This is a genomic window from Tepidanaerobacter acetatoxydans Re1 (assembly GCF_000328765.2).
Lineage (GTDB): Bacteria > Bacillota > Thermosediminibacteria > Thermosediminibacterales > Tepidanaerobacteraceae > Tepidanaerobacter > Tepidanaerobacter acetatoxydans.
In genome coordinates this window covers 2,672,346-2,730,016 of the sequence record NC_019954.2, presented here as the reverse complement: position 1 = coordinate 2,730,016, position 57,671 = coordinate 2,672,346, and the positions used below count along the sequence as shown (strand labels likewise).

57 protein-coding genes, 2 pseudogenes and 1 riboswitch (2 of these 60 cut by a window edge) are annotated in these 57,671 nt (G+C 39.0%); of the genes and pseudogenes, 43 read left to right on the top strand and 16 right to left on the bottom strand.

The genetic code is table 11. The features are described 5' to 3' along the window. Positions 1-857 carry the 5' portion of a cyclic 2,3-diphosphoglycerate synthase gene (locus tag TEPIRE1_RS13035; protein WP_013779625.1) on the bottom strand. 454 nt of this gene lie to the left of the window's left edge, so 857 of the gene's 1,311 nt are visible here — the first part of the coding sequence; the start codon lies at positions 855-857; its stop codon lies off the left edge, out of view. Between the two features lie 729 nt (positions 858-1,586). Here TEPIRE1_RS13035 and TEPIRE1_RS13030 point away from each other — a divergent pair. From TEPIRE1_RS13030 to TEPIRE1_RS12980, 11 genes and pseudogenes are all read left to right on the top strand, one after another. Continuing rightward, the gene (locus tag TEPIRE1_RS13030; protein ID WP_013779624.1) at positions 1,587-2,360 is read left to right on the top strand and encodes a gluzincin family metallopeptidase; all 774 of its coding nucleotides are present in this window, start codon (positions 1,587-1,589) and stop codon (positions 2,358-2,360) included. 40 nt (positions 2,361-2,400) lie between these two features. Beyond that, complete coding sequence (gene yycF / locus TEPIRE1_RS13025; RefSeq protein ID WP_013779623.1) at positions 2,401-3,090, top strand: response regulator YycF; 690 nt, start codon at positions 2,401-2,403, stop codon at positions 3,088-3,090. 10 nt (positions 3,091-3,100) lie between these two features. Further along, positions 3,101-4,873, top strand: coding sequence for an ATP-binding protein (locus tag TEPIRE1_RS13020; protein WP_013779622.1), 1,773 nt, complete (start codon positions 3,101-3,103; stop codon positions 4,871-4,873). 146 nt (positions 4,874-5,019) lie between these two features. Then, a complete protein-coding gene (locus tag TEPIRE1_RS13015) occupies positions 5,020-5,433 on the top strand; it encodes a hypothetical protein (protein WP_013779621.1) in 414 nt (137 codons plus the stop codon). 15 nt (positions 5,434-5,448) lie between these two features. Continuing rightward, entirely contained in the window at positions 5,449-6,723 is a 1,275-nt protein-coding gene (gene yycH, locus TEPIRE1_RS13010; RefSeq protein ID WP_013779620.1) for a two-component system activity regulator YycH, read from the top strand. A gap of 5 nt (positions 6,724-6,728) precedes the next feature. Further along, complete coding sequence (locus TEPIRE1_RS13005) at positions 6,729-7,580, top strand: two-component system regulatory protein YycI (protein WP_013779619.1); 852 nt, start codon at positions 6,729-6,731, stop codon at positions 7,578-7,580. Between the two features lie 363 nt (positions 7,581-7,943). Continuing rightward, positions 7,944-9,092 (top strand): DUF362 domain-containing protein, encoded by a 1,149-nt coding sequence (locus tag TEPIRE1_RS13000; RefSeq protein ID WP_013779618.1) that lies wholly within the window; start codon positions 7,944-7,946, stop codon positions 9,090-9,092. A gap of 73 nt (positions 9,093-9,165) precedes the next feature. Next, complete coding sequence (locus TEPIRE1_RS12995) at positions 9,166-10,251, top strand: S1C family serine protease (protein ID WP_015295992.1); 1,086 nt, start codon at positions 9,166-9,168, stop codon at positions 10,249-10,251. 108 nt (positions 10,252-10,359) lie between these two features. Further along, positions 10,360-11,214, top strand: coding sequence for an amino acid ABC transporter substrate-binding protein (locus TEPIRE1_RS12990; protein WP_013779616.1), 855 nt, complete (start codon positions 10,360-10,362; stop codon positions 11,212-11,214). A gap of 77 nt (positions 11,215-11,291) precedes the next feature. Continuing rightward, positions 11,292-11,935 (top strand): annotated as a pseudogene (locus TEPIRE1_RS12985) (amino acid ABC transporter permease). A gap of 12 nt (positions 11,936-11,947) precedes the next feature. After that, on the top strand, positions 11,948-12,697 hold the full coding sequence (locus TEPIRE1_RS12980; RefSeq protein WP_013779614.1) for an amino acid ABC transporter ATP-binding protein: 750 nt from the start codon (positions 11,948-11,950) through the stop codon (positions 12,695-12,697). Here the strand turns inward: TEPIRE1_RS12980 and TEPIRE1_RS12975 are convergent. The 5 genes from TEPIRE1_RS12975 to TEPIRE1_RS12955 all read right to left on the bottom strand — a co-directional run bounded on the left by TEPIRE1_RS12975 (position 12,684) and on the right by TEPIRE1_RS12955 (position 17,985). Next, positions 12,684-15,065, bottom strand: a complete 2,382-nt coding sequence (locus TEPIRE1_RS12975; RefSeq protein ID WP_013779613.1) for a homocysteine S-methyltransferase family protein — start codon at positions 15,063-15,065, stop codon at positions 12,684-12,686. The genes TEPIRE1_RS12980 and TEPIRE1_RS12975 overlap by 14 nt on opposite strands. Continuing rightward, a complete protein-coding gene (locus TEPIRE1_RS12970; protein ID WP_013779612.1) occupies positions 15,058-15,729 on the bottom strand; it encodes a Vitamin B12 dependent methionine synthase activation protein in 672 nt (223 codons plus the stop codon). Before TEPIRE1_RS12970 ends, TEPIRE1_RS12975 begins: the two co-directional genes overlap by 8 nt. A 100-nt stretch (positions 15,730-15,829) precedes the next feature. Next, positions 15,830-16,552 (bottom strand): UPF0280 family protein, encoded by a 723-nt coding sequence (locus tag TEPIRE1_RS12965; RefSeq protein WP_013779611.1) that lies wholly within the window; start codon positions 16,550-16,552, stop codon positions 15,830-15,832. Between the two features lie 22 nt (positions 16,553-16,574). Beyond that, entirely contained in the window at positions 16,575-16,811 is a 237-nt protein-coding gene (locus TEPIRE1_RS12960; RefSeq protein WP_015295988.1) for a 4Fe-4S dicluster domain-containing protein, read from the bottom strand. Continuing rightward, the gene (locus TEPIRE1_RS12955; protein WP_013779610.1) at positions 16,804-17,985 is read right to left on the bottom strand and encodes a homocysteine biosynthesis protein; all 1,182 of its coding nucleotides are present in this window, start codon (positions 17,983-17,985) and stop codon (positions 16,804-16,806) included. Before TEPIRE1_RS12955 ends, TEPIRE1_RS12960 begins: the two co-directional genes overlap by 8 nt. 108 nt (positions 17,986-18,093) lie before the next feature. After that, positions 18,094-18,211: riboswitch (SAM riboswitch) on the bottom strand. Between the two features lie 470 nt (positions 18,212-18,681). On the opposite strand from TEPIRE1_RS12955, the gene TEPIRE1_RS12950 reads away from it, so the two are divergent. The 9 genes from TEPIRE1_RS12950 (at position 18,682) to TEPIRE1_RS12910 (ending at position 24,089) form a co-directional block, all read left to right on the top strand. Beyond that, positions 18,682-19,221, top strand: a complete 540-nt coding sequence (locus TEPIRE1_RS12950) for an HdeD family acid-resistance protein (RefSeq protein ID WP_013779609.1) — start codon at positions 18,682-18,684, stop codon at positions 19,219-19,221. A 193-nt stretch (positions 19,222-19,414) separates the two neighbouring features. Beyond that, positions 19,415-20,125: an AzlC family ABC transporter permease gene (locus TEPIRE1_RS12945; protein WP_041591609.1), complete on the top strand. Its 711-nt coding sequence runs from the start codon at positions 19,415-19,417 to the stop codon at positions 20,123-20,125. Then, positions 20,118-20,420: an AzlD domain-containing protein gene (locus TEPIRE1_RS12940; RefSeq protein WP_013779607.1), complete on the top strand. Its 303-nt coding sequence runs from the start codon at positions 20,118-20,120 to the stop codon at positions 20,418-20,420. The genes TEPIRE1_RS12945 and TEPIRE1_RS12940 overlap by 8 nt, the downstream gene beginning before the upstream one ends. A gap of 182 nt (positions 20,421-20,602) precedes the next feature. Next, on the top strand, positions 20,603-21,082 hold the full coding sequence (gene rlmH, locus TEPIRE1_RS12935; RefSeq protein ID WP_041591456.1) for a 23S rRNA (pseudouridine(1915)-N(3))-methyltransferase RlmH: 480 nt from the start codon (positions 20,603-20,605) through the stop codon (positions 21,080-21,082). 166 nt (positions 21,083-21,248) lie between these two features. Next, positions 21,249-21,491: a type II toxin-antitoxin system Phd/YefM family antitoxin gene (locus TEPIRE1_RS12930; RefSeq protein WP_013779605.1), complete on the top strand. Its 243-nt coding sequence runs from the start codon at positions 21,249-21,251 to the stop codon at positions 21,489-21,491. Beyond that, on the top strand, positions 21,488-21,658 hold the full coding sequence (locus TEPIRE1_RS13860) for a hypothetical protein (protein ID WP_013779604.1): 171 nt from the start codon (positions 21,488-21,490) through the stop codon (positions 21,656-21,658). Before TEPIRE1_RS12930 ends, TEPIRE1_RS13860 begins: the two co-directional genes overlap by 4 nt. A gap of 580 nt (positions 21,659-22,238) precedes the next feature. Beyond that, on the top strand, positions 22,239-22,994 hold the full coding sequence (locus TEPIRE1_RS12920; RefSeq protein WP_013779602.1) for a Fic family protein: 756 nt from the start codon (positions 22,239-22,241) through the stop codon (positions 22,992-22,994). A 248-nt stretch (positions 22,995-23,242) separates the two neighbouring features. Next, on the top strand, positions 23,243-23,752 hold the full coding sequence (locus TEPIRE1_RS12915) for a DUF6036 family nucleotidyltransferase (protein ID WP_013779601.1): 510 nt from the start codon (positions 23,243-23,245) through the stop codon (positions 23,750-23,752). Next, positions 23,745-24,089: a hypothetical protein gene (locus tag TEPIRE1_RS12910; protein ID WP_013779600.1), complete on the top strand. Its 345-nt coding sequence runs from the start codon at positions 23,745-23,747 to the stop codon at positions 24,087-24,089. Before TEPIRE1_RS12915 ends, TEPIRE1_RS12910 begins: the two co-directional genes overlap by 8 nt. Before the next feature lie 107 nt (positions 24,090-24,196). Here the strand turns inward: TEPIRE1_RS12910 and TEPIRE1_RS12905 are convergent, their stop codons facing one another. After that, positions 24,197-24,898, bottom strand: a complete 702-nt coding sequence (locus TEPIRE1_RS12905; RefSeq protein WP_013779599.1) for a Crp/Fnr family transcriptional regulator — start codon at positions 24,896-24,898, stop codon at positions 24,197-24,199. A gap of 93 nt (positions 24,899-24,991) precedes the next feature. Here TEPIRE1_RS12905 and TEPIRE1_RS12900 point away from each other — a divergent pair, with 93 nt between their 5' ends. The 7 genes from TEPIRE1_RS12900 to TEPIRE1_RS12870 all read left to right on the top strand — a co-directional run bounded on the left by TEPIRE1_RS12900 (position 24,992) and on the right by TEPIRE1_RS12870 (position 31,831). Beyond that, positions 24,992-25,720, top strand: a complete 729-nt coding sequence (locus TEPIRE1_RS12900) for a 4Fe-4S binding protein (RefSeq protein WP_013779598.1) — start codon at positions 24,992-24,994, stop codon at positions 25,718-25,720. Between the two features lie 89 nt (positions 25,721-25,809). Further along, positions 25,810-26,133 carry a cupin domain-containing protein gene (locus TEPIRE1_RS12895; RefSeq protein WP_013779597.1) on the top strand — a complete coding sequence of 108 codons (324 nt, stop codon included), beginning with the start codon at positions 25,810-25,812 and terminating at the stop codon, positions 26,131-26,133. 22 nt (positions 26,134-26,155) lie between these two features. After that, the gene (gene hcp, locus TEPIRE1_RS12890; protein WP_013779596.1) at positions 26,156-27,718 is read left to right on the top strand and encodes a hydroxylamine reductase; all 1,563 of its coding nucleotides are present in this window, start codon (positions 26,156-26,158) and stop codon (positions 27,716-27,718) included. Positions 27,719-28,223: 505 nt separating this feature from the next. Then, positions 28,224-28,988: a DeoR/GlpR family DNA-binding transcription regulator gene (locus TEPIRE1_RS12885; protein WP_013779595.1), complete on the top strand. Its 765-nt coding sequence runs from the start codon at positions 28,224-28,226 to the stop codon at positions 28,986-28,988. A gap of 27 nt (positions 28,989-29,015) precedes the next feature. Further along, a complete protein-coding gene (gene pfkB, locus TEPIRE1_RS12880) occupies positions 29,016-29,951 on the top strand; it encodes a 1-phosphofructokinase (RefSeq protein WP_013779594.1) in 936 nt (311 codons plus the stop codon). Then, positions 29,951-30,391, top strand: coding sequence for a PTS sugar transporter subunit IIA (locus TEPIRE1_RS12875; RefSeq protein ID WP_013779593.1), 441 nt, complete (start codon positions 29,951-29,953; stop codon positions 30,389-30,391). The genes pfkB and TEPIRE1_RS12875 overlap by 1 nt, the downstream gene beginning before the upstream one ends. 60 nt (positions 30,392-30,451) lie before the next feature. Beyond that, a complete protein-coding gene (locus TEPIRE1_RS12870; RefSeq protein WP_013779592.1) occupies positions 30,452-31,831 on the top strand; it encodes a PTS fructose transporter subunit IIC in 1,380 nt (459 codons plus the stop codon). Between the two features lie 408 nt (positions 31,832-32,239). Here TEPIRE1_RS12870 and TEPIRE1_RS13855 read toward each other — a convergent pair whose 3' ends face one another. Next, positions 32,240-32,407 carry a hypothetical protein gene (locus TEPIRE1_RS13855; RefSeq protein ID WP_013779590.1) on the bottom strand — a complete coding sequence of 56 codons (168 nt, stop codon included), beginning with the start codon at positions 32,405-32,407 and terminating at the stop codon, positions 32,240-32,242. A gap of 515 nt (positions 32,408-32,922) precedes the next feature. Here TEPIRE1_RS13855 and TEPIRE1_RS12865 point away from each other — a divergent pair. Then, positions 32,923-33,144 (top strand): sulfurtransferase TusA family protein, encoded by a 222-nt coding sequence (locus tag TEPIRE1_RS12865; protein WP_013779589.1) that lies wholly within the window; start codon positions 32,923-32,925, stop codon positions 33,142-33,144. A 9-nt stretch (positions 33,145-33,153) separates the two neighbouring features. Here the strand turns inward: TEPIRE1_RS12865 and TEPIRE1_RS12860 are convergent, their stop codons facing one another. Continuing rightward, on the bottom strand, positions 33,154-34,056 hold the full coding sequence (locus tag TEPIRE1_RS12860) for a selenium metabolism-associated LysR family transcriptional regulator (protein WP_015295980.1): 903 nt from the start codon (positions 34,054-34,056) through the stop codon (positions 33,154-33,156). Between the two features lie 135 nt (positions 34,057-34,191). On the opposite strand from TEPIRE1_RS12860, the gene TEPIRE1_RS12855 reads away from it, so the two are divergent. The 9 genes and pseudogenes from TEPIRE1_RS12855 to TEPIRE1_RS12820 all read left to right on the top strand — a co-directional run bounded on the left by TEPIRE1_RS12855 (position 34,192) and on the right by TEPIRE1_RS12820 (position 40,818). Further along, positions 34,192-34,860, top strand: coding sequence for a YeeE/YedE thiosulfate transporter family protein (locus TEPIRE1_RS12855; protein ID WP_013779587.1), 669 nt, complete (start codon positions 34,192-34,194; stop codon positions 34,858-34,860). Between the two features lie 33 nt (positions 34,861-34,893). Then, on the top strand, positions 34,894-35,121 hold the full coding sequence (locus tag TEPIRE1_RS12850; RefSeq protein ID WP_013779586.1) for a sulfurtransferase TusA family protein: 228 nt from the start codon (positions 34,894-34,896) through the stop codon (positions 35,119-35,121). 15 nt (positions 35,122-35,136) lie between these two features. Next, complete coding sequence (locus TEPIRE1_RS12845) at positions 35,137-35,679, top strand: YeeE/YedE thiosulfate transporter family protein (RefSeq protein WP_013779585.1); 543 nt, start codon at positions 35,137-35,139, stop codon at positions 35,677-35,679. 17 nt (positions 35,680-35,696) lie between these two features. Beyond that, entirely contained in the window at positions 35,697-36,941 is a 1,245-nt protein-coding gene (trxB, locus tag TEPIRE1_RS12840; protein WP_013779584.1) for a thioredoxin-disulfide reductase, read from the top strand. A gap of 475 nt (positions 36,942-37,416) precedes the next feature. Next, positions 37,417-38,172 (top strand): exodeoxyribonuclease III, encoded by a 756-nt coding sequence (locus tag TEPIRE1_RS12835; protein WP_013779583.1) that lies wholly within the window; start codon positions 37,417-37,419, stop codon positions 38,170-38,172. Between the two features lie 127 nt (positions 38,173-38,299). Next, entirely contained in the window at positions 38,300-39,211 is a 912-nt protein-coding gene (locus TEPIRE1_RS12830) for a metallophosphoesterase (RefSeq protein WP_013779582.1), read from the top strand. A 128-nt stretch (positions 39,212-39,339) separates the two neighbouring features. Beyond that, a complete protein-coding gene (locus TEPIRE1_RS12825; protein ID WP_013779581.1) occupies positions 39,340-40,371 on the top strand; it encodes a Na+-transporting methylmalonyl-CoA/oxaloacetate decarboxylase subunit beta in 1,032 nt (343 codons plus the stop codon). Positions 40,372-40,469: 98 nt separating this feature from the next. Next, positions 40,470-40,547, top strand: a pseudogene (locus tag TEPIRE1_RS14540) (GNAT family N-acetyltransferase); the annotation flags it as partial. 58 nt (positions 40,548-40,605) lie between these two features. After that, entirely contained in the window at positions 40,606-40,818 is a 213-nt protein-coding gene (locus tag TEPIRE1_RS12820; RefSeq protein WP_013779580.1) for a hypothetical protein, read from the top strand. A gap of 158 nt (positions 40,819-40,976) precedes the next feature. On the opposite strand, the gene TEPIRE1_RS12815 is transcribed toward TEPIRE1_RS12820, so the two are convergent. Beyond that, on the bottom strand, positions 40,977-41,420 hold the full coding sequence (locus TEPIRE1_RS12815; RefSeq protein WP_013779579.1) for a YaiI/YqxD family protein: 444 nt from the start codon (positions 41,418-41,420) through the stop codon (positions 40,977-40,979). Between the two features lie 217 nt (positions 41,421-41,637). Here TEPIRE1_RS12815 and TEPIRE1_RS12810 point away from each other — a divergent pair, with 217 nt between their 5' ends. Beyond that, positions 41,638-42,201 (top strand): biotin transporter BioY, encoded by a 564-nt coding sequence (locus TEPIRE1_RS12810; RefSeq protein WP_013779578.1) that lies wholly within the window; start codon positions 41,638-41,640, stop codon positions 42,199-42,201. A 123-nt stretch (positions 42,202-42,324) separates the two neighbouring features. On the opposite strand, the gene amrB is transcribed toward TEPIRE1_RS12810, so the two are convergent. Both amrB and TEPIRE1_RS12800 read right to left on the bottom strand, forming a co-directional pair. Continuing rightward, positions 42,325-43,218, bottom strand: a complete 894-nt coding sequence (gene amrB, locus TEPIRE1_RS12805; RefSeq protein WP_013779577.1) for an AmmeMemoRadiSam system protein B — start codon at positions 43,216-43,218, stop codon at positions 42,325-42,327. After that, positions 43,215-48,056, bottom strand: a complete 4,842-nt coding sequence (locus TEPIRE1_RS12800; RefSeq protein ID WP_013779576.1) for an Ig-like domain-containing alpha-2-macroglobulin family protein — start codon at positions 48,054-48,056, stop codon at positions 43,215-43,217. The genes amrB and TEPIRE1_RS12800 overlap by 4 nt, the downstream gene beginning before the upstream one ends. A 228-nt stretch (positions 48,057-48,284) precedes the next feature. Here TEPIRE1_RS12800 and TEPIRE1_RS12795 point away from each other — a divergent pair, with 228 nt between their 5' ends. Together TEPIRE1_RS12795 and TEPIRE1_RS12790 are read left to right on the top strand one after the other, a co-directional pair. Continuing rightward, the gene (locus TEPIRE1_RS12795) at positions 48,285-48,986 is read left to right on the top strand and encodes a DUF1538 domain-containing protein (RefSeq protein WP_013779575.1); all 702 of its coding nucleotides are present in this window, start codon (positions 48,285-48,287) and stop codon (positions 48,984-48,986) included. 14 nt (positions 48,987-49,000) lie between these two features. After that, entirely contained in the window at positions 49,001-49,330 is a 330-nt protein-coding gene (locus tag TEPIRE1_RS12790) for a P-II family nitrogen regulator (RefSeq protein WP_013779574.1), read from the top strand. Positions 49,331-49,390: 60 nt separating this feature from the next. On the opposite strand, the gene speE is transcribed toward TEPIRE1_RS12790, so the two are convergent. Further along, complete coding sequence (gene speE / locus TEPIRE1_RS12785) at positions 49,391-50,254, bottom strand: polyamine aminopropyltransferase (RefSeq protein WP_013779573.1); 864 nt, start codon at positions 50,252-50,254, stop codon at positions 49,391-49,393. Between the two features lie 264 nt (positions 50,255-50,518). On the opposite strand from speE, the gene TEPIRE1_RS12780 reads away from it, so the two are divergent. After that, the gene (locus TEPIRE1_RS12780; protein WP_013779572.1) at positions 50,519-51,022 is read left to right on the top strand and encodes a flavin reductase family protein; all 504 of its coding nucleotides are present in this window, start codon (positions 50,519-50,521) and stop codon (positions 51,020-51,022) included. Positions 51,023-51,182: 160 nt separating this feature from the next. Here the strand turns inward: TEPIRE1_RS12780 and TEPIRE1_RS12775 are convergent, their stop codons facing one another. The 3 genes from TEPIRE1_RS12775 to TEPIRE1_RS12765 all read right to left on the bottom strand — a co-directional run bounded on the left by TEPIRE1_RS12775 (position 51,183) and on the right by TEPIRE1_RS12765 (position 53,582). Continuing rightward, on the bottom strand, positions 51,183-51,836 hold the full coding sequence (locus TEPIRE1_RS12775) for an endonuclease III domain-containing protein (protein WP_013779571.1): 654 nt from the start codon (positions 51,834-51,836) through the stop codon (positions 51,183-51,185). 17 nt (positions 51,837-51,853) lie between these two features. Further along, positions 51,854-52,684, bottom strand: a complete 831-nt coding sequence (locus TEPIRE1_RS12770) for a DegV family protein (protein WP_013779570.1) — start codon at positions 52,682-52,684, stop codon at positions 51,854-51,856. A 166-nt stretch (positions 52,685-52,850) separates the two neighbouring features. Beyond that, positions 52,851-53,582 (bottom strand): SIR2 family NAD-dependent protein deacylase, encoded by a 732-nt coding sequence (locus TEPIRE1_RS12765; RefSeq protein WP_013779569.1) that lies wholly within the window; start codon positions 53,580-53,582, stop codon positions 52,851-52,853. Positions 53,583-54,559: 977 nt separating this feature from the next. Here TEPIRE1_RS12765 and TEPIRE1_RS12760 point away from each other — a divergent pair. Continuing rightward, positions 54,560-56,335: a sigma-54 interaction domain-containing protein gene (locus TEPIRE1_RS12760; protein ID WP_013779567.1), complete on the top strand. Its 1,776-nt coding sequence runs from the start codon at positions 54,560-54,562 to the stop codon at positions 56,333-56,335. Positions 56,336-56,870: 535 nt separating this feature from the next. Continuing rightward, positions 56,871-57,671: the 5' portion of an L-cysteine desulfidase family protein gene (locus TEPIRE1_RS12755; protein WP_013779566.1), read on the top strand. Its footprint extends 474 nt past the window's final position; the window shows 801 of its 1,275 coding nt (coding positions 1-801); the start codon lies at positions 56,871-56,873; the stop codon falls past the right edge of the window.

Genomic DNA, 57,671 nt, shown 5'->3' with positions numbered 1-57,671 from the left:
TCGATATTTTCTCTGACGACGTTTACATCACTGGCGTTAGCCGAGTCAATCTTATTAATGATGATTACGTCGGCCATCTTTATATTGGTTTCTCCCGGATGGTAGAGTATTTCATGGCTCGGCCTTAAAGGATCTGCCAGAACAATATGCAGATCAGCGTGGTAGAACGGAAAATCATTATTACCGCCATCCCAGATGATGATATCAGCCTCTTTTTCAGCCTCTCTCAAGATTACTTCATAATCAACGCCTGCATAGACGATAATGCCATTGTCGATGTGTGGTTCATATTCTTCCCGTTCCTCGATGGTGCATTTATGCAAGTTCAAGTCCTCGTAGGAGGCAAAACGTTGGCATATTTGCTGGCTTAAATCGCCATAGGGCATAGGATGACGAATTGCCACCACTTTTTTGCCCATCTGCTGTAAGATTTTACATACAGCACGTGTGGTTTGACTTTTACCGACCCCGGTTCTTACAGCACATATGGAAATAACGGGTTTTGATGATTTTATTGAGGTATTTTGAGGTCCCATCAGGCGAAAATCAGCCCCTGTGGCAAGGACCGTCGAAGCCTTGTGCATAATATCTACATGTGCAATATCGCTATAAGCAAAAATCACCTGCCTGACATCATGCTCCTTGATTAAAGACGGAAGTGCTTCTTCAGGATAAATAGGAATTCCATCGGGATACAATTTGCCCGCTAAAACCACAGGATATTTCCGCCCTTCAATGTTGGGGATTTGCGTAGCGGTAAAGGCTACCACATCATACATATCGTTATCTCTAAAATACGTATTAAATACGTGGAAATCCCTGCCAGCTGCCCCCATGACTATAGTTTTAATCTTCATTTTATAAAACCCCCTAAATTATAATTAAATTAAGATCAACGCTAAACACTTTAGAAGAATAGCTCTGATTAAAATGAAATATATAATATTATACACCTATATTATAAAAATGCAAGATATATGCATAAATATTCATAAAAAAATCCGACTATACACCCAGCGATGGGCAAACGTAGCAAATAATCGCAGAAGAAGGTCAGTTTTGTAAAACTCATAATTATATTTACGGGAATTCGGATGGTATTGACCGGGATAACTATTCATATAATTCAGTCTTAAGAGAAGGAATTTTTAAAAAATATTTTTGTGTACCTGACATTGAATTCCTGGTGAAAAATCTAAAAAATGCAAAACTGACATGCATAAAAAACGCCTGTATCATAAAAGGTAATTTCAATCTAAAACAAAGCTGCCATTTGTCGATAAAACCAATAATTTGTAACATGATTGTAATATAAATGAAACAATTCCTTAATAATAATCATTTATAATAAGAATTAAGCAGTCAGCAACAACAAAACGATCCCCCCTTTTTAAAATGCGGCAAATAGCCGCTTTTTTTCTTATGCCGCAGATTTTACTTGTCTAAAACAACGCAGTTCTGCCTTAAAAAATCTGATTTTTTATTTTTTTATGAATGTAATCTGGTAAATAACAGTGGCAGTGAATATGATTTCCAGTGAAATTTTTGTCGAACTCTAATATAATGATAGGGGGGAGGGGAAGACGATGCTGAGAAAAAAGCTTACTGCAATTGCGCTCCTATGTGTTATAATTATTATAGGAGTTTATTATTTTTATGCGCCAATATCTGTTGTCACATTTAAATTAAAGGGTTTTGATTCTGTGGCAACATCACATTTTATTATACTTTTTAAGCCTGAAAGCAAGGATAGCATACCGGCTGTTGTAAATGCGGCTGAGAGAGCCTATGACCTTGTGGGGAAAGACTTTGATTTTTATCCGAAAAATAAGCTGCCCATTGTGGTCTTCCCGGACGGCTTAAGCCTTCAATCCGCTTTCAATTGGCCAAAAGATGAAAATACTCAAGGGGTTTACTATAGAGGTGTTATCTATGTTCAGTCGCCGGATGGGTGGATTGAAGAAACTCAGGATATGGAGAAGGTATTCTTTGATAAAGGCCCCATGGTTCATGAATATACTCATTTTGTGGTAGATATTATGACTAAAGGCAACTGTCCCCGCTGGTTTACAGAGGGAGTGGCTCAGTATGAAGAAAAACGGGTAACAGGTTATACACTTGAAGAGGATTTTGAAATAGATAAGAGCTTTGACTATGCTTATGAGGATATCATGTATAGTTTTGATAAACTCTCAAATGTACCTAAGGCATACTTGGGTGCGCTTGAGATGACTGAATTTCTTTCCGGCAGCGGTGGCATTGATGAGCTTAAAAGAATAATGCTGTACCTTAAAGACGGTGATTCGGCAGAGGGTATTTTCCTTCGAAAGGTTGCTCAATTTGATACAGGAGGAAAATAACGAATTATGGCGAATGTAGTTAGTAATGGGGGTGCTGTTTTTGAATGAGAAGATTTTAGTGGTTGATGATGAAAAACCCATTGTAGACATTTTAAGATACAACCTTTCTAAAGAGGGGTATAATGTTTTGGCGGCTTATGATGGTGATGAGGCTATAAACATTGCCCTTAAAGAAGATCCAGACTTAATACTATTGGACATTATGCTGCCTAAGCAGGACGGTTTTTCAGTATGCAAGAAACTTAGGGAAAAAATAACTAGTCCGATAATCATGCTGACGGCCAGAGGCGAGGAAGTAGACAAGGTTTTAGGCTTAGAGCTTGGTGCAGATGATTATATTACAAAACCCTTCAGCATGAGAGAGCTTATGGCTCGAGTAAAAGCCAATTTGAGAAGAATTGCTCTTTCTGAGCCCGGCGGCGAAGAAGAAATTATCAGACTGGGAGATTTAGAGCTCGATTTAAAAAGTTATGTAGTAAGAAAAAGGGGGAAACCCCTTGATCTTACTTTTCGCGAGTATGAATTAATTAAATATCTTTCTACTCAGGCCGGACAGGTTTTCACCCGCGAAAAACTTTTAGAGGAAGTGTGGGGTTATGAGTATTATGGGGATATACGCACTGTAGATGTAACTGTGCGGCGCCTTCGGGAAAAGGTGGAAGACGATCCTGCCAACCCGACATATATTATTACTAAACGAGGTGTGGGTTACTACTTTAGGAAGCAATAGGTGGTGCTGAATGTTCAAGAGCATCCAGTGGAAGCTGGTCGTTATATACATTATGCTGATACTACTGGCCATGGAGGTAGTTGGAATTTTCATGGTTCAGTCTTTGGAGAAATATCATATAGATACTCTTGCCAATACCCTTGATGGTAAAGCACAGCTAATTTCCGGCTATATTGAAAGACACTTGATTCCAGTTCCTCAGCCGCAAGATATAAGCGATGTTATTAAAGGGTTTGGCCAAGAGATGGGTATTGCTATTCTTGACGGCTCTGCAAGTATCATAACATCTACTGATGATACGAGATTTCAAAAGAATACCAGACTCCTGACTCCTGAAATAACACAGGCTTCTTTCGGAACTCCGTCAAAGGATATGCGAGTTGATCCAAAAAGTAAAATCCCTTATATGTACTGTGCGTATCCGGTGAAAAGCGGTGATACGGTAGTAGGTATTATTTATCTTATTTCATCTATGAAAAGCATATATGATACTATTGCCAACACAAAAACCATATTGCTTACGGCTACGCTGTTAAGCCTTGCAGTAACAGGATTAGTGGGATTTGCCCTGTCAAAGACCATAACAGGTCCTATTCAAGAAGTTACCAAAAGAGCTGCTTCACTGGCCCAGGGAGATTTTGACCAGCATATTGAGGTCAAATCCGACGATGAAATAGGAAAGCTGACGAACATGTTCAACTTCCTAACTACTCGCCTTAAGGAAACCATGGAAGAGATATCCGATGAGAAAGAAAAAATGGAGGCAATCCTTATAAATATGGCCGATGGCGTCATTGCCTTAAATGATGAAGGGCAAGTAATACACATAAACCCTGTTGCAAGGCAGATGCTGTCGCTGGAGGAAGGCATCAACGGTCAAAATTTTTCTTTGGAACTTAATAAGTTGTTAAATATTGATATGAAACAGCTTTTAAATAATGATTTTGACAATAGTGAAACTCTTATTAAAACCAAGGATGCCATATTAAAATCCATCTATGCTCCGTTAAGACGAGAAAACCGAATTGTAGGGCATATCTTTGTGTTTCAAGATATAACAAAACAGCATCGACTTGAAGCTATGCGCAAGGAATTTGTGGCTAATGTATCACACGAGCTTAGGACGCCTCTTACTACCATTAAGAGCTATGCTGAAACCCTTCTTGATGGGGCATTGGAAGAAGCTGAGATATCGCGGCAGTTTACGAGCGTTATAAATGATGAAGCCGACCGGATGACGCGCTTAGTAAGCGATTTATTGGAGCTTTCACGCCTTGACAATAAAGAAACAAAGTGGGATATGAAACCGATAGATATCGGAACCATACTGAAAAACGTCATCACAAAAATGGATGTAAATATCAAAAGAAAAGGCCAGACGATAAAGGCCAATATACCGGAAGAATTGCCGGAAGTTTTTGCAGATAATGATAAAGTTGAGCAAGTCTTTCAAAATATCTTGAGCAATGCTTATAAATATACCCCGGAAGGTGGTAAAATATATATTGATGTTGAATATGCTGAAAAAATGGTAAAAGTAACCTTTAAAGATACGGGTGTTGGTATACCAAAAGAAGACCTTCCCCGAATTTTTGAAAGGTTTTATAGAGTGGATAAGACCAGATCCAGGGAAATGGGTGGAACAGGCTTGGGCCTTTCAATTGCAAGGGAGATAGTGCAAGCACATGGCGGTGAAATTAGCATAAGTAGTGAGCTTGGTAAGGGCACAAGTGTAATCATACAAATTCCGGCCATATCAGGCCAGCTGGTAAGCACTAATTAAGTAAATGTAACTTATTTTTAATCGGTCTGTAATAATTCTGTAATGTTGGTCATTTAAACTATAAGATAGATAGATAGATAGATAGATAGATTAGGGAAAGCAAGACCGGTATATTTTTGTTTTTTATTCCAGAAAGGGAGATTGGCATGAAAAAAACCGCAACAGTGTTGGCAATGTTTTTAGCTATCTTAATACTTTTTTCTCCCTCGGCTAAAGCCGATGAAGTTAAAAATTTTATAAAGTTAACTGAACCTAAGGATAACTATATGACATCCGCAGACAAAGTCTTAATTTCCGGTGAAACCGTGCCAAATTCCAAGGTCATCGTGCTCATAAACGGGCGCAAGGAGGAAAAGGAACTTTCGGTAGGAGCAGCAGGTATTTTTGTAACACAAGCACCTATTTCTTCCAAAGAAAATATTATTACCGTAAAAGCCTCATTCCCGTCAGGAGAAGACGAAACGGTTTCACGCAAGGTATATCAACTTGAAAGCGGATCAGAACTGCCGGAACTTGGGTCCCTAATACAGACTCTCAAGTCATTTCTCATCCTTAAATAAAAGGCGGTGTTGCCATTGTCAAGGGATTTTATCCTGGGCTGGACTCTTATCCTGCTAGTGGCCATCAGCCTTTTTCTTTCATTTAACATCTGGTCTAGGGTTCCCGGGCATCTGGGAACTGCAAGAACGGTGCAGGATGAAAAAAACGTAGATCCGATTAGCGCCGTCAGTCCCGAAAAAATTCTGGTTTATTTAGGCAATTCTTTTAACACCGTTTTAAAACCCTCATCGCCCTTGTACGATAAGACCTGGGCAATTTCTAAAAACCTTTTGGCTTCGCAATGGACTATAAGTCCGGAGCCAATGACTAATATAAAGCAAGAGTATTTTACGCATAAAAAAGGCTTGGAGGTTTTCTTTCCTACGCCTTTGCCGCCGTCCTTCATAAAGCAACTTTTTGATATTAGTGCGGGTGATACATCGATAATAGACGGGAAGTTAATCCGTTCATTTATACTGGTTAGCGATGGCGAGCTTTTATGTTATTTGACGGACAGTGACGGAAGCTATTATAAAGTAGGCAAAGGTGGCAGTGATTCTGAATTTACCGGCCTTATCAAGGAAATAAGTGATTCGAGTCCTCCCATGTTTGCCAGCCTTACGGCAGATGTAAATCTCAAGGTAAATGGCGATGTATATGTTTCGCTGTTGCCGTATGAGCTTCCTATGTATTCTTTAAAAAAGGAAACGATTTTGGAAGAACAAGTGGCGTCTGAATTTTTCATGGACTTTTCTGTGACACGTAGAATTGAAGAAAGAGACGGCACTATAATATATACCGATGGTCAGCAGGGCCTTAGGATTTATGATGACGGATCAATTGAATATAATTTTCCCGTTACTCAAGAACAGCGTAAAACTCAAAATCTTTATGAGGCTTTTAAAACAGCAATAGATTTTGTGGCTTCACACGGCGGGTGGCCAGAAGGTGGTTACCTAGCTTCATATGAAGCTAAAAGCGAATCACAGGGTTCAATGACGTATATTTTTAGATTCAAAATCAGAGTTAATGGCTTTAGGATTGTAAATTCAGATGATTATATTGTAATAGCTGTTGAAGGAAACCAGGTAAAAAATTATTATAGAGATGTAGCTTGGTCCATAAAGCAAGAAGGAATCAGGGATCTTATGACGCCTGTGGAAGCATTAAATGCTGCAGTATCCACTAAAAATATAAAGACTGTAAATGATATATATCCCGGATACATGATTGAGGGAGAAAAGCTAAAACCTGTATGGGTTATCAAAACAGCAGATATGGAAGTAATCATACAGGACCTTTCGGAGTGATATTTTTGGAATGGAAAAAAGCGATTACTATTCTTGTCGTATCATTTATATTACTTAACATATTTTTGGTATTTAACTTATGGTTTAAAGAAAAGCCCATGGCTGAATTTGAACTTACTTCAGGCCAGCAGTCGGAAATCAAACAGTATTTAATGGAAAGAGGCGTTATATTAAAGGTAGATGATTTAAAAGAGGGAAGGCCTCAGTCTTTGCTAGAAGTGAGTTTTCAAAAAGTAGATGAAAAAAAGGCTTTAGAAAGTTTTTTTGGAAAAAAAGCACTGCCACAAGTTAACAAGACTCAAGACGGGAGAATGTATACTTTTGAAAAGCAGCAACTTATAATTACGGATAACGGATTTATTACTTATTTCAATAATGAGGACCAAATAATATGGCCAAATCTTACAAAAGAACAAGCAGAAAATGAGGCAGCAAATTTTATTAAAAATCATGGCAATATGCCGGCAAATGCGGTATTGGACAAGGTTACCTATGACGATAAAAGCCAAGGTTACCTATTAGAGTATGTGCGCTACCACGACAATTTTTTCATAGATAACAGCTACGTAACAATGCTTGTTACACCCTCAGGCATTAAAACCTATTATCAGTGTTGGCTCAAGCCTTTAGGCTATGTAGGTAAAAAACGAGGTGTTATTTCTCCTCTCACAGCTATTATGAGGGTTATTAACGAGGTTCAGGCTGAAAATCAAATATCAATAACTCGAGTTCAGCAGGGCTATTATTCTAAACTTTATGATGCTAATCGCTGGCAGGTGGCTCCGGTGTGGAAAATAGAGCTAAATGATGGTGATATTTATTATGTAAATGCTTATACAGGCGAAATGGAACAATGAGCAAAATGATGAAGGTATCGGTCTAATTAGCCGTTACCATATAGAACCCGGCTTCCCCAAAAAAGCAGCTTAGCTGCTTTTTTGGTGTACTCTTTTTAATTGATGCAATATATCTGACGAATTATTGCCCGGGAAATAGAAAATACTAAAATAATGTCGATAAAATACATAAAGAAGGATTGGAGGATGTTTTGTGGAATTATAATAGTATTTCCCTTAGTAATCACAGCTAATAGCAGGATGGATTTTTAGTAATTAGCTAAAGCGGTTTAAGAAATCCCAATTCTAATCAACTTACATATTAGGCGCGGTTTTTTTGTAAAAATATATAAAAAATATATAATTTCAAGCAGGAGGTTTACAATGACAAAAAAAATATATTTTGCGGATGCCAGGGTAAAGAGTTACGATTTTAAGTACAGTTTTGTGGCAAAGTTTGAACAGATACTTAATATGATTGATTTTAAAGAATTTATCAATGAAAAAGATTATGTTGCTGTTAAGACTCACTTCGGATCTTATGGAGCTCATCGCATCGTGCGCCCGATTTTTTTGAAAAAAGTGGTGGACAAGGTAAAGGAAGCAGGCGGCAAGCCGTTTGTTACCGATACTGTGAGGATTCCAGGGCTGGAGTATTTAGATGTGGCAAATATGGAAGGTATAAACCATCTATCTGTAGGAGCACCGGTTATTTTAGCAGATGGCATTTTTGGCCAAGATCAGGTAAAGGTCAAAAGCGGTCCGATTCTAAAAGAGATAGGAGTTGCCTCGGCAATATACCATGCACCGGCAATGATTGTAGTATCTCATTGTAAAGGGCATGTGGGATCGGGATTTGGCGGTGCCATTAAAAATCTAGGGATGGGCGGCATAAGCTGTAAAGATACCTGCGGCGAAGCTGAAAGAGGACGGATACATTTTGAAGAAAATAAACATCTCAATTGGCTTGATGACAAATGTATACGCTGCGGACAATGTGTGGATGTATGTCCGCACGGTGCCATTAAGCTGATGAATGACTGTATAGTTATAGATAAATCCATATGTGTAAAATGCGGCCGCTGCTCTCGAGTATGTGAAGCAAAGGCGCTGATTGTTCCAATTACCGAGGAGGGCTTTCAGGCAGGATTAGCTGAGTCGGCACATGCTGTAGTATCGACATTTGAAAAAGGCAGAATCCTTTACATAAATTTTATCACAGAAGTTCAGCCAGAATGCGATTGTATGCCCATGGCCGATACTCCTCTGGTGCAGGATCAGGGTGTTTTAGTGTCTTTCGACCCGGTGGCTATCGATCAAGCTGCCATAGACATGATAAACAGCGCTGCGCCACTTGCCCAATCAAAAGCTGCGGATAAAAATGTTAAAAAGGGGGATAATATATTAAAGGCCGTGACCGGTAAAAACGCCCAGCTTCACATTGATGCTGCATGTAAGCTTGGTATGGGTACTAAGGAATATGAGCTGATTACTATTACGGAAAAAGATGTAAGCGAGGGCGAAGGAGAATAGCATAACCGGTCAGGGCCTAATCCATAGAAAGCAGGTATGTTTTATGGAAAAGCACAATAACAGGTGGCCCCGGTTGGATATTAAGAAGATACTGGCAGTAGCTGTCTTGAGCTCCCTTATTGGAGCACTGGCAGCTACTTTTATTACAACATCTATCATTTATGGCAATCAGCAGTCAAGACCTGAACAAAAATCGGAAACTTCTGAAATTGCACAGGTTCAGGAAGCGGCCATTCCGGTCATAGCACGAGAAGTGACACCTGCCGTAGTAGGTATATCTACGGTTCGCGTAGAGTATGACTTTTTTTACAGGCCGGTGGAAACGGAAGCGGTAGGCTCCGGTATCATAGTAAATGAGTCGGGCTATATAATTACTAATGACCATGTGGTGGGCAATGCCGACCAAATCACGGTGTTTCTTTCAGATGGCAGGAAGTACAAAGCCCACAGGCTCTATAGCGACTCTGCACTGGACCTTTCCGTAATAAAAATATCCGCACCTGATTTGACAGTTGCTAAACTGGGAGATTCTGACAAGGTTGTGGTAGGAGATTTGGCGGTAGCCATTGGGAACCCTTTGGGACTTGCCCTTCAGAGGACTGTTACGGCAGGCATCATAAGTGCTTTAAATCGTACGGTTGTAGTTAGAGATGGCAGGGGTGAAGTATTGATGCAAGACTTAATTCAAACAGATGCCTCAATAAATCCGGGCAATAGCGGTGGTCCTTTGGTAAATAGTCATGGGGAAATAATTGGTATAAATACCGTTAAAGCTTCTCAAGCTGAGGCCATAGGATTCTCCATACCCATCAATATGGCACGGCCTATAGTAAACAGCATAATAGAAAAAGGCAGGTTTGATAAACCTTATCTAGGTATTGAAGGTATCGATCGTGAGATAGCTCAAGCTATGAATATAAAATTGACGGTAGATAGCGGTATATATGTAACGGGGGTAAAGGAGGGTAGTCCTGCCGATGTGGCTGGTATTAGAAAAGGTGATGTCATTACAAAGCTCGCCGGCAAAAAAGTAGGTTCAATGGCAAAACTTCGGCAAGTAATGTACGGTTTGGGTGTGGGGAAGCAAGTAGATATAGAGATAATGCGGGATAGAAGTGTGATCACAAAGACAATTGTGCCATCAAAGATAACTGCGTAAAATGAAAAATGGTTGACAAAAGTATTTTTAAACTTTATCATATTAAAGTAGTAAAGTTGAGACCTTATTCGAAAATAAAAAATATGGCCAAGGGAAAGGGGAAACAAAATGAGAAAGAGATTGAAAACAGCAGTTATTTTGATGCTTGTTTTAATTTTGGGTATGATTAGCTTAGCAGGTTGTTCAAATGAGGCGGCTAAGCAAGAAACTTTAGAGAAAGAAACGTCTCAGCAAGAATCTGCTGCACAGGAAGACTCCTTTGAAAAGATAAAAGCGAAGGGTAAAATTGTCATGGGTCTTGACGATACATTTGCACCTATGGGCTTTAGAGATGAAAACAATGAAATTGTGGGTTTTGATGTAGATTTGGCCAATGAAGTTTTCAAGCGAAATGATTTAGAATTGATTCTTCAGCCTATAGACTGGACAATGAAAGAAGCGGAATTAAACGCGGGAAATATAGACATGATTTGGAATGCATATACAATTACCGAGGAAAGAAAAGAGAAGGTTGCCTTTACAAAGCCATACCTTGATAACAGGCAGGTAATTGTCACCCTTGAAGGCTCTGACATTAAAAGTAAAAGCGATCTTGCCGGCAAAAAGGTAGCGGCACAGACCGGTTCTAGCGCTGTAGATGCTATGAATACCGAACCTGAGTTAGTGAAGTCCTTTGACGGTGGTGAGCCGGTATTATTTGATACGAACAATGAAGCCTTTATGGATTTGGAGGCTAAAAGGGTTGATGCCGTTGTAGCCGATGAGGTTTTGGCACGCTACTATATCAAGCAAAAAGGTGCAGATAAGTATACAATTCTCGATGAAGATTTTGGTGACGAGGAATACGGCATAGGTTTTAGGAAACAGGATAAAAAGCTGCTGGAAATGGTTGATAAAACTTTAGACGATATGAGAAAAGACGGAAGCTATGATTTAATATATCAAAAATGGTTTGGTAAGTAATGGATTTGCTCTGTAATCATCTTTAATAAATCACCTGCTGCAACGGTATAAAATGTAATATGTAAAGGGAAATCATTATGTTTGAATATATTTTAAGACTATTGCCTGCTTTGCTATCAGGGCTTGAGGTAACCTTAAAAGTGTTTTTCTTAACGCTTGTAATATCTATACCTTTAGGAATCCTTGTAGCCCTAGGCAGGCTGTCAAAAATTAAGCCACTGGTATTTTTGGTGGAGCTTTATATTTGGGTCATGCGAGGAACGCCGCTGCTGCTGCAAATAGTAGTTATATTTTTTGGATTACCCATTGTGGGAATAACCTTTGACAGGTTTCCTGCTGCCATACTGGCGTTTGTGCTAAATTATGCGGCGTATTTCGGAGAAATCTTCAGAGGCGGCATTGAATCTATCGATAAAGGTCAATACGATGCGGCAAAGGTGCTGGGTTTTACTCCTGTAAAGACCTTTACAAGAATTATCCTGCCGCAAATGATAAAGATAGTGCTGCCGTCAGTGGCCAATGAGGTAATAACCCTTGTAAAAGATACATCACTGGTGTACGTAGTGGGCCTGGGAGAGCTTTTGCGGGCAGGGAAAATAGCATCCAATCGCGATGCTCCCTGGTGCCGCTGATTGTAGTGGGAGTCTTTTATTTGGCTTTAACAGCGGTTTTAACGGCAGTTTTCCAAAAACTAGAAGACAGATATTCATATTTTCAATAAGGGGAAAGAATTATGATACTCAGCGTAGAGGGCTTGTATAAAAGCTTTAAGGGAAAACCCGTATTAAATGATATAAACTTTCAATTGGGACAAAATGAGATATTAGCAATAATAGGCCGATCCGGTGTGGGTAAAACTACCCTTTTAAGGTGCATAAACAATCTGGTCAAATGCGATCGGGGAACAATCATCGTAGACGGAATGTATCTGTGCAAAGATGACAACGGGAGCACTACTTATGCCAAACCGGCACAAATGCTGCAGATAAGAAAAAAGCTGGGCTTAGTTTTTCAAAACTTTAATCTTTTCCCACATATGTCGGTTTTAGGGAACATCATAGAAGCACCGATAAATGTTTTCGGTGCTTCTAAAAGCGAGGCTGAAAACAAGGCTATGGAGCTTTTGGAGATGCTGGATCTTGGCGATAAGGCAAATGCCTATCCTTTTGAACTTTCAGGAGGGCAAAGGCAGAGGGTAGCAATTGCACGAGCATGCGCCTTAAATCCAAAGATTATGTGTCTGGATGAGCCTACTTCGGCTCTGGACCCGGAGCTTAGGGAAGGCATCGCATTGATAATAGAAAAATTGGCCCGGGACGGAATGGGCATTTTAATAATAACCCATGATATGAATTTTGCAAAACGAGTTGCACATCGAATTATATTCATGGATGAAGGTCGGATTATAAAGGAGTCGAGTAAAGAAGAATTCTTTAATAATATTGAAAATGAAAGAATAAAAAGTTTTGTTATGATGGACTAAAAAACTCCTGGGCAATTCTCACCGATTCCTGAGCATCCCTTCCATAATAGTCAGCACCGATGCTTTTTGCAAATTCGGCATTGACAACTGCACCGCCTACCATTATCTTACATCCAAGGCCTGCTTTCCTTATTGCCTTTATTGTATTTGCCATGTTCTGAGCAGTGGTTGTCATTAAAGCACTTAAGCCTACAAGGCTTACATTGTCCTGCTTTATCCTTTGGATAATCTCGTCTTCCGGTACATCTTTTCCCAAATCAATAACCTCAAACCCATAATTTTCTAATAAAATTTTTACGATATTTTTACCTATATCATGAATATCTCCCCGCACAGTAGCAAGGATGATTTTCCCCTTGCTAAATTCAGCCTTCCCGCCATTTGTTTCAATGATATGATGCTTTATGGCCTCAAAAGCCCTTTTGGCAGTTTCGGCGGATTGTATGAGTTGTGGAAGGAAAATCTCACCCGCTTCGTATTTGCGCCCTACTATATCCAGTGAAGGCACCAAATGTTCATCTATTATCTGTGTGGGACTCATTGCTTTGAGCATAGCTCTTACCTTTGGTGCAGCTTCTTCCTTTAAGCCGTTTATGATTATATCCTCAATATCTGCCACATCCGTAGCGGAGAAAGCTTTGACAGCAGGTTTTTTATCCTTAGGCGCATATGCAGCAATATAATTGTTGGCATACTTATCGTAGCCCCAAAGCACGTTGAATGCATTTATAGTTCCCATCACTTCTTCATCAGCAGGGTCAATAATCGGTGCATCCAGTCCGGCTTCTAACGCAAGAGCCAAGAATGTGCGATTCAGCAGTGTTCTGTTAGGCAAACCAAAGGAGATATTGCTAACACCCAAAATAGTTTTTACTCCAAGCCTTTCTTTTACCAATCTGGTGGCCTTTATAATTTCCCTTACTTCATCCTGCTGGGCGGAAGCTGCAATAACGAGGCAGTCAATAATCAAGTCTTCTTTTGCTATACCGTATTTGGAGGCGGTCTTAACTATATTTTCGGCTATTTTAAATCTGTCTTTTGCCTTTGACGGTATTCCATTTTCATCTAATGTTAGGCCGACAACACAGGCTCCGTATTTTTTGGCTATAGGGAATATCTCCTCCATAACCTTTAGCTTTCCATTTACTGAATTAATAATGGGCCTACCATTGTATATTCGCACGGCGGCTTCGATTACATCACTATCGGTACTGTCAATCTGGAGGGGGACACTTACTGTACTTTGCAGCTCTCGGATGATATTTATCATTACAGCCTTTTCATCTATTTCCGGCAGCCCTGCATTTACATTGAGAATATGTGCTCCTGCATCCTGCTGTGCAAGAGCCTGCCGCAAGACATATTCCATATCATTGCTTTTCAACGCCTCTTTAAGGTGCTTTCTGCCGGTAGGATTTAGCTTTTCGCCTATAACGGTTATGCCTTCACCGATAATTACCGTCTTTGAAAATGAACTTGCAGCCGTTATCGGTTCAACTTTCCGCTTTATAGGCTCAAGACCTGCAAGCACATGCCTTAATGCCCTTATATGTTCCGGATTTGTGCCGCAGCAGCCCCCAAGAATTGTAACACCCTTTTCGGCCATGATTTTTGCATATCTGGCAAATTCATCGGGTTCTACATTAAATACGGTTTTTCCGTCTATAATCTTCGGCATGCCGGCATTGGGCTGGGCTATAACCGGGATTTTGGAGCATGACAGCACTTCTTCAATTAGCGGCAGAATCTCTTTAGGCCCTAAAGAGCAATTAATGCCTAAAGCATTTACCCCAAGTCCGCAAATTACATTTACCATAGTCAGAGGGTCAGTTCCCGTCAAAGTCCTTTTGTCCTGCTGGAAAGTCATAGTAGCTACAACAGGAAGATTGCAGTTTTCTTTTGCTGCAAGAATAGCTGCCTTCATTTCATAAATATCTGACATGGTCTCTATTAAAATTAAATCTGCACCTGCATCTGCGCCGGCGATTACCTGCTCCCTGAAAAGCTCGTATGCCTCGCTAAAAGATAAAGTTCCATAGGGTTTCATGAGCTGACCGATAGGTCCAATATCCAATGCAACAAGCCTTTTCCCGGCAGCTTTTAAGGCTATTTTAACGCCGCTTTTAACGATTTCACCGATATCATACCCATATTTACTAAGCTTAATGCGGTTTGCCCCAAATGTATTCGTAGTAATCACATCTGCACCAGCATCCAGGTATTCGCCGTGAATTTTTTCAATAATCTCCGGGTGCAAAATATTATAACTTTCCGGAAGTTCTCCTGCCTTAAGACCGTGTGTTTGAAGCATGGTACCCATTGCACCGTCAAAAACTATAAAGTTTGAAAAGTCAATCCGCTTACTCAAAAAAGTTTTCACCCTTTCTATACTGACAATTTACAGCAGAACAAAGCTTGCACTTATTGCCGCATCCTCTTTTATCAGGTAATACTTGCTGCACACCTATAATCGCTATTACGGATTTTCGGGGAGCAAGCAGAAAGTCTTTGGTAACGGCAAGCCCGATTTTTCTATAGGTATCCAATGCCGCAGCTATATCGCCTTGAAGGCAAAGGGGCAAATCGCCGTAACCCGGGCTGTATCTGGAGGTAATATAAAGGCCTTCACTTGCAGCTTTTAACCGGATTTTGCCCTCCACTTCATCACATAATGCCTCAACTGCAGCCGATGCACAGGCATCAAGGATTAGGCCTTTTGTAGGATTAATTCTTAAATATAATGAAATTCTTTTATCGACTTCTAGACCTAGGGTAACAGCCATTAGGGCCGTCTTTGATGAATGTTTTAAGTGATGTGCTATGTCATGACCGTAAAGCGTCACATTGCTTTGCTTAAGTAATATTTTTCCATCTTTGTGTTCGGTATCGAATATATCATAAACGTACTGCTTTTGTGCAATACCTTTAATTTCGCTGATACATTCTGTTATGAGTTCCTTGGTATTTTCATAAGGGCGGTGATTATTATGATAACCGAGATAATGCAATACTTCATCATAATTAATATTCATAAGAAACTCCTTGAGATTAGGTTAAACCTGACCTAAAATTATATTAAAAATATTTTTGAATTTTGTTTGCATAGCTTTTTTGATGCAACATTATTTAATGCTATGGCCTTGTAAGCGTAATATTTCCCCAGATGCCCAATTTATCCTGTATAATAATAACAACTCCCTCTATCCCCGGAATGAATTTTGCAAAATTAATACCCTGCTCTATATCATCGGCAGTCTTTACCCTGTTGCCCACAGCGGTAGCGGTTGCATCGGCCAAGAGGGTATCATGAGAAATCACCACTGCTGCATCGGCCTTGCCGAAACTTAGTGAATGACCTACGGTGCCGCTGGATGTGCAAACTCCAATAGAGTTGCCATTTCCGGGAATCAGTAGGGCTATTTTATTGGAAAGCGGTGATTTGCCTGCATATATAAGCACATGCCTGTCATGATTGCTTTTTATATAGATATCGCCGCCATTTTCAATGATTAGCTCATCGGTATATTTTTCAAGGGCCTTGCCGACATATTCACTTATAGCACCTGCGACGGCGGCCATAGGACCCACATTGGCGGCTTTTGAAGCCGAGCACATATGTTTTACTATGACAGGGGCGTCATCTGAAGGATTTATGGGAGCAAGGCTTGTCATGAATTCAGGATAGAGGCTGATGTAATTTGTGATTTCATTTCTATATTTTTTTAGCTGAGATAAAGCCTCATTTTTTAAATCGGATTTAGAAATAATCTCTAAATCCGATTCATATTCAGTGACATTAAATTTTACAAGGCCCTGTGCCTTAGTATAATCTCGATAGAATCGCTTTTGATACATAATACCTCCTGTGCTAAGAGCCTTATAAAGCTGCTGCAACTGCAGACGGCAAATCTTCAATGTCGCTTTTTATGGCTCTTGAAGGGCATGCACTTACACACAGCATACAGCCCTGGCATTTTTGAACATTATATATAAGCTTCCATGTGGCTTTATCAAGATACAGAGCCTTTGCACCGCAAACCGCAGTACAAGCACCACATTCTACGCATTTTTCGGCTTCAATGTATATTCGCTGTTTATATGCTTTTTTACTCATTATCAATCTCTCCTTTGCCTACTTCTTCCAGTGTATTAAGCTTTGAGACCTTACCAAAATGCTTGAAAGGTTCCTGCAGCGTAAATTTATCTGTTAGTATCCACCTTTTCAGTTCTTGAGCGATTGCACGAGCTTTACTCAGACTGGATAAGGGCGTAGTAGGTATTTGCTTGCCCTCAAGTGTAACCGTGCCGCTCCTTAACTGTGCATAATTTACCTTGCCCAGGCTGGGCTTGGAGCGCCGTCCAACGCTATAATCCACTATATGTGTATATATATCTTTATTTTCAACGGCTAAGTTCATTAACATATCTTTATCCAATACCGGTATCGGGATACCTATGCCGACAAACATGGATGTGCCGTATTTTTCAAAAACCGCCGGCTGAATGTAATCACAGCTCATCTGCTTTAGGTCGCCGATAACAGCCAATGTGGCTGCAGATGTAGTCGGAACGCCGTTATTTCCTCGCTCTACTTCGGTTATAAACTGAGTCCCCTGCCAGGCTACGTAACCGGGAGCACCGGCAAGAAAGATTTTGGTTCCCATTCCTATCGTTCGAAGATATGGGTCATTGAGCAACGGGCTCAGCTCGCCGGATGTGGAGTAGTTAATGTTTGCCATATTCGGCTGCAGGACTCCCATATATGTGTATAAAGTCCTGTCAGAAGTATTTATAGCTGCATCATAATTCTGATAGCAATTTCTCGGGTTAAACAAATATGCCTCATTAATGGAATCCTTTGTAATATAAGTGTCGATTTCTTTTCTGGGGTAGCAGTCGGTGCCAGGAGATGTCGCCTGTAAGTGTATCTTCTTGCCTGCCATCAAATCGCATATTACGTGAGCACCGCCGTATTCTATATCCCTGTCAAAAGAAGTTTCAGTAGCACCTATATATGCATCAACTGCTGCAAGACCAGCATGTGCAGGTACATTGTTCAGCAGTACCTTGGTCATTCGGATGGGAGGGTCTGCATGGCCGAAGTTTAGAAATGCACCTGAGGAGCACATCGGGCTAAAAGTTGCAGTTGTTACAACATCCACATGACTTGTTGCCTTATCCAACCCCTTCTCCTTTACTATGTCGATTATTTCCTCTGCAGTAACAACAACCGCAGTCCCATTTTTGATTTTTTCATTAATTTCCTCAAAAGATTTTTTAACTTCCATTGCCAAATCTGCCTCCTTGGCTCGTAAAATATTTTACAAAATAAAAGCTGCTTTTCGATAAGAAAAGCAGCTTGTTGCTTCTTTAAAAGAAATATAAACAAACTGTTAATCTTATCTTCCAGGATAAAATTAATTATCCTGCAGGAATTGACACCGATGCATTCTAATGGAAAATGCCGGTTGTCGAGCGTCATAGGGCCCGTCCCTCAGCTACTCTGGATAAGATCTTATTTTTCATTTTATTTATTGCATATTAGTTTATAACATATTATATAATTTGTCAAATGCAATTTCAAATTTGATCGCGTCAAGTAATTTTAGGTTTTAATAACAAAAAGCCATGCGGGCTTGCAGAAATCAGAGCAAAAGTTTTAGACAAATCTTAAAAATCGTAGTAATATTAAATTATTATATGGAGCAGCGCAAAAAAATATACAAAACCAATTTTTTTATTAAAACTAAAATACAAGAGCAGATGTGGTAAAAACGGGGTTATGCTATGTCACAAGTGGGAGGTGGTTTATAAGAATAGGATAGAGCAACTTTGTGCTTGCAGTGTAACATAACTCAGGAGCGTATATTGGCCGGTAAAGGAAATTGCGGCATTTTATTATTGTGCTCTAAAAACCTATGTGTTTATTTTGCAAATGTAGTTTCAAAAACACTAGCAACTTAAGGATTGGAGGGCAAAATTATATGGAATACATAAAAAAATCTAAAATAGCAATTATAGCTATGTCAATTTTATTCATTACCTTAGGGATTATCCTGATTGCCAGGCCTGAGTTTTCTGTCCTAGCTATTTGCAGACTGTTTGGTGCGATTATACTGATTCCGGGTATTATTAAAATAATCGGCTTTTTTAGGAAAGCTGCATATGAAGATATGCTTGGCTTTGATTTGGTTTATGGGCTTTTCTTTATTTTGCTTGGGATTTTTATGTTAATTGCTCCCAAAGCAGTAGTTTCTGCATTTCCCCTGATGCTTGGCATTGTTATTATTATCGATAGCATTTTAAGATTGCAGCTTTCTATTAACTTGAAAAGATTGCAACATGAAAAATGGTGGGTACATCTTTGCTTTGCTCTGATAACAGCGGTATTAGGGATATTATTAGTTTTTAACCCCTTTACAGGAAGTGTTATTATGACAAGACTTATTGGTATTGCCTTGACTATAAGTGGTGTTGTAAATTTACTGGGTATAATTTATATTTCAAGAGCTTTGAAGTGGTAATTATGGAGTAAGCGCGTGCGGTTTTTTACTTCGAAAGACATGAACCTTCCCAAACTGACGAACTCACATAAATAAACATATCCCAAAATAAGTTTATAGACTAAAAAAGGTTGACTATATTATTATATTTTTATTATACTTATTAACGTACGATTGTATAAACTAAAAAAGAGGAAGGTTGCAATGATTGAAGATGCATATAAAGGATGATTTTTACAAAGGATTAAAGCATGGAATACCAATAGCCTTAGGATATATACCGGTTTCATTTACTTTTGGCCTTATGGCGGTAAAGGGCGGCATACCGGTTGCAGCTGCTATCTTAATCTCTATGACAAATTTAACATCGGCAGGTCAATTTGCAGGTATGAATTTAATTATAGAGGGTGCATCACTTATAGAAATTGCATTGACGACCTTTATAGTCAATTTGCGCTATATGCTCATGTCAATATCCCTGTCTCAGAAACTATCAAACAAGATAACCGACTTTAAAAAATACATTTTGGCTTTTGGAATAACAGATGAAATCTTTGCAATATCTGCTGTGCAGCCCGGCGAGCTTACTTCATCATACATGGCAGGCCTTATTACGATACCTTACATCGGATGGGCTTTAGGTACGGCTATGGGAGCTCTGACATCTTCACTGCTGCCGTCTACGCTACAAAGTGCCATGGGCATAGCACTTTACTGCATGTTTATTGCCATAGTAGTCCCTGCGGCAAAGGAGTCTAAAGCAGCGCTGGTAGTTGCTTTGACGGCAATAACTATAAGTTCGGCTTTTACATGGATTCCTTATATAAATTCGCTCTCTACAGGGTGGGTTATCATTATTGCAACTATTGTAGCATCGTCAATCGGTGCTGTTATATTCCCTAGAGAGGAAGATGAATATGAGTAATGTATATCCTGCATTAATAGTCATGGCTCTTGTGACCTATATGATAAGAGTCCTTCCAATAATACTAATTAAAGGAAAACTAAAATCCAAATTTGTCAAATCATTTTTATACTACATGCCTTATGCAGTATTGGGAGCGATGACATTTCCCGGCATACTATATTCCACGGGGAATATCCTAGCATCAGTAGTAGGCGGTGCTTTTGCCTTGTTTTTGGCATATCATAATCAAGAGATGATAAAAGTTGCCATCGGCGGCATTTTGGCAGCTTACATTTGGCAGCTTTTACTATGAAATCCAGTAAGATCTAAACTACAAAAGCATAAATTTTAAAGCCCATGTGCCCTGAAAACCTCCAGAAAATCCCGGGGTTCTGTCATTCTGAATGGAGCAAAGCGCAATGAAGAATCTTAAAGGCTGGTTTGGTAGAAGATCCTTTTCAGAGGCTTCCCCTGCAGAAAGTGAAGGATGTGCTAATGAATATAGATATTATTTGCGTAGGCAAGATAAAAGAAAAATATATATTAGACGGTATAAAAGAATATAAAAAAAGACTTACGCCTTACTGCAAATTGCGCATTATCGAAGCTATAGAGCAGAAGGCTCCGGAAAACTTAAGCGAAAAAGAAAAGGCTCAGGTGTTAGAGCGTGAAGGAAATAGCATACTTCAAAAACTAAACCCATCATCTTTTGTAGTTGCCCTATGTATCGAGGGCAGAGCGCTTTTTTCCGAAGAAATGGCTAAAAAGTTAAGCGATCTTATGATAGACGGCAAGTCACATATTACATTTATCATCGGCGGCTCCCTTGGCCTTTCCCCTGAAGTTAAAGCCAAGGCAGACCTTTCCCTTTCCTTTTCAAAACTTACATTCCCACACCAACTTATGAGGCTTATCTTGCTTGAACAGATTTATCGCTGGTTTAAAATAATAAACGGTGAACCGTATCATAAGTAGGACAAGCTATGCGTTATTGGATATATTGAAGTTTACAATATATCCCTATTTTATTTATATTTAGGAATACTATAATATAAAAGGTTCTTATCTATTTATAATTAATTTAGGTTGAATATATCCTAAAAAATAATATAATATAAGTAGAAAGGAAGGTGAAGATTTTATGAAAGTTAATATAAATAATTTAGTATCTATTTCAGAAGCTAATCAAAATTTTTCTAAAGTAGCCAGATTAGTAGATGAAAATGGATCTGCAGTAATTTTAAAAAATAATGTACCTCGCTATGTATTAATAGAATACAGCCAATTAGAGAATGAAGAAACAATAGGTGATGAAGAAGTAGATGAAGTAGCTAAAAGAGTATTATCTAAACATATGAAAGCCTTTGAGGAATTAGCTAAATGAAAAGATTAACTAAAACTCAAATATTAAAAATGCATAGCCTTCTTATTCAAGAAACAGGTGGAAGTGATGGTGTTAGAGATGAAGAATTGATTGAGCTTGGATTAGGGGTAGCAGATGGCTCATTAAGTGATAAGGATTTATTACATTGGATAATTGAACACAGTTAAAAAAGCTTGGCATAATATAAACATGTCGAGCTTTTTATTCTACCATAATTTAAAGAGATATATCTACCATCAAATAGGTTTTGCGAGTCGAGTCGATACGGTGAACCATACCATAAGTAGGACAAGCTATTATTTGTAGGATAATGTTTAAGGGATTACTATTAATTAGGATTAAATGATATAATGCATATAAGTGGAATCAGGCATCATAATTATATGCTGGTGAGCTGAGATAATGAAAAAACATATTAATATAATAAGAGTATATTTATTCACATTTATATCCTTTATTGCTACTCTTTTAGCTATCTATCTTTTTGCAAAAACAGCTCCACAGTTTTATACAGGCTTTGATAGATACACAAGCAAAAATACATTGAGCATATTTGCGGATATTCTATTTATACTTTTACTTTCAGTAAATTTTATAGGTATAATATTATGTATTTTTCATACCTATAATGTACTATCTAATAAATTTGGTAGGAAAAATTGACTTAAAGGTTAAGATACATTTTTTAAAATATATGTATCATGGTATAATGCATATTTAATTATCATGAGAAAATGAGGGGATATAATGTTTGAAAAAATTGATAATTTGCTTAAAAAACTTAATGAATATCGGCCTCTTACAGAAGGAGAGATTAAAAGACTTAGAGATGAATTTTTAATAGACTTTACCTATAATTCAAATGCAATAGAAGGCAATACTCTTACACTACAAGAAACAGCACTTGTTTTACAGGAAGGAATTACTATAGATGAAAAACCATTGAAAGAGCATTTAGAAGCAATTGGACATAAGGAGGCATTTTTTTATATAGAAAAATTAGTAAAAGAAAAAACACCTTTATCAGAGAATATTATAAAGGATATTCATAGCATAGTTTTAATGGATAAGCCTCAAGATAGGGGCAAATATAGACGTATACCAGTTACTATTTTAGGGGCAGTACATGAACCACCAGAGCCATATTTGGTACCAGTATTAATGGAGCAATTAATTAATGAATATAATAAAGAAATGAAAGATAAACATATAATTGAAAAAGTTGCATTATTTCATCTAAAATTTGAAGCCATACATCCATTCGTAGATGGAAATGGTAGGACTGGACGTTTAATTATGAATTTTGAACTTATGAAAGAAGGATATCCTCCTATTAATATCAAGTTTAAGGATAGAAAAAGATATTATAATTGTTTTACAGATTTTCACTTAAATAATTCTAATCCTCAGATGTTAACAGAAATGATTAAAGAGTATGTAGAAGAAGAGTTGGAGAGATATATTTCAGTTTTAGAAATGGCAAATGATTTTAATAATGATTAATTAATTATAAAATAAATAGGGGCATTAGGTTTATAATTTAACCTAATGCTTTAATTTTAGCAATCAATATTAACTATTAAACACATTCTATTTATTTTGCTAGTAGAATTGATACGGTGAACCCTGCCACAAATAGCGGACGTAGTGGCGGTCATCGACCGCCCGCTGCACGATGCAGCATTATTTATATTATGTGCAATAAATAATATGATATAATATCATTGCTATATTAATATAAGGTGATAATTATGGAATTAAAGAAACAATTAGAGGATAGAATTTTTGATATGGAAAAGGTCGCTATTGCTTTTGATGTTGAGCCATTTGATATATATTTTTTAGGAGGGGCTGCCTGCATATTAGGTGAATATACTAACAGGGCTACGCGAGATTTTGATTTTATAGATTTAAATTATCCTTCTAAATTAGGAAGGGTTTTCGTCCAATTAAGAGACTTTGATATGTTAGAATATGAAAGCACTGTTATATCACCTAGGTACAAAGAAAGAGCAATGAAGTTAAACAAATTTAAATATTTAAATGTGTATTTATTATCACCAGAAGACATAATCGTGAGCAAAATAATAAGATTGGAACAAAAAGATATAGAAGATATAGATGAGCTTATGAATATGGCGGACAAGGATTTAATAAATCAAATTATAGACGAGGTATTGTCGAGGGATGATTTATATGAATCTAAAAAAAATCAATTTATAAAGAGATTGCCAGAATTTAGGGAGAGATACGATGTATAGAATAGTATGCGAAAGCTACGAAAATTATAAAAGTGATTTTTTACCTGATAATACCGATGATTATAGATATAAAATTACTAAACCCCTAGAATTAATATTAGATTTATCCTTGTATGAAGAGGAAAAAAACAATAACACTATTAACTACCGGAAGTTGGAGCACTTTATATATTTAATAAAGAAAAATATTGATAAATATCCTAATTTTAAGTCATTCTTATGGAGCTTGGAATCAAGGGGTATTTATGGCAGGGATTATGGTGTATTAAGTGAAGAAGAATTTTCTGAATTACAAAAGATTGTAAATATGTTTTTGAAATTATCATACTGGGATTAGGGATTGTAAAGTGACAATAATCTAATTTTCTAATTATGATGTTGTGCATTACGCAATCTCGAGAGAAGACTTGATGATCTTGATGTAAATCCAGAACAAATTTGTCCTTATTCTGCATACTGTCTTAGAGCCTCGATGTCCTTTATCTTAATTGCTGAGCGGTGATAATCGATAATTCCCTCATCTTTCATGCGGCTCATTTCCCGGGACATAGATGGTCGCGATACATTTAAAAAATCTGCCATGTCGTTTCGATTCATGGGTAAAACAAATGTGGTTTTACCCGTTTTTTTATATTGCTCCATCAAAAAGGCACTTATTTTACCCCTCATACTTTTAATTGTCAGATATTCAACCTTCTTATTGAGCACCAAAGCCCGTTCAGATACAATCTTGAGCATATTGAGTATAAGGGTTTTATGCCAGGGGCACACCTTGTCACATTGGCCTGTTATCTTGTTGCCTGAAAGAAAAAACACCATGCAATCTTCCTGAGCTATAACTGTTGAAGGCCAAACGGGATTTTTTGAAAATACCACCATCTCTCCAAACATATCCCCCGGCTGCAAAATTGCAATAACCACTCGATTTCCTGCAAAAGTTTCTTTTATAACTGCGGCTTTGCCCTTCAGCAATATCCCCACTGACTCAAAAGCATCTCCCGCCATAGTGATGAACTCATCCTTTTTGTAGTCACATATCCTCGGCTCAAGACAGTCCAGCATGAGAGCTAAATCATCTTTTTCTATTCCTTCAAACAAAAGAGTTTCAGGCAAAACGCTTGCTTTTACATCAAAAATATAAATCACCCACTTTTTGTAGCCACAGCTACCGAAATATTGTCTTTATTTTACTACTATATAGTTGAACATACAATATGTAATTAAAAGAAGGTGAATATGATGAAAAGAAAAATTGTTACCATAGATGAAGAAAAATGCAATGGCTGCGGTCTTTGTGTAAATGCCTGTCATGAAGGGGCACTCCGGCTTATAGACGGAAAAGCAAAGCTTATATCAGAGTCTTACTGCGACGGATTGGGCGACTGTCTTCCAAAATGTCCTACAGGAGCAATTACCATAAGGGAGATGGAAGCTGCGCCATATAATGAGGAAGCAGTGAAGAAAAATATGATAGCAAAAAATGTCCAAAATACACAAGATGCCACAGAAAACAAACTGCCCTGCGGATGCCCAGGAAGCAGAGTAAAAATGCTGAAAAAGGAAGATAATTCAAAGATGCAGCATTTCCATTTAAAAGAACAATCACAGCTTGCCCAATGGCCCTGCCAGCTAAAGCTCGTTCCGGCAAATGCGGCGTTCCTGGCCGATGCCCATTTGCTCATAGCCGCTGACTGCACCGCCTACGCCTATGCCGGCATCCACAATGACTTTATGAGAAACAGGGTTACACTAATCGGCTGTCCAAAACTAGATAATATCGATTACACAGATAAGCTCACAGATATTCTAAAATTTAACAACATAAAAAGCATAACAGTGCTGAAAATGGAAGTTCCCTGCTGTAATGGCATTGCAAATGCTGCAAGAGAAGCGCTTATCGCAAGCGGCAAGATGATTCCATGGAATGTGGTTACTATAAGCACAGAAGGGGATATTATCGAAGACTGAATTTAGAACAGGGATGAGATATAAAAAAAGATAGAGGTTTACAGATTTTCTACTTTGAAAACCAAATATATTATACAGGGGGAATTTTTATGATAGAAAAAAGATATGAATTTACTTTTGCAGATTCAAAAATCATTGAAAGAATTGTATCTGACGACAATGCGGATATAAACCATATGATACTGCCGAAGGGAGATGCACTTCCCGAGCACTATACAAATTCAAATGTGTACATGATTGTAGTAAGAGGCAGCATTTCGCTGCAGCTAGGCACACAGGATGAACATACCTATCCTGCAGGAAGCATCATAGCAATTCCCTATAAAACAAAGATGAATGTGCGCAACAATCATGAAGAAGTATTGGAATTCTTTGTGGTTAAGGCTCCAAGCCCCAAGATGTTTATAAAATAATTTAAAATTGGGAGGTAATAAAATGTCAATGTTTTGTTTTCAATGTGAGCAGACAGCTGGAGGAAAAGGATGTGTAAAATCGGGAATCTGCGGCAAAAAACCCGATGTAGCCGAAAAACATGATGAATTAACCTGTGCACTAATTGGGCTTGCCCGTTCTGCAGAAGGTAAAGCCCCAAGCAAAGAGGCTGATGAGCTTGTTATGAAAGGGCTTTTTGCTACGGTTACAAATGTTAACTTTGATGCAAAGCGAATAGATGAACTTATAAAACTTGTGGAAGAAGAAAAGGAAAAGCTGGGAGGAGCCGAAAACTTCGCTGTCAAAGACCTCTGGACACAGGATGCGGATATTGTTTCACTGCGATCCACACTACTTTTTGGGATGCGGGGCATGGCGGCATATGCTTGGCACGCATATGTCCTAGGTAAAAAAGATAAAGAAGTAACATCATGGTTTTACAAAGGACTGAGAGCTTTAGGTCGCCAGCATACAGCAGACGAGTGGCTGGAACTTTTAATGGAATTCGGCAATATAAATCTAAAATGTATGGGCTTGCTTGATAAAGCTAATACAAGTACTTATGGTCATCCAGTGCCTACAAAGGTAACAATGGATGTAGAAAAAGGACCTTTCATTATCATAACAGGTCATGATTTGCTGGACCTTAAACAGCTGCTTGAACAGACGAAGGACAAGGGTATAAATATATACACACATGGTGAAATGTTGCCGGCACATGGCTATCCGGAGCTGAAAAAATATCCGCACCTAAAGGGTAACTTTGGCACAGCATGGCAAAATCAGCAAAAAGAGTTTGACAATGTTCCCGCACCAATTCTCTTTACGACAAACTGTCTGATGCCGCCTAAGGCAAGCTATGCCGATAGGGTATTTACAACATCTGTTGTAGGTTATCCCGGAATGAAACATATTGCGGAAGGTATAGATGGTGTAAAAGATTTTTCGCCGGTTATCCAAAAAGCCCTTGAACTTGGCGGATATGACGAGGATAAGCATTTTACAGGCATAAACGGCGGCTCGGAACTTATGACTGGATTTGCAAGAAATGCAGTCCTTGGCGTAGCTGACAAGCTCATAGATGCAGTAAAATCAGGCGCTATAAAACATATATTCCTGGTAGGAGGCTGTGATGGCGCAAGACCCGGCAGAAACTACTATACCGAATTTGTGAAAAAAGCTCCAAAAGATACGGTAATACTGACACTTGCCTGTGGCAAATACCGCTTCAATGACTTAGACATCGGCGAAATCGGCGGCTTGCCTCGCATTATAGATATGGGTCAGTGCAATGATGCATATTCTGCCATTCAAGTAGCATCGGCCCTTGCAAAGGCATTTGGATGTGGTGTAAACGACCTTCCCCTGACACTTGTGCTGTCATGGTATGAGCAAAAGGCTGTATGCATATTGCTTACACTGCTTGCTCTCGGCATTAGAAATATCTATTTAGGTCCTACACTTCCGGCATTTCTCTCATCAAATGTTTTGGATGTGCTTGTGGAAAAATTTGACCTGAAGCCAATAAGCACTCCAGAGGAAGACCTTAAAGCGATTATTAAATAAAAAGACCTTCGCATGTGAAGTTTAATGTCGTAAATTAGTATCATGAAATACCGAAACAACCGGGCAACTTATCAATCACCCGGTTGTTTCGGTATTTATTATTTTGCTGACTAGAATAAATTAAAGCGCTCATTAAATGATGCTTGCTCATTTTTTGTTACTATTTAAAGGTTAAAACGACTTGTCATCCTGAACGAAGTGAAGAATCTTTCTTCAAGCAGCTCAAGATTCTTCATTCCTCTTTACTTCACACAGAATGACAAAAGAGCTTAGGATTTTTCGTTACGCTGCGCTACGTTTAGAATGACAAAATGGCCACATCTGCTTATTTTAAAACAAAAATACCGCACGCAGTATGCAAAAAAGTAAGCAAAAATATTTAAAAATGAGCAAAAAACTATTGATTTAAATTTAGAATCGGTGTATAATTTAATCAAACAAGAATAAATGAGCATAAAAGAGAGTAAATAAGCAATTAAACAATGAAAAGCGAGAGTGAGTTTTCATGTTTGCAGAAGAAAGACAGCAGAAAATCTTTGAACTCCTTGAAAAAAACAGCAGTATAAAAGTAAAAGAACTTGCAGAGATGTTTGATGTATCCGAGTCTACTATTAGAAGAGACCTGCAGGACATGGAAGAAAAACAGCTTTTAAAAAGAACCCATGGCGGAGCCGTAGGAATGAAAAAAATGATTTTTGAACCCACTTTCAAAGAAAAGGAAGATAAAAGCCAAAAAGAAAAATCAATTATTGCAAAAACTGCAGCTTCTTTAATAGAAGATAATGACACTATAATTTTGGATTCGGGCACTACTACTCTAGGGATAGCAAGGTGTCTTGAAGCAAAAGATTTGACAGTTATAACAAATTCCATTGATGTAGCTTCTGAGCTTTCTGAAAGAGATGACATCGAACTTGTGATTACAGGAGGATCGCTAAGAAAAAAGACGCGGGCCATGGTAGGACATATAGCTGAAAGTACTATATGTAATTTTAGAGTAGACAAAGCTTTCATAGGAGCAAACGGAATTTCCGTAAAAGAAGGTATTACAACGCCAAATTTTATAGAGGCTCAAACCAAAAGAGCCATGATGGAGGCAGCGGACAAGGTATATATAGTGGCAGATGCTTCTAAGTTTAACCAGGTCTGTTTTTCGGTGATAAGCAGTATTAGAGAAGTAACCGCCGTTATAACCAGTGGAGATTTAGACGAAGAAATGATAAAAGAATTTGAAGATGCCGGGGGCAAGATAATAATTATGAATGATTAATTTAATTGAAAGGGTGAGCAGATGCAGATGGTGATTACAGTAACATTAAATCCGGCGTTGGATAGAACACTTAATGTCGATAATTTTACGATAGGGACTGTAAACAGAGTAACGAAGGCAAGATACGATATCGGCGGCAAGGGAATTAACGTCTCGAAAGTTCTGAAAAATTTCAATATAGATTCTTTATGCCTCGGCTTCTTGGGTGGAATTTGGGAAGATTATTTTTTACAAGAGTTAAAACGCCGGAAGATCTCCTCGAATTTTACCCATATAGATGAGGATACAAGGACTAACACAAAAGTAGTAGATACCCTGCAGGGCACGTTTACAGATATAAATGAAGCAGGTCCTGATATAAAAAAATCAGAGCTTGAAAGGTTTATGGATACTTTTGAAGATTCATGCAAGAATGGCGACATAGTAATTTTATCAGGGGGAGTAAGTCCCTCGGTGCCTTCTGATATTTACGGTAAACTCATTAAAATAGCAAAGGAAAAGGGAGCTGCAACCATACTTGATGCGGAAGAAGAGCTGCTTAAAGAAGGAGTTAAAGCAAAACCGGATATAATAAAACCCAATATACATGAGCTGACAAAACTTGTGAATTTGGGCGAGGATACAGATGAAGCCATAATAAAAGCTGCAAAAGAATTGGTGGAATATGGGATAAAAAAGGTCCTTGTTTCCCTGGGAGAACGGGGCGCAATCTACGTAACGCAAAATGGGGTATACAAATGCGATGGATTAAAAGTAGCTGTAAAAAGCACTGTGGGAGCGGGGGATTCTATGGTAGCGGCTCTTGCCTACAGTTTAATGAATAACTTTAGTGATGAATATACACTAAAGTTTGCCAATGCTTGCGGAGCAGCAACTGTGATGCTAGAGGGCACAGAGGCGTGCACTTTAGAGCAAGTCAAAGCTTTAGTAGATAATGTTTTGGCAAAGGAGGAAAAGTACTGATGGAAATAAGAGATATGTTTTCAAAAGAAAGAGTGAATTTTGATTTAAAGGCAACTACTAAAGAAGATGTTTTAGATGAACTTATAGATATTTTATACAAAGACGGGAAGATAACAGACAGGGAAGAATTTAAAAAGGCCGTTTTAAAGAGAGAAGAAGAGTTTTCTACAGGCATAGGACTGGGAATCGCGATTCCCCATGGCAAAAGCGCCGCAGTTAAAGAAGCTTCCATCGTTTTTGGCAAGAGCAAAAAGGGCATTGATTTTAATTCAATGGACGGCGAGCCTGCTTACCTGTTTTTTCTTATAGCAGTTCCGGAGGAATCAAATGATGTGCATCTTAAGGCTTTAAGCGAGATATCAAGGAGGTTGATGCATGATGAAGTAAGAGAGAAACTTTATGATGCTCAGAATTTTGAAGGCTTTATAGAAGCATTTTAAATCAACGCTGTTTTTAAGACTTTAATAAACATTAAAATTTTTGATGAGGAGGACTTATGCATGAAGATTGTAGCCGTTACATCATGCCCGACGGGCATAGCCCACACTTATATGGCTGCCGAAGCGTTGCAAATGGCAGCTAAGGAGCTTGGTCACGAGATAAGGGTAGAAACCCAAGGTTCTGTTGGCGCGGAAAATGTTATAACAGAAGAAGATTTAAGGCAGGCAGATGCGGTTATTATTGCCGCAGATACTAATGTTGATAAATCCAGATTTACAGGGCTTCCGGTAATAGAAGCTTCTGTGAGTGAGGCAATCAAAGATCCAAAGACACTAATAAATAAAGCATTAAACGCTAAACCAAAAGCAGATTTAATGCAAGAAGTCAGCAGGATAAAAGCCGAAGAAAAAGAATCAAGGAAAGGTCTTTATAAGCATTTAATGACAGGTGTGTCATACATGATACCCTTTGTGGTTGCAGGGGGTATATTGATAGCCTTAGGATTTGCCTTTGGCGGCATATATGTTTACGAAAATGTAGGAAGCTTTGGAGAAATTATATTCTCTACAGGAAAGTTAGCTTTTTCGCTGATGGTTCCGGTGCTTGCCGGTTATATTGCTTATTCCATAAGTGACAGACCGGGTTTGGTGCCTGGATTTGTAGGTGGTGCCCTTGCAGATAAATTAGGCGCAGGTTTTATAGGTGCACTTCTTGCAGGACTTATAGCAGGTTACACTGTGGCATTTTTAAAGAAATATATTAAACTGCCAAAATCTATGCAGGGATTGATGCCGGTTTTAGTGCTGCCTGTGCTTTCCACATTGATTATGGGTCTTGTGATGGTGCTGGTATTAGGCGGGCCTGTAAAATCTATAAATGATGCAATGTCAGCATGGCTTAATAACCTACAGGGGTCTAGCGCAGTACTTTTAGGTATAGTGCTGGGCTACATGATGGCTTTTGACATGGGGGGTCCTATAAACAAAGCGGCATATGCCTTTGGCACTGCTACTATAGCAGCGGGACAGCCCACTCCCATAATGGCGGCGGTAATGGCTGCCGGCATAGTGCCTCCTCTTGGGCTTGCCTTGGCAACGGTCATTGCTAAAGATAAGTTTACCGCCGCTGAAATAGAAGCCGGAAAAGCAGGCTGGGTATTAGGACTTTCGTTTATAACAGAAGGGGCGATTCCCTTTGCAGCGGCAGATCCCTTTAGAGTAATTCCTTCTATAATGGCAGGTTCAGCAGTAACAGGAGCCCTTTCGATGCTTTTTGGCTGTGCACTAGCTGTACCCCATGGCGGCATTTGGGTGCTTTTTATACCAAATGTTGTAACAAATCTATTCTTTTACATTCTTTCTATAGCTATAGGCACTGTAGTTACAGCACTAGTGCTTTCAATTCTAAAAAAGCCTGTAGAAAATAGCTTGCCTTTATAACAACTAAATTAGAATAAATTGCAATCATCCGCGCTGCAGGCGGTCAATGACCGCCCCTACACATTAGCAATTCATATGTGACAGAGGGAAATCCAAAAATGTCGATAAATCGTTTGCTGTAAGGGGAAAACATTTTTGATAACCTTATATTTATGATACAGTTTATTTAGTAAAAATATATTTAATGAAAATTTAGCTTCAAATCATCTGTATAAATTTGTAAAACCACTTGGTTTAACCAAGTGGTTTATTTCCGCTATAGACAAAGATGTATATTCTATTTCAGCGATATTGAGTTCTTCGTTATTTGTAATATTAAACTTATTTCTTAATACAAAGGAATTTAGATAACAATATTTTATATCCCACTCATAACTATAATCATAATTCTCACTCATAATGCCATACCTATACCTTCACAGTATGTTTTTCAATAATTCTTTTCTTCATTTTCTCAAAACTGACTTTATTAGATAGACATATCCTAATTCTCTCTTTATCGTCTTCTCTTAAATGCATTCCTTCTATAACCATAGTTCCATTTACTTCTTTGATTATTTGTTCTATATCCTTCATAGCTATCACCTTTTTTACTATTATCCTTAACTATATTATACCACATCGTAGCATAGCTTCAATCAAATGGGTCTTTGACAGTTACAACTTTTTAAAAACTATTCAAAGCCCTGCAATCAATGGATTTTCATATCAAATTTATTTTTGTAAAGTACCTAATTTTTAGTGATTTACGTTTAAATTAAAATTCTACTTTCCGACATAACCTAAATGGTGTAACTTATCAATAAACACAGTATTACCAAGGTTTATAAGATTTATTCCTAAAAATCACGCACTTTTTATAAGCGAGAATATGTTAAATATAATGGTAGGGAATATGTTAATATAATGGTAGGGGAGACCATTGGTCTCCCGCTCTCCCTTTCTCGTTTATTGCTCTCTTTTCTATCTTCATTTCTTATTATATTATAAACGGGAACAGTATTCCTGTATTTTTAGGATATAAAGGTTTTGAATTTACCTTAATATCTTAAAAAGTAGTCATGCAACGGCTTGAAAAGGGGTGAAGGTAGTTGACAGAACATTACATTGACGCAATGGGTTTTATGTGTCCGGTGCCTAATATGATGGTGCAGGAAAAATTAGAGCAGATTAAACCGGGAGATGTTATTATACTTGAAACAGACCACAGTTGTGCAGCCGTAAGTATAATAAATGACATGAAAAAGAAAAAAATCCGAGCTACATCCCGCGAGATTGATAATGGCATATGGCGTGTAACGATAAAGCTATAAATCCTAAACCTAGCAAAATCCGCGGCTTGGAAGGCGTAAAAACTTTATAAATGCCCTTGCCACAGTGCTTTGGGCTTTTTCTGTTTTGTAGGCAAGGTAAATCTTTTGCTTTAATGGGATGCCCTTAATATCAACAGCCTTAAGGGTCTTATTGTGCAATTCTTTTTTAAGGGCAAGCCTTGACATTATGGATATGCCATGACCTGCTTCCACAGCAGCTTTGATGGAGTCCACGCTGCTGAACTCCATGACGATATTGAGGGAGGAAATATCAATTCCTGCAGAGCGCAGGCAATTTTCCACAACCTGCCGAGTGCCGGAGCCGTGTTCTCTCATAATAAGCGGCTGTTTTACAAAGTCCTCCGGCAGCAAATATTTTTTGCCATTCCATGGCTTTTTATTCGGCACAATGACGGTCATATCATCGGTGGCTATTTCTTCAATAGCAAAAGGACCGGAAACCTGGTCTCCTTCGATAACTGCCACATCAATTATTTCATCTTTTAAGTCATTAATAACCTGTGCTTGATTTCCCACCTTTAATTTTAAATTTGTTTCGGGGTATTTCTCTTTAAATATAAAGATACTACACGGTACTGCATAACCGCCAACAACCGAAGTAGCTCCAATAGTAAGGCTGCCCTCTACCGAGGCGCGCAGGCTGTCCATCTTTGATTCCAGTTCGTCAAAAAGGTCTGCTATCTTGGTAGAATAATCGTAAAGCAGCTTACCTGCTTCGGTCAAACTGGTACCTCGATTACTTCTTTCAAGGAGCTGTATCGAGAAATAATTTTCTAATTGCTTTATTTGCTGAGAAAGAGCCGGCTGAGTAATAAAAAGTTCCTCAGCAGCCTGAGTGAGCGAGCCGGTTTTGGCTACGGCGGCAAATGCCTTTAAAAAGTCGATATTCATAGGTAATCACCTTTTCCTGATATAAGCTATTCTTATAGTAGCATAAAATTAGTTAATTTTACAACTATTCATAAGGCAAGTATAATTGAGATAGTGAAGGAAATCACAAGTACAATCTTTACAGGAGGTGTTTTTGTGGCACAATCAGAAGTTTCACTGAAATCGAGGGTAAAATCAAAACCCGCTGCTAAAAAGAAGAATCAGATCGGTTACGGCATCGCACTGCTTGCACTAATAATTGTTTTTGGCTGGTATTTATCTACTGTAGCAACTTCCGTGGCTCTTCGCTGGATGATTGGAATTGTTTTTGGGTTTATTCTACAGCGCTCTAGGTTTTGCTTTACTGCAGCTATGAGGGATCCGTTTTTAACAGGCAGTACATCACTTTTAAGAGCGGTTATCATAGCAATATTGGTGGCCATGATAGGATTTTCAGCGGTACAATTTGCAGCAGTAAGCGCAGGAGAGGCTGTTCCCGGCAACATAAGCCCTGTGGGAATCCATACCCTACTCGGAGGAATTATCTTTGGGATAGGAGCAGTTATCGCCGGCGGCTGTGCGTCGGGGACTTTGATGAGGGTAGGCGAAGCATATGTGATGAACATGGTGGCATTGGTGTTTTTCGTCATTGGCTCAGGATTTGGAGCATATATCTTCGGCTGGGTAAAAGACAACATAGTGCGCTCATCACCGGCGATATTTCTTCCTGACGTGCTCGGTTGGCCCCTAGCCTTCTTCGGGCAGATACTAGTACTTTTCGGATTATATTGGCTGGCTTTTTGGTGGGATTATAGAGAAGTATAAAATTTTAAAAGTATAAAAAAGGAGAGGATATAAATGGCAGAAGTATATCTTGATTGTTTAGGAGAGGCTTGTCCCGTACCCCTTATAAAAACTCAAAATAAGTTAAAGGAGCTCAATGTTGGCGATATTTTAATTGTTCAGATAGATCACAGCTGTGCTATGAAAAACGTGCCGGAATGGGCAAGAAAAGAAGGATATCCCGTAGAATTAGAAGAGATTGAAGAAGGGCGCTACGATATTTATATTGAGAAAAATAAGTAAAGGGGGCAGCTTTTAATGGACAGATATCAGGAAGAAGCGGCCAAACTGAAAAAAGCATTGTTAAAAGACCCCTTTCCGTATTGGATGGGAGCTATACTTCTGGGGCTTTTGAATATAGTGACGGTTATTATATTCAAATCAGGCTTGGGAGTAACTACGACTTTTTCTCATTGGGCTGCTTGGATTCTCAAAGCCCTGGGAGGTCATCCGGAAAACTGGGTTTTCTATCAGTCAGAATCGGCATCTAAAGCTCTTGCCGCAGGCTTTATGAGAGATGGCGGAACTATGCAAAATCTGGGGATAATCTTTGGTGCTATGCTTGCAACTTTATTGGCTTCCCAGTTTAGAGTCAAGAAAATTAAAAACTCTAAGCAAGTAGTGGCTGCAGCATTAGGCGGTATTATGATGGGAGTTGGAGCAAGGCTGTCATATGGCTGCAACATAGGAGCACTTTTTAGCGGAATGGCTTCTATGTCGCTGCACGGCTGGGTGTTCATGCTTGCCATGTTTATCGGAGCTTTCTTTGGCTCAAAACTTTTGGTAAAGTATTTCATTTAAATGGGAGGCTTTTAAAAATGCCGGACAAAAAAGTTGAAAATTATGATGTCATAGTCATCGGAGGCGGAGCAGCAGGCATGACGGCAGCGATATATGCCGGACGAGCCAGGCTTTCCACGCTGCTTATTGAAAAGACGCTTATGGGCGGTCTTGCAACTTATACTAACGAAATAGAAAACTATCCGGGCTTTCCTGAAGGTACAAACGGGGAAGAACTTATGAAACTTTTTGAACGTCAAATGAAGAAGTTTAATGTTAAGACAAAACTTGCTGATGTGCGGCAGGTGGACTTAAACGGTGATACTAAGATAGTAAAAACCCTTCGCACCGATTACCATGCAAAAGCTGTGGTCATTGCAACAGGCGGTAAACCCAGGCTTACTGGTGCAAAGGGAGAGGAGAAGTTTTTATTCGGTCGCGGCATATCATTTTGTGCAACTTGTGATGCAGCTTACTACACAGATAAAGAGGTTCTTGTAGTGGGCAGCGGCGATGCAGCTATTGAAGAAGCAATTTTTCTTTCAAGGTTTGCCAAAAAAATATATATCTCGGTAATTCATGATGAGGGAATCATGGACGCTAATAAAGTAGCGCAGGAGCAGGCTATGAAAAATAAGAAGCTGCATTTCATCTGGAATACCGTAGTAGATGAATTTGTAGGTGAAGAACAGCTGGAAAAGGTAATGCTGAAAAACGTAAAAACCGGAGAAAAGATTCCGGTTAAAGTGGATGGCTGTTTCTTATTCATCGGCTATCTGCCGAATACCGAGATTTTCCGCGGAATGGTAGATATTAGCGACAGAGGTTATATAATCACCGATGAAAACATGCAAACAAATATCCCCGGGGTCTATGCGGTAGGAGATGTGCGCGAAAAAGCACTGCGTCAAGTTGCAACGGCTGTAGGGGATGGAGCTGTTGCAGGCTATATGGCTGAAAGATATATTGAAGAAACCAATGTTTTTCAGAGGGAATTCAAAGAACACAGAGGCATGCAGCTTGTTATGTGCTATGACCCCACTGATGTAGTGAGCCGAGAGAAATTAGCTATTGTAGAGAGATTTGCTAAAGAAAATCCAGGAATCAAACTCAACAAAATCGATGTGTATAAAGGCAAAAGTATGGCCAAAAGACTGGGTGTTGAAGGCGATCCCTGTCTGGTAGTTATGAACGGCGGATATGTCGATTATACTATACCGCTTACCGAACTTAACGAAGATATGTTAAAACATCTTGATCACAGTAAGGCGGCCAACCTGTAAATTTTGTCAAAGCTTAAACACCTTCCGAGGTTATCAAACATAATCCCGGAAGGTGTTTTTATTATCTGCTTAGTGTATTTTTGGTTTTACTGTAAAAAGTTAATTTTAGTTAAAAATATCTATAACTATATATAATATATTAGCTGTGAACTTATGGAAAGCAGCTTTTACAGCGGAATCATTTTTCAATTATTTAAGATTTTATGATTGCAGCTTCTGCACTGTACGGTATAATTTAAAAAGATGGATTAAAGCAATATCTTAAGAAAGATTCTACCGTAGAAAGTTAATTTTAGCCCAGAAATGTCAATATATTGTTTTAGATTTAATAAAAACGCTATATGTTGACCATCAATTTGAGAAAACAGGGTTTTTACATTAGAATCCATAAATGATATATAATCAGTATATCGCGATATCGTGGAAAAAATTTTTGACTTATATGAACTTAAAACTAAACTGGAGGTTTGTTATAGTGAAAGCAGTTTCATGGAATGTAAACGGTCTTAGAGCGTGTTTAGGCAAGGGCTTTTTGGAATATTTCAAAGATGTTGATGCCGATATATTTGCAATACAGGAAACAAAGCTGCAAGAGGGGCAAGTAGAGCTTGAACTGGAAGGCTATGAGCAGTACTGGAATTATGCGGTCAAAAAGGGATATTCCGGAACAGCAGTTTTTACAAAGATAAGTCCCTTATCGGTTGCATATGGGATAGATATAGAGGAACATGATGCGGAGGGAAGGGTTATAACCCTTGAATTTGAGAATTTTTATTTTGTAAATGTGTATGTGCCCAATTCTCAAAGAGGTCTGACCCGCTTAGATTACAGGATGAAATGGGAAGATGATTTTCGAGAATATCTCATAAAGTTAGACGGCATAAAACCTGTGATTTGCTGTGGAGACAAGAATGTGGCTCACCAGGAAATAGATTTAAAAAACCCTAAAAGTAACAGAAAAAATGCCGGTTTTACCGATGAAGAGCGGCAGAAGATGACGGAGCTGCTCAACTCCGGTTTTATTGATGCATTTAGATATCTTTATCCGGACAAAAAAGATGCTTATACTTGGTGGTCCTATATGTTCAAGGCTCGAGAAAAAAATGTCGGTTGGAGAATTGATTATTTCATCGTATCCGAAAGATTAAAAGATAAAATAAAGGATGTTGAGATTCACTCACATGTCATGGGAAGCGACCATTGTCCGGTGCTTTTGGATATCGACATTTAAAAGCGAAAAAGGCGAATCCGCCGCTAGATAAAATGAAAAAACATAGAATCGAGAATTTTTATTCAAATAAGCAAAAAACCAACAAAACTGCAATACATATTTATTATTCTGACAGCAGGAGAGGAAAATGAGAATTACAGGCAAATATAGTAAATTGCACATTGGAATTGTTTCAGGCATAATAATCGGAATTCTTGCGTTTCTTTATGTTGAAGCTAACAGTCTACAAATAACTGAATACACTATTATATCCCCTAAAATCCCCGAGGAATTTGAAGGTTTTAAGATACTACAATTGTCGGATTTGCATAGTAAGGAGTTTGGAAGGGATAATATACGTCTTATAGAACAAATCAAAGCTCAAAACCCTGACATTATTGTGGCCACCGGTGATATGCTAAATTCAGGCAATGATAACGGACAGGTATTTTATAATTTGGCAAAAGAACTGGTTAAAGATTTTAAACTGTATTACATAAAAGGGAATCACGAGCAAATAGCTGAGTTTAAGGCGCAAGGAGCAGGCTCTGGCTGGTTTGACTCTTATATGGATGAATTGAGAAACTTAGGTGTCATTATATTAGATAATGATAAAGTCGAGTTAAAAAAAGGCGATGCCTCAATAAATCTTTATGGTCTTGAAATTTCGCTTCTCCTTTACAGGGGAAGATACTCCGGCAACTATAATGGCGAGCAATTTATAGATGTGCCTAGCATTGAAAAAAAATTAGGCGTGTGTGAAAGCGAAAAATATAACATACTGCTCACGCATAACCCGGCGTATTTTCAGATATACAGCCAGTGGGGCGCAGATATAGTGCTGACCGGCCACGTGCACGGAGGGATCATCAGGATTCCCTTTATAGGTGGCTTGCTTTCCCCTGACGCCACATTTTTCCCAAAATACGATGCGGGCGAATTTGAACTTGGCAAGTCAAAGATGATAGTAAGCAGGGGCCTGGGCAACAGCACTATAAGACTCCGAGTCTTTAACCGCCCCGAAATAATAACTATCACCCTATGTAGAGGCGGTCAATGACCACCCCGCAACCGCAACATGGTTTGCTGTATGATGACACGATACAATAGGGCTTAGATACCATTATTATTGTTATTAGTAAATTAGTGATTTTGACAGCTGCCGTAAGTAAAACAGGAGGTTAATTAATGAAAGTATATTTTACTTCAAGTTTATGGTGCAAAGGTAAAGGGTTTTGGGGGTTTAGCCAGCGGACAAACTGGCAGTTTGAATATAAAGGGGCGAAATGCTACATCCCTGCTGTATATCGTTTTTCAGGCGGTATTGTTTTTGACGTTATTACCATTTTAGATGAAATAAAACTACGCAAGTTTTTTGAAAAGTATGAGGACATTGAAGCAACATTAACACCTTTACAGCGGCGCTGTTTAGAACAGGAGCATCCTTATCAGGCAATACCAATAAGTGAAATATGGATAAACGGCAAGCAGGTAATAGACGGATATTCGTCTAGCAGCGCTATGAGCATACCATGGATTGGGCAAGATGAAAAATTGACATTTGTGCAAAAGGCATACTCATCGATTTTAAAGGATGTAACCTGCTTTGCCTGTGAACGTTTTTGCGTGCCATATCCTCCGGCAGATTCTAAAATTCAAAAGCTGCTGCGCTTTTTACGTATGGACAAAGTAAGCGGAATAAAGCTGCTGACATACCCTGTTAAACGATTTATACCTTTGGACATACATTTTGAAATGTCAGTTGATGAAAAGGAGAAACAGCTTTGCTTTAATCATCCCATTACAGGAATAAAGCATATACTGTATTTTCAGGGGGCAGAGTTCATAGAACTTCCCGTTGAAGCAAGTGGCAACCGTAATCTTTACATTCTGCAGTCAATGTATGAAATAGAGCCTGCCTTGCCGCAAGGAGACAATTTGCAGTTTGGAAGCAGTATTGACAAGTTGCTTGAGATAACAGATGATAAACTTATGCCAGCATCTAGCGCGTCTATTGGCATTATTGGCGGAGCTGACGGTCCCACTTCAATTTTCATTTCATCAAAGGAAGACGAAAAGCCTCAGCCCCACGGTTTACACGGACTTCCGTTACACAGTTGCTATTGTGTACCAAGCTTTCAAAAGGAAGATACCTTCCACTTTGTCCTTGAAGGCATCAATATCAAAGACTGCGACAGCAAAGAATATAATTTTCAATAACTTGTTGCATAATTGTAAAAGTTACAAAAGCAAAGCACTGTCATCCTGAGCGAAGCGAAGGATCTTATGACGCATTCTCTGTATAATGTATATCAGTAGGATTTTACGATATTGAATCGTATGTGTATAATCCAATTGAAGGAGCAAGATATATGGAGTTAAAATTAAAAGATTAATAAAACAGCTTGACTATCACCTTGGGTGTTAGCTTATGATTGTATTGAGGTGATAATTATGTTTATTAAAGAAGTATGCGCAATAACAAAACTGACTAATCAAAAAGAATTAAGTCTTGACCGAGAAAAGGCAAAACAACTGCTGCTTGATAAGCTAAGAAAAGGTGATAAAAATGTTAAAACGAGCATTGAAATTTGCTATAGGACCAAGCGCAGGAATAGCTCTGGGAGGCGTAATTATTCCAAGAATTATGTTTCCGCACCTATATAACGAAACATATCCACCGATACTCTTACATGCTACTTTGTATTTTTTTGGAGGTTATATAGTGTCCTCTTTGGTTTTTCTGCTCATTGAATGGATAAAGTCAAGGGCGGAAAGCAAGTGATAAAGTGATACTTAATTTTATCATAAAGCAAGAAGAATACTCATTCGGCAAGAAGTTTTTCTATTAAATACCGAAGATTTCTTTCAAATTTTGCGTCTTGCTCAGGCTCTCTTTTTTTAAACTTTGTGTATTTGTGGTGTTTTCTGCGGATTTCCTGATTGATATGCCTTCGGGTAAGCAACTGCTGGATATTTTCAGAAGAAATTATCAGGCCGTTTTGATTGATACAAAAAGCTTCCTTGGCAAGCGCCATTGCCGCCAAACCATAATCCTGTGTTATGACTATGTCGCCTTTTGCAGCGTGATTTACAATATAATAATCAGCACTATCAGCGGATTGGTCAACAGTAACAATGGTTGCATAATCATCTGCTAAATAATGGGAAAAGTTTTTGACTACAAGTATTTCCAAATCGCAGGATTTGGCTGTTTTTATGGCTATATCTACAACAGGGCACCCATCTGCATCTACAAGGATTTTCATAATATCACCGCCTCCATTATATCATATCAGGTGCCTATAAATGGCTAATAAAATTCCGGGATACTTGAAAATATTAAATACTAAGCTGTGTAAAGAAGTACAGCCACATCACCATGTAATATCCACATGTATTGTCAACCATAATCTAAATTAAAGTTGACAATTACCCCTTCCTTTAGTATTATAAGAGAAAATATTCTAGGAAGGGGTAATTTTTATGAACATAAAGACTAGAGATATGGTTTTAATAGCTTTATTTGCTGCACTTACGGCAATCGGGGCATTTATCAAAATACCCACCCCGCTTGTCCCTTTTACACTGCAATATTTGTTTTGTGCTTATTCAGGTATTCTGCTGGGCGCAAAACGGGGTCTTTGCTCACAACTTTTGTATTTAGGCGTTGGCTTGATGGGTTTTCCGGTTTTTACTCAGGGAGGCGGCCCTATGTATATTTTTCAACCCACCTTTGGTTATATTATCGGCTTTTCACTTTGCGCATATATTATCGGCAAGCTTACCGAGAAATTAGACAAACTTACCTTATTTGGAGTTCTAAAACCAATTTTAGCAGGCATGTGTGCAGTATATTTCTGCGGCATCGTTCATTTATACCTAATTATGAATTTCTATTTAGGCAAGCCTATGTCCTTAAAAACGGCTATAATAGCGGGTTTATTTCCCTTTGCCTTCACCGACTTGCTTTACAGTGTATTGATAACTGCTACTGCTACAGCTATAGTGCCTTCTTTGAGGAAATTGGACCTAGTTGGCAGACCCTGACTTTGAAGGCAAATGTTGTATACAAAAAGCGGGCGGCCAATGGCAGCCCATACATACAAAGATTTTGCTTTGCCGTTAGCTGAAAAATAAACCCGTAATCTCGTATCTAATAATAAATATTATCTAGCTGTCCTTTTGCTTTGAAAATAACATACTTATATAACTAGTAGTTTCTATCATATCATTGCCCAGCAAAATACCTGAGTTGGTATTGTCAAGGACGGTAAAGTCAGTAATACCCATGTTTTCCATGGCAAAAAACAGGATGCCCAGAGCTGAAGGAGAGTCCAGGTGGTCGTTGTCCATGGCAAAAATGCGGTCCCAATCTTTTTCCCTTATGGCTTTCAGGGTTTCCGAGTCCATCTGCACTGCCTCTTGACTTGCCAGATAGTGTGAGAAATCTACGGATGCTACTATTACCGCACCTTTTTTGAGCAAGGGAGAAAGGTGCTCAGCCAGTTGTTCTGCCTCCTTTTTTGATACATCATGGTGGCATATGATGGGCACAACTTTGGTGTTTGGCAGATAATACTTTACAAAAGGCATGAGGTTACCCATGGAATGCTCGGCGCTAAAGGCATAATCATCCTGCTTTACCATATGTGTGGCCAGCAAATAGTCAACTGCCTCTTTATCTACCTCCACAGTGCCAAAGGGTGTCTGCCATCCCAGGCTGCTGACAAGAATTCGAGAGCCGATGTTTTTATGGTTTGGCCCCACCAAAATTAGCAAGTTGGGCGGCGCATCCTGTATTTTTGAAAAGACCTCGGCTATCATCTGGTGTGCCAGCAGATGATGAGGCACTACGGCCCCGCAAATCTTTTCATTCCAAAGCTCTTTTTTGACTGAGTATTCCGGGGTAAAATACCTTGGGTCGAAGAAGTTGTTGGGATGGGTTGGTGCAGGGGCAGAAGGGGCAAGAGTCGGAAGTGTCTCTGCCCTTCTGGTCTCCCTTACGATGCCCGTCAATACCAATCCAAAGCAAATAATTATAAAAAGTGTAGCAACTTTTTTCATTTAATACTCATCCTATCCCCTTTAGTTACACTGTAAACCACACCGCTTGACATATGTTGTATTATGGCAGGCTCAGCCGCAAATTCTCCGGGATTGATAACCCTGGCATAGTAATTCAAGCTCCCATTCTTCTTTTCATAAACTGCAAATATCACCTTTTGACCGTCGATTTGCACAGGATACCTTGTGTAGTCATCACCCGCATCATGATAGTGGGGCCTTTCAACTATCTTTAATCCTGCCGGAAGAAAATCAGTTATGATATATGGACCATCGGGGGCTGTCTGGCCAAACTCATAAGCGATGTTTACCTTTATTAAATCACCGGCATTAAAAGAAGTCTGGGCCCTGCCTGAAACCGCTTCATAGCTACGTGTTAGTTTAACGCCATCAGTAATGGATACTAAAGAAGTGTCAAAGGCAGCGGGATAAACAGCGGTAATTCCTACTTTGCCCTTAATATTTTCAAATTTTAGTTTAGCAAGTTTTTCCGGTGAAAGCAGCAGGCAAAAAGTTTCTTGAGGTTCAAGCACTACCTTTTCGCTTTTACCGTCCAGGTGATAATCAAAACTTACAGCGTTTTTCGAAAGCCTGGGCAGAGCTTTTTCCAAAAACATCAACTGCTCCGTATAAAGAAGGATATCCTTTGTTGAGTTATCCAAGACATAGGCCGCAAGCTTGTTTTGTTCATCCAGATTCAGTCCGGCACAGACTATTGATGCAAGTGCCGTAGCCTCCAGTATGTCATCCTGATCCTGGCCGCACTTTATCCGCATTTGAGTTTTCAGGTCTTCTCCATTTTGCTTTAAAATGCTCTTTATCCACCGAGATGCTGTAGGCTCATCACCGATTTCCAAAAAGGCCATGGCAAGATAGAGCTGCTCTTTTACAGTCAAGTCCTTTTGTGTTGACAGAAGTTTAAGCTCTGTAAGCACCGGTTCGTTCAAAGCCGAAAGACCGTATAGAGCAATAATGCTTCTTTCCCGGCTTTCTTTAGGATCTTCTGCAATTTTATAAAAGTAATCGGCAAGCGACGATTTGTCAAAGACGCTACCGTAAAGTGAAGCAAGTTTTGCCGAAAGCTCTAAATCTTGGTCACTATAAGGTAAAATGGCAATGCCGCCTTCCTGTGTTTGATATTCCAGTAGATTCAAATTTTCGCCGCTTTTACCGGGCAGCGCCAAATTCAAATCCGGGAAATACTCCTCCAGCAGGTTTTGAGCTTTAAGTGGCGCGATTTTCTGGTCTATGCGGCTGCCGTCTAACCAGCTTAGTTTAAGCAGCATGCTTAAGTATTGGCTGCGCTCATAATCTGTGAAGGTTAAACTTGTAGGTGTATTTTCTGCTCCCTTTATTTGAAGGTTTTCCTCCATCAGCCAAAAATCAACTTGCTGTTTCGTAACAAGGCTGTCTACAACATTAAAACTCAGTGTCAGCGTGTCTGTAAGCCCATCCGCAGTTTTTCCGGTTACGGTCAAGTCATATTGGCCCTTTTGTAAAGCCGGCAGCTGCCAATAAGCAGCGTCAAAGGCATTTTTAGTCAGTGCCTCGGATATAGTTTTTTGCGGGCCTTTAAGCGCTGTTTCATAAGAAACCGATGTACCGGATTTTAGTTTATTGCCAAAGGCACGCAGGGGTATCATAGGCTGATCGCCTGTTAGATATGTGTCATTTATAACTGTGCTTACAAAAAAGGGCAGCTTGACGATAACCGGTGCAGTTTTGGTGGCTGCAAAAAGATCATTAGTTACCGCTTGGCAGGTAAGCCTCCAAGATGTAAGATTATCCGGCACTTTAAATGAAAACTTTGCCTTTCCCTGCCTGTCGGTGCTTACTGTTTTGAATAGCACTGCATCTTTAAAGTCTTTTCGTTCAGAACCTCCCTCACCGCCGCCTTCAGCGCCACCCGACAACGAATCGGCAGTTTCATGAGTAAAGCCGGTTATATATATGCCTGAACCATAAATATCACCATAAATATCACCTAGTATATCCGCATACTGCTGGCGTAGAGCATAGAGCGCCTCATCCACCAGGTTTAAATTCACCAGTGCCTCAACCGCTCTGCCGCTGCTATCGGTGACTTCTACTTCAACGTTAACGGTATCTTTGGGCTCGTATTCCTTTCTGTCTGTTTTAATGTCAATGTTAAGAGCCTTTTCGGTCCTGTCATACATTACAATAAATTCATATGCCTCATGATAATTTCGGCCGTCAAAATAGACTCCCTTGACCCAAAAGTTAGGAATGAGCTCCTGCTTAAATGCCGTATTAAAATCGGCAGTATCTTGCACGCAACTTTCCAGTATGCCGTTCTGAGCCGTAAAGAACAAGAAACCATCTTGCCTGGAAGAAATTGGCGACTCATTCTGTTTCATGGAAAGTTTGACCGCTGCATTGGTTTTATATGAGGCTTTGCCTTCCATGTAATACCATGTATAACCGTAGATCCTAGGCCTACCGTTTCCTAAAATCGTATATTCATATACGGCAGGATTGCCCTTAAAATCCATGGCAGTAAGTTCAACTCTATAGGATTCCTCATTTTTCACAGGGAAAGTAAAGGTAGCCTTACCATCTTTGTCGGTGGTTACCTGAGTTTCGGATTCCAAGACCTTGCTGTATTCGTATTCATACCTGGTTTGCACCTTTTTATTTATAAAATCATAGTATTTTCCTGCCTCGTATTTTTCCCACACATCCCGGTAGACCCGAACATTTACCGGGTGATTGGCAGCAGGGCCGCTTTTATATGCATCTTCATCCCATGGATCTGCCTGGCCGCTGTTTACCTTATCGATGGTAAGCCTGTCTATGTCTATTCCAATGGCGGCAGTACCATGTTTTACATCGCCTGAAGCGTCAATGCAGATATCATTGTTTAACACAAATAAAGCAGTTTCAGTTTCAATTTCCCCGGCTTCCGGCAGCTTTGCAGTGAGAAATAGGCAGGAATGCTGCAAAAAGCCGTATTGCTCCTGTTTGAATTTAGGGAAAAAGCTTATTATGGCATTGCCCTCGCTATCTGTAGTAGTACTGCCGTTTCCATAGTTTTGAATATAGTATTCCAAAGGGGTATCAGGTACAGGTGTTCCCTCAAAAAAAGTTGCCTTAACCTGAAAATCAACCTTATCGCCTACATATACGGCTTTTTTTGAGGAAACCACTTCCAACTGGTAGGATGGTTTGCTGTAAGTTGCAACTTCAAAGCCTCTGGAGGTAATCACAAGGTCTTCGCACTTTACCTCTAGGAAATAATAACCGGGAGTCAAATTGGGAAGTTTCATATTTCCTATGAAACTAAAACCATCTAAGGGAATTTCTTTGCTGTCTATAGTAGGGTTATCCCGTAATTCTGACGATAGCAGCGATACCGTAACTTTATCAATATTCTTTGCCTTGTCGGCCCTTGGCTTTATAATACCCCAGAAATTGACAGTACTATCTGGTTTATACAGTGTTCTGTCAAGATAGAGATATTTCCAGTAATCTTTTGCAAAATCATCTTCAAGCTCGGTATCAGGATACATTTGATAATAGGGATAAATAGCGGCTACTGCTTCTTTATTGTCTTTAGAAACAACAGCATATACTCCGTCGATAGCATCATTAGAAGTGGACAGCTTAGCTAGCCCCGTATCATCAGTGGTTGATGATTTGCCATTTCCATAAAACTGTACCTTTGCTCCCGATACCGGCTTGCCGGATGATAAATCATTTACCCAGACAAGGTTTTGATTTTTGCCTACGGCTGCATAGATGGCAAGGTCTGTAACTTGAAACCATATCTGGCGTATGTTGTTTTGCACATTGGCCTGAGCTATGTAGTAACCGGCGGGCATGACCTCTGGAAATTCGATAAATTTGGTAGATTCAACATCCATAACCGGTGCTGAGAATTTAGCCACAGATTGCAGCTTGGAAACATCTTCTAAATAAGTTTGCCGGCTACGAAATGCCCAGAAAGGTATTTTTTGCTTTTCCTGAAGGGCTCTAATATAATCATTTGCAGTTTTATATCTGTAAACGGTAAAATCTATATTTTTGGGCAACTGCATGCTGTCCCAGCTATAATAGCCAAATTGGAAAATAGGTTTTTCAGAAGTTGAAAATTCACTGATGGATTTGTGAAAATTAAAACCTAAACCATCTTGGGATTCTTCCTGAGTTTCAAACTGAAATGTAAAGTCTTCTTTAAGGGTTTGGCGGCTTGCGGAAAGCGGCAGGCCTTTCTTAATCGTAACGGTGTAAAGGGTGTCCGGTTCCAAGCTTTTAGGAACAAATACGGCTGTCTTTTTGTGTAACTCAAAACTGCCCTCGACATTTGGGCTGATAGTAAAAAACTCCGACAGCTTGTCAAAATTCAGATGGCTGAAGGTGATTTCTATTCCGGTATTTGTGGGCACACCGGTGGCTTGGTGGCGGGGAAGAGTAGATACGACCTTAAAATCCCCCTTGGTCTGAAACGCCCATTTAAGAGGGGTTTCATCGCCGACAGACAGGGTGAACTTATAGATTTTTTGCGGTTCAAGAGGCGCTTTTGGTGTTACAAGCACCTTTTGCTTATCTTTACTATCCCTTGCCACAGTAAAATCCACGGCAGGTTCAACGGAAAGGTTTTCGCGGATGAATCTCGGATCTAGAGCAGATTTTGCAGAAAGAATAAATGCTGTATCAGAGTCAGCGCCTGCGCTGTCCTGTTTAGTAGGTTCCATAGTGATTTCTGATGCCAGAGCGGCTGTAGTAGGGTTATTCCTATTTATGTATAAACTTGCGCCAAAAACCAGCAGTATCACTACTGCAAGAGATAGGGCCAAATAACGTTTTGATTTTTGCACTTTGTCATCTCCTCAAAAACACCTTTTCATAATACAGACGTTAAGTCAAGCAAAATAGTTCCCAATTAAAAAAATAAAAGAGAAATATGCTCAAAAGGAAGTTTCAATTTTCTATACATACTTGACACAAGCTGATTATATGGATAACCTGATAATATAAGGTATAATAAGGTGTGGGGATTTAAAAAAAGAAGCAAATTGAAAAAAGCGAGAGGAGTTGGTATATGGATGAGTTTTTTTGATGTATTAAAGGCTTTTTGGGAAACAGCAAAAAATGTTTTGCCGATAGTAATATTTTTATGCATTTTTCGGTTAATTGTTTTGCGGAAACCTATTGAAGAAATAAAGACATTGGCATTAGGGACACTGCTCAGTATTATAGGCCTTCATTTGTTTTTAAAGGGAATATCCCTTAGCCTGATTCCTTTAGGGGATTCCGTAGGAAGAGATCTTGTAGTATTGAATAATAAATACTTAATAGCAATATTTGCCTTTGTGGTAGGGTTTTTTGCAACAATGGTCGAGCCTGGCCTCAAGTCACTTGCCTTGGAAGTCGAGGAGATTTCCACCGGAGCCATACCGATGAACGTGCTGATAAATGCTGTTGGCATAGGATTTGGCCTGGGGATGAGTATTGGCATTGTAAAGATATTAAATAATATCCCAACTAAAACCATTCTTTTTCCCGTACTGCTTTTGGCAATGATTTTAGGCTATTTTGCGCCCAGAGAATTCGTCGATATCGCCATAGACTCAGCCAGTGCTACTACCGGTCCGGTTAATATACCGCTTAACATGGCCATTGCCTTAGGCCTTTCAAAAATACTGGAAACTTCAGATCCATTGCTCAACGGCTTTGGAATAATAGGGCTAACCTCTATGGGAGCGGTGATTTCAGTGCTGGCGCTGGGTATATTGAGCAGGATTTAAGAGGAGGGGTTAAAATGTCTGAAATTATGGCTGTTGTTGCCATTGTGGAAAGGGGCAAAGCCGATTATGTGGTAAACCGTGCTAAAAAGGTAGGCGCACAAGGTGCTACTATATTATACGGCAGAGGTACCGGAGAAAGTGAAGCAAAGAAATTTTTGAATGTGCATATCGAGTCCTCAAAGGAGATCATCATAATTTTAACCGAAAAAGAAAAATGCAAGCAGATATTTGACGAGATAGTGGAAGCGGGCAGGCTTAAAGAGCCCGGAACGGGCATTATTTTTACATTTCCCGTATCAAATCTGGTGGGCCTGCATCACCGTGAAAGCTTTTCACTTAACTAAAAATGCGGCACTGTTTCGGCCTCTTAAAGGCAGGCAGTGCCGCAGCAATGGACTAATCAGTCAATTATCATCTAATAGTTTTTCTATGAATTTTGGGAGGATAAAACAGCTTTCCAAAATTTCTTTGTTTATATATTTAGTATCTTTATCGAATTTTTCAGGATTTGGTTTCCAGTATTTTTTAGAACCCATGGTGAAGGTCCAGAATCCACCCGGATATGTCGGGACCGTAGCCATATATGTTTTTACAATGGGAAAAAGACTGTTTAAGTTTTTGTGTATTTTGACCATCATCTCAGAATAGAAAATGGGAGATTCGCTCTGACACACCATCAATCCATCTTCACGCAAATTGCTGTATATATCTTTGTAAAATTCAAGCTCAAAAAGCTTAACTGCCGGTCCGACAGGATCTGAAGAATCAATGATAACCACATCATACAAATAATCCCGCTGCTCCTTTACAAAGGCGGTGCCATCTTCAAAGATAAAATTCACTCTTGGGTCAGACAGTTTTCCCGACACTTTCGGCAAATACTTCCTGCAGGTCTGAACTACCATTTCATCTATTTCTACCATGTCAATTCTTTCCACATTGGGATACTTGGTTACTTCCCGAGCGGCACCACAGTCACCGCCGCCGATTATGAGCACATTTTTTGGGTTTGGATGGATATTTAGGGGTACATGAGCAATCATCTCATTGTATATATATCCGTCATTGCTGGTTGTTTGGATAGCATCATCCAGTACCAGCATTGGGCCGAAGTCATAAGAATCAAGTATCATTATCTGCTGAATTGGGGAGTTCCCTTGGTATATGATTTCCTTTATGCGGTAATCAATTTTAAGATTATTGCGGTCAACTTCGGTGAACCATATATCATCACCTATTTTCTTCAAACATTCTTCTATTTGCATCATAGAAAAACCCCTTTCATATTTTTTGAGTTTCAATGTTCCTATAAATGATAGCATGTATTATTAAAATTATCAAAAATCACAACAAACATCCTTCACTACGTTCAGGATGACAAATCGTTTTCAGCCTCTGAATAGTAACAATATTTTTAGGTTATTTTGCAGGAAAAAAGAACCGGCGTAGAAAAAACCTGCAAATTGATATATAATTGAAATAGTGGCACAATAGTATAAGAAAGAAGCAATGCGAATTGGAGGGGATTTATCGTGAAAGAACTACATATTGCGCAGGTATCTGAAAAAATAATAAATGAGCTGCCGGATGGAGCCTTACTTACAGTAGAATCCAACGGCAAGTTAAACACAATGGCCATAGGCTGGGCCACCTTAGGCCGTGTATGGAACAAGCCTATATTAACGGTTATGGTGAGATTTTCTCGATTTACTCATGATGTCATCAAAAATGCCGATTCCTTTACGGTGAGTTTTTCGACGGAAGGTAAGCTAAAAGAGATTATAGCCAAGTGCGGAAGTAAAAGTGGAAGGGATATTGATAAGTTTAAAGAATATAATCTCACTCCTGAATATGTGGAGGGCATAGAATCACCCTACATCGCCGAAGGGGATTTGCATCTTGTCTGCAAGATGGTTTACAAAAACACCATGGAACCGGAACTGCTCTCAGATGAGATAAAAGACCGGTGGTATAAAGACAACGATTACCATACCATTTATTACGGAGAAGTCGTCAAAGTGCTTAAAAATGAATAAAAAACACATGCCCGCATCTTTTAAGTAATGATGCGGGCATGTGTTTAGCAAAGTCGGGGAAACAACACCTTTGAAACAAGGCCATTTTAGAACAACAGGCCTTGCTTTAAGTTGTATACCATTATCTTTGCAGGGGAGAGCTTTCTACGCTTAAATTTATTTATATGTTTGAACAATGATTTTTTACAGGACACTCGTTACAAAGAGGTTTTTTGTTTTTACAATAGTCCTTTCCCAGACGCACTATTAAAGCATGATATTCATTGAAAAGATTCACATCAGAGGGAAGGTTACTCATAAAAAAATCCTGCATTTGGCTATATTTTGCATCATCAGGCAAGAATCCCAGACGAGAAAAGATTCTTCGCGTATAGGCATCAACTACGAAGATGGGCTTTGCAGCCGCATATAAGATAATTGAGTCGGCAGTTTCCGGTCCTATACCTTTAATGCTCAGGAGCTCTGCACGCATATTGGGAATGCTTTTTTCAAACAGGGAATAAATATCCCCGCCATAGTTTTGTTTGATATATCGACAAAAGTTTTTCAGCTTAAGGGCTTTTTGATTATAATACATAGTAGATTTTATAAGAGCGGCAAGTTTATCTTTATCTACTGCAAGTATGGCATCTAATGACAGAAGGCCTTTGGCCTTTAGGTTATCAATAGCCTTTTCAACATTTTTCCAGGAAACACTCTGAGTTAAAATAGCTCCAACAATGATTTCAAAATCATCATCGGCAGGCCACCAGTGCTGTGGGCCGAAAGCTTCAAGCAATTTGTCATATATTTTTACTAAGGTTTCTTTCGGCAAAAAATCTAACCTCCCTGCTAAAAAGTTATAACAAGGCCGCCCACGCCTGTGTAAGCTCCAACAGTGGGGCCTGTTGGATAAATCAGGACTTGTAAAGGATTATACCTATTTATAAGTTCGGCCTTCAAAAATTCTGCATCCTGAAGATTTTGGGCATGTGTAATGTAAATGGTTGTGTTTGAAAAATCCTGCTTTCCCCTTTCGCCGATTAAGGAAATAAGGCGCTCCAAAGCCCTTTTGTTGCCGCGGACTTTTTCCAAAGGCACAACCTCACCTTCGATACCCTCACATATGAGTTTGATATTCATTATATTAGCAACGGTTCCCTGAAACCGAGTTATGCGGCCGCCTTTTACGATATTCTCAAGGGTTTGCAGGTATATAAATATGGTCATATTTCGGCGAAACTCTGAAAGAGCATCAACAATCTCATCCATGCAGTGTCCAGAGTCCCTAAGTTCCACTGCCTTCATAATTTGCAGGGCGTGTCCCGGCGATGCGGCAAGTGAATCAAAAACCGTAACAGGGATGGATGTCATGGTTTTTGCCACGTTTGCCGACTGAAAAGTCCCGCTGAGCTTTGAGGAAATAGTAATACATAAAATTTCATCTCCAGGTGAAGCCGTTTCCTCAAAGACCTTTAAAAAAGCTGCCGGAGAAGGTTGAGCTGTCTTAGGCAGCGTGCTTGACGCTGTCATTTTACTGTAAAATTCTTCCGGAGTAATATCTATTTTTTCCTTATATTCTTCGTCTGAAAACCTGATAGTTAAAGGAACAATAGGGATATTATGGCGTGCAAAAAATTCATCTGGCAAGTCGCAGGAGCTGTCGGTAACAATGTGTATCAATATTTATCCTCCTCGTTATAATAAAGTTATAGTTTGACAACTATATATCTTTTATATCTCACTATTGTTGTGAGATAATGTTTGTACAGATAGAGGTCGTAGTATTCCACCCTGAAGCATAGTCTTCCGCCTTAAGGTATGCACCTTCTTAAGATGTATTAATTTACTAATAGTAGATATCTAATTTTTCCGCAATACTTTCAAAGACTTTGCCAGCGGTGTCATGAATTACCACTTCAGCTCGTTCATCGAAAGGAGTGGGTTCCCGATTGATTATGATGAATTTTTCACAGTAGAGCGGAATTTCTGCCACAGGATAAACCTGCAAACTGCTGCCAGCGATTATCAAAAGATCGCATTTTTGTACTTGTTCCAGAGCTCTATAAAAATCTCCGCTCATAGGGTCGCCAAAAAGCACCACATCAGGCCGTATAAGGCCACCACATGTACATCGAGGGGGATTTATCCCCTTGGAAAATTGATTAACCAGTTCATCAAATTCGTATTTTTTGGCACAATTCATACAGTGGGCTGTACGGAGATGCCCATGAACCTCAAAAAGGTTTTTTGAGCCTGCCTTGTAGTGAAGATTATCGATGTTTTGAGTGATGATGCCACGAAGATAGCCAGCCTTTTCCATGGCAGCTATTACACGGTGTGTTACATTAGGTTCGGCATCCGCATATTTAGACCATTGAGTGATATTAAATTCGAAGAATTCCTTCGGATTTGACAGCATATACGATATACTGGCCATTTCGGCCGGATTGACTTTCTCCCATAGCCCAGTGCCCTTGCTGCGATAATCGGGGATACCACTTTCAGTGCTAATTCCGGCACCGGTTAGAGCCATTGCGTATCGAGCGGATTTTAAAAGTTGAACTATCCTGTCAATCATTAAAATCACCTCTTTACTAATGACTATAGTTCACTACTATATTATAGCGAAATTTGCTATCTTTTTCTACTTTATTATATTAATCTGGCTGTCTCCTGCCGTTATGACAGAATAAAAAGGCAAAAAATGATTATAAGGTAGAAATCTTTTTTAAAATTTATGGTAGCATATAGCGTGTCTGACAATAATTAGGGAATAAAATATTGATATTTTTAGGTCAAAATCAACTTTGTACAGCAGAATAAAAAGTAAATTAATTTTTATTCCAGTACGGAAACCCTCAGAATTATCAATATCTGTAGGGGAGACCATCGGTCTCCCGCGTTTTTATAACAAAAACAATATATAGATGTTTTACGGTAAAACTGACTTTTTACAGTGGAATTAATGTTGTATTTAGGCAGATTAAAAAAGGGAATTCGAGCAATTTATAGAATATTAGCTTATGGCAAAATGTTTCCCAAGTAAAATGATGCGCCATCATGCAACGGGCGGTCAGTAACTGCTTCTACACGGCTGAGAATCATAAGTTATTGTAAGGGGACAGTCTGGCACAGCGGGCGGTCGATGACCGCCCCTACTGGGCAATACGTATTTTATATGCGCAAAAACCAGATATGCTGGCAGTATATATGTTGCATACGGAAAGCCAGACATGCTGGTAATACGCATATTGCATACGGAAAGCCCGACACTGTTGACAATACGCATGTTGTATACGAAAAAACCAACATAGCTGGCAGTTCATAAGTTATATACGGAAAACCCGATATGTCGGTAATACGTATGTTTATATGCGCAAAAACCTGACATGCTGTTAAATCGTTTGTATCTGTAGGGGAGACCATTGGTCTCCCGCCTATTACACAATATTATCTTTGTTGGACAGGCCTGTTCTTGTTATGCGATGTGGACTTTTGCCCACATATAACAATACATATTTTTAGTAAAAAGAATGAGTAAGTGGGGGTCTTACAATGCCTTTAGAAAACCTAGAAAAGGAACTGCAGGAAATAGCTGAGGCAATAATGTCTGTTACAGGTCTTGATGTAACTATCCTTGACGGTTCATTGAAACGAATTGCCGGAACAGGTAAGTATTATGAAAAAATAGGCAAATATGTAGCAAAAAATTCTGTTTTCGAAAAATGCATAAAAACCGGCAAACAGTATGTTATTACAGAACCAAGAACATGTGAAGAATGCGTAAACTGCAGCGGCAAGCAAAACTGCCGTGAAGAGGCTGAAGTTTGTTATCCCATAGAAAGCGACAGCGGTATTGCGGGAGTAATTGGCATGATAGCCTTTAGCCCTGAACAAAAAGAGGCCTTCATAAAAAACCGGCTTAACTATATGAACTTTGTAAGCCGTATGAGCAAACTCATAGCCTCAAGTATTAAGGAAAAAATTTTACATCAGGAGCTGCAGTATAAGTCTATTGAACTTAAAACAATTATCGATTCAGTAGATGAGGGAATTATTGCAATCGGCGATGACAGGAAAATTTTGTGCATAAATAATTGGACATGCCGGATGTTCGATATAAACGCTGAAGATGTTGTAGGGGAAGACATAGACGAAATCCTTCCAGGTAATGGCATAACGAAGATTTTGAAGACAAACAATGAAATAAAAGATCAAGAGGAAATAATAAATGTAAACGGCAAAAGCCATCGGTTTCTGCTTTCGGCAAAGCCGATTATTTTTAAGCATAAGGCAGCGGGAGTAGTGGCTAGCTTAAAAGATTTTAACAAATTACGCCGCTCGATTTTCAAAATCAGTGAAAACCCCGAGACCTTTACATTTGATAAAATCTTAGGCAGCAGTCCCGCATTTACCATGGTAAAGGAGCAGGCAAGGCAAATAGCAAGCCAAGATATAACGGTATTACTTCTCGGCGAAAGCGGCACAGGGAAGGAACTTTTTGCAAGGGCTATACATCATGAAAGCTTGAGAAGGCATGAAATATTTTTGCCTATTAACTGCGGCGCTATCCCCGACAGCCTGATAGAAAGCGAACTGTTTGGCTATGAGAAAGGCACATTTACCGGTGCAAATCCAAAAGGGAAAGTAGGTAAATTTGAAAGCGCAAACGGCGGGACGATTTTTTTAGATGAAATAGGCGATTTGCCGCTTCATATGCAGGTTAAAATTCTAAGGGTGCTCCAAGAGAAAGAAATATATAGGGTGGGAGGAGTTTTGCCCATTAAAGTAGATGTGAGGATAATAGCCGCCACTAATAAAGACCTTCAGGCGATGGTGCAGAGAGGTGAATTTCGAGAAGATTTATTCTATCGATTAAATGTAGTTCCAATTAAAATTCCGCCACTTAGAGAGCATCCTGAGGATATTTTGGAACTAGCTAAGGCCTTTTTTCGGCGATATACGAAGATTTATCATAAGAATCTTAAAGGCATTTCAAAAGAGGCAAAAAAGATTTTATTGAATTATACTTATCCCGGAAACGTCCGGGAACTGGAGAACCTCATAGAATATGGCATCATTTTTGAAAAGAGCGAGTTTCTTGAGGGCAAAACAATTCTAAAAAAAATCGGTGTGGGAAATACTCCTGATACAGCAGAAACGGGAGGACTTAAAGAAATGGTGGCAAGATATGAAAAACAAATAATCGAGGATTTGATGCGCCATTATGGAGAAACCACCGAAGCCAAACAAAAAATAGCCAAAAAACTCAACATAAGTACAGCTACATTATACCGCAAGTTAAGAGAATTAGATTTGACAAATCAATAGGTGTAATTTAAGAACAATAACGATCCAGCTTAAACTGGATTGTTTGCCGTAATCTTCATATCAGAAGAGTTTTTACACTGGAATCAAAGTTGATTTTACTGTAGAAACCTTCTTTTTGTGCCATTGTAAATTAGAAACTGTAATAAATATTTTAATGTCTAAGATAGATTTTTAATAAGCCAGAAATAAAATTACTGAAAAATACAAATAACCTGTCTTGAATTCTCATAAATAATAATTATACTATCAAATTTGAGAAATAACGTATTAAAGAGGTTAGAAACACTTTATGCGTTTGCCCTTTCGCATTTTTGATAATAATAAATTAATTTTTTAATATTATCTGAAATTCTTTATTGCCGCATCCTCCTTGTGGATACTTATGTATGCCTGATTTTTACTGCATAAAGTATTTAATTTTATTTATGGCACGCAAATTGCATGAATATATCCATAGAAATGTAATTGCCAAAGAACTTCAATGATTTCTTATTATGTCTAGAGAAACCGATTATATTGCACAAGGAGGGGTAATATGGCGATAGTGATAAATGCACTCTTACTTGACATACTAAAAGACCAGGTAACTCCTGCACTGGGCTGTACAGAGCCCATAGCAGTAGCTTTAGCCGTAGCCAAGGCCAAGGAAACCCTTGGCAGCTTACCAGAAAAGGTAGAAATTAAGGTAGATAGGAATATATTCAAAAACGCCCTTGCCGTTGGAATACCCGGAACCAAAGAAAAGGGCCTTTATATGGCTTCGGCGCTGGCGCTTGTGGCAGGCAAGTCGGAGTATAGCTTGGAAGTATTGAAGGATATAACTGAAGAAGATATACTAAAGGCTCATGAAATTATAGATAGCAATATTATTCATGTTGCCATTGCCGAAAAAATAGTCGGATTATATGTAGAGGTTAGTGCATTTTGCAATCAAGAAAAAAGCAAAGTCGTTATAAAAGATAAACATGATAATATAGTTTTGGTAGAAAAAAACGGCAAAATTATATTTAAACAAGAATCGGTAGGCACAGATAAGGTTTCATTAAAAGAGAATATTAAAAAAATGAGTATAAGGGATTTTAAGGAATTTGTAGAACAAATAGATACGAACGATTTGGGCTTAGTTGCTAAAGGAATCAAAATGAATAAAAAGATGGCCGAAGCAGGTATAAGCAGCAAATACGGTAGAGCCTTAAGCGGTGGGGTTTGCATCGAAGATATGAATTATAAAGAATATGCCAAATTTCTTACCTCAACTGCAAGCTATGCGCGTATGTCGGGCTATCCTCTTCCTGTTATGAGCTGTGCAGGCAGCGGTAACCATGGTCTTACCGCC

Excerpts from the sequence above, each read along its gene's own strand:
- TEPIRE1_RS13030 (WP_013779624.1), top strand. The coding sequence starts at position 1,587 with ATGCTGAGAAAAAAGCTTACTGCAATTGCGCTCCTATGTGTTATAATT.
- TEPIRE1_RS13020 (WP_013779622.1), top strand. The coding sequence starts at position 3,101 with ATGTTCAAGAGCATCCAGTGGAAGCTGGTCGTTATATACATTATGCTG.
- TEPIRE1_RS13015 (WP_013779621.1), top strand. The coding sequence starts at position 5,020 with ATGAAAAAAACCGCAACAGTGTTGGCAATGTTTTTAGCTATCTTAATA.
- TEPIRE1_RS13000 (WP_013779618.1), top strand. The coding sequence starts at position 7,944 with ATGACAAAAAAAATATATTTTGCGGATGCCAGGGTAAAGAGTTACGAT.
- TEPIRE1_RS12990 (WP_013779616.1), top strand. The coding sequence starts at position 10,360 with ATGAGAAAGAGATTGAAAACAGCAGTTATTTTGATGCTTGTTTTAATT.
- TEPIRE1_RS12980 (WP_013779614.1), top strand. The coding sequence starts at position 11,948 with ATGATACTCAGCGTAGAGGGCTTGTATAAAAGCTTTAAGGGAAAACCC.
- TEPIRE1_RS12970 (WP_013779612.1), bottom strand. The coding sequence starts at position 15,729 with ATGAATATTAATTATGATGAAGTATTGCATTATCTCGGTTATCATAAT.
- TEPIRE1_RS12965 (WP_013779611.1), bottom strand. The coding sequence starts at position 16,552 with ATGTATCAAAAGCGATTCTATCGAGATTATACTAAGGCACAGGGCCTT.
- TEPIRE1_RS12960 (WP_015295988.1), bottom strand. The coding sequence starts at position 16,811 with ATGAGTAAAAAAGCATATAAACAGCGAATATACATTGAAGCCGAAAAA.
- TEPIRE1_RS12955 (WP_013779610.1), bottom strand. The coding sequence starts at position 17,985 with ATGGAAGTTAAAAAATCTTTTGAGGAAATTAATGAAAAAATCAAAAAT.
- TEPIRE1_RS12950 (WP_013779609.1), top strand. The coding sequence starts at position 18,682 with ATGGAATACATAAAAAAATCTAAAATAGCAATTATAGCTATGTCAATT.
- TEPIRE1_RS12945 (WP_041591609.1), top strand. The coding sequence starts at position 19,415 with ATGCATATAAAGGATGATTTTTACAAAGGATTAAAGCATGGAATACCA.
- TEPIRE1_RS12940 (WP_013779607.1), top strand. The coding sequence starts at position 20,118 with ATGAGTAATGTATATCCTGCATTAATAGTCATGGCTCTTGTGACCTAT.
- rlmH (WP_041591456.1), top strand. The coding sequence starts at position 20,603 with ATGAATATAGATATTATTTGCGTAGGCAAGATAAAAGAAAAATATATA.
- TEPIRE1_RS12930 (WP_013779605.1), top strand. The coding sequence starts at position 21,249 with ATGAAAGTTAATATAAATAATTTAGTATCTATTTCAGAAGCTAATCAA.
- TEPIRE1_RS13860 (WP_013779604.1), top strand. The coding sequence starts at position 21,488 with ATGAAAAGATTAACTAAAACTCAAATATTAAAAATGCATAGCCTTCTT.
- TEPIRE1_RS12920 (WP_013779602.1), top strand. The coding sequence starts at position 22,239 with ATGTTTGAAAAAATTGATAATTTGCTTAAAAAACTTAATGAATATCGG.
- TEPIRE1_RS12915 (WP_013779601.1), top strand. The coding sequence starts at position 23,243 with ATGGAATTAAAGAAACAATTAGAGGATAGAATTTTTGATATGGAAAAG.
- TEPIRE1_RS12910 (WP_013779600.1), top strand. The coding sequence starts at position 23,745 with ATGTATAGAATAGTATGCGAAAGCTACGAAAATTATAAAAGTGATTTT.
- TEPIRE1_RS12900 (WP_013779598.1), top strand. The coding sequence starts at position 24,992 with ATGAAAAGAAAAATTGTTACCATAGATGAAGAAAAATGCAATGGCTGC.
- TEPIRE1_RS12895 (WP_013779597.1), top strand. The coding sequence starts at position 25,810 with ATGATAGAAAAAAGATATGAATTTACTTTTGCAGATTCAAAAATCATT.
- hcp (WP_013779596.1), top strand. The coding sequence starts at position 26,156 with ATGTCAATGTTTTGTTTTCAATGTGAGCAGACAGCTGGAGGAAAAGGA.
- TEPIRE1_RS12885 (WP_013779595.1), top strand. The coding sequence starts at position 28,224 with ATGTTTGCAGAAGAAAGACAGCAGAAAATCTTTGAACTCCTTGAAAAA.
- pfkB (WP_013779594.1), top strand. The coding sequence starts at position 29,016 with ATGGTGATTACAGTAACATTAAATCCGGCGTTGGATAGAACACTTAAT.
- TEPIRE1_RS12875 (WP_013779593.1), top strand. The coding sequence starts at position 29,951 with ATGGAAATAAGAGATATGTTTTCAAAAGAAAGAGTGAATTTTGATTTA.
- TEPIRE1_RS12870 (WP_013779592.1), top strand. The coding sequence starts at position 30,452 with ATGAAGATTGTAGCCGTTACATCATGCCCGACGGGCATAGCCCACACT.
- TEPIRE1_RS13855 (WP_013779590.1), bottom strand. The coding sequence starts at position 32,407 with ATGAAGGATATAGAACAAATAATCAAAGAAGTAAATGGAACTATGGTT.
- TEPIRE1_RS12860 (WP_015295980.1), bottom strand. The coding sequence starts at position 34,056 with ATGAATATCGACTTTTTAAAGGCATTTGCCGCCGTAGCCAAAACCGGC.
- TEPIRE1_RS12850 (WP_013779586.1), top strand. The coding sequence starts at position 34,894 with ATGGCAGAAGTATATCTTGATTGTTTAGGAGAGGCTTGTCCCGTACCC.
- TEPIRE1_RS12845 (WP_013779585.1), top strand. The coding sequence starts at position 35,137 with ATGGACAGATATCAGGAAGAAGCGGCCAAACTGAAAAAAGCATTGTTA.
- trxB (WP_013779584.1), top strand. The coding sequence starts at position 35,697 with ATGCCGGACAAAAAAGTTGAAAATTATGATGTCATAGTCATCGGAGGC.
- TEPIRE1_RS12830 (WP_013779582.1), top strand. The coding sequence starts at position 38,300 with ATGAGAATTACAGGCAAATATAGTAAATTGCACATTGGAATTGTTTCA.
- TEPIRE1_RS12825 (WP_013779581.1), top strand. The coding sequence starts at position 39,340 with ATGAAAGTATATTTTACTTCAAGTTTATGGTGCAAAGGTAAAGGGTTT.
- TEPIRE1_RS12820 (WP_013779580.1), top strand. The coding sequence starts at position 40,606 with ATGTTTATTAAAGAAGTATGCGCAATAACAAAACTGACTAATCAAAAA.
- TEPIRE1_RS12815 (WP_013779579.1), bottom strand. The coding sequence starts at position 41,420 with ATGAAAATCCTTGTAGATGCAGATGGGTGCCCTGTTGTAGATATAGCC.
- TEPIRE1_RS12810 (WP_013779578.1), top strand. The coding sequence starts at position 41,638 with ATGAACATAAAGACTAGAGATATGGTTTTAATAGCTTTATTTGCTGCA.
- amrB (WP_013779577.1), bottom strand. The coding sequence starts at position 43,218 with ATGAAAAAAGTTGCTACACTTTTTATAATTATTTGCTTTGGATTGGTA.
- TEPIRE1_RS12795 (WP_013779575.1), top strand. The coding sequence starts at position 48,285 with ATGAGTTTTTTTGATGTATTAAAGGCTTTTTGGGAAACAGCAAAAAAT.
- TEPIRE1_RS12790 (WP_013779574.1), top strand. The coding sequence starts at position 49,001 with ATGTCTGAAATTATGGCTGTTGTTGCCATTGTGGAAAGGGGCAAAGCC.
- speE (WP_013779573.1), bottom strand. The coding sequence starts at position 50,254 with ATGATGCAAATAGAAGAATGTTTGAAGAAAATAGGTGATGATATATGG.
- TEPIRE1_RS12765 (WP_013779569.1), bottom strand. The coding sequence starts at position 53,582 with ATGATTGACAGGATAGTTCAACTTTTAAAATCCGCTCGATACGCAATG.
- TEPIRE1_RS12760 (WP_013779567.1), top strand. The coding sequence starts at position 54,560 with ATGCCTTTAGAAAACCTAGAAAAGGAACTGCAGGAAATAGCTGAGGCA.